This is a genomic window from Mycobacterium sp. WUMAC-067, from assembly GCF_020217485.1.
Lineage (GTDB): Bacteria > Actinomycetota > Actinomycetes > Mycobacteriales > Mycobacteriaceae > Mycobacterium.
This window is the reverse complement of record NZ_JAEKMI010000030.1, coordinates 1-54,381: the sequence shown is the minus strand read 5'-3', so window position 1 is coordinate 54,381 and position 54,381 is coordinate 1. Positions and strand designations below refer to the sequence as shown.

The following is a 54,381-nucleotide window of genomic DNA, read 5'->3' as shown; positions in this document are numbered from 1 at the left end:
CCGGGTCACACTGGAGGGCGTAAGGGGGCTTGGGTTGCGATGAGGTTTCTCGACGGGCACCGACCCGGATACGACTTGACCTACAACGACGTCTTCATCATGCCGAACCGCTCGGAGGTCGCGTCGCGGTTTGACGTCGACCTGTCCACCGGGGACGGCTCGGGCACCACGATTCCGGTCGTCGTCGCCAACATGACCGCGGTGGCCGGCAAGCGGATGGCCGAGACGGTGGCGCGCCGCGGCGGGCTCGTGATCCTGCCGCAAGATCTGCCCATCACCGCGGTCGAGCAGACGGTCGAGTTCGTCAAGGGCCGCGACCTGGTCCTCGACACCCCGGTGGTGCTCGAGCCCGACGACTCGGTGTCCGACGCGATGGCGCTGATCCACAAGCGGGCGCACGGGGTCGCCGTCGTCGCCTTCGAGGGCCGGCCCCTGGGACTGGTGAGCGAATCGTCCTACCTGGGCGTGGACCGCTTCACCCGGGTGCGCGACGTCGCGATGACCGACTTCGTCACCGCCCCGGTGGGCACCGAGCCGCGCAAGATCTTCGACCTGCTCGAGCAGTCCCCGATCGGTGTCGCGGTCGTCACCAATGCCGACGGCACGCTGGCCGGGGTGCTGACCCGCACCGGCGCCATCCGCGCCGGGCTGTACACCCCGGCCGTCGACGCGCGTGGCCGCCTGCGGGTGGGCGCGGCTGTCGGCATCAACGGCGACGTGGGGGCCAAGGCGCGCTCGCTGGTCGAGGCCGGGATCGATCTCCTGGTGATCGACACCGCCCACGGGCATCAGGTCAAGACGCTCGAGGCGATCCGGACGGTCGCGTCGCTCGATCTCGGCGTTCCGCTGGCGGCCGGCAACGTGGTCTCGGCCGAGGGCACCCGAGACCTGCTCGCCGCCGGGGCGAGCATCGTGAAGGTCGGCGTGGGCCCGGGCGCGATGTGCACCACCCGGATGATGACCGGGGTCGGGCGCCCGCAATTCTCGGCTATCGTCGAATGCGCTTCGGCGGCACGGGAATTGGGCGGGCATGTGTGGGCCGACGGCGGTATCCGCCATCCGCGCGATGTGGCGCTGGCGCTGGCGGCAGGCGCGTCCAACGTGATGATCGGGTCATGGTTCGCCGGCACCTACGAGTCGCCTGGCGACCTGATGCGCGACCGCGAGGACCAGCCGTACAAGGAGAGCTACGGCATGGCGTCCAAGCGGGCCGTGGTCGCCCGCAGCGGCGCCGACACGGCGTTCGACCGCGCCCGCAAAGCCCTGTTCGAGGAAGGCATTTCGACCTCGCGGATGGGGCTGGACCCCGCCCGCGGCGGCGTCGAGGACCTGCTCGATCACATCACCTCGGGCGTGCGTAGCACCTGCACCTATGTCGGCGCCGCGAGCCTGGCGGAACTGTACGAACGGGTCGTCGTCGGGGTGCAGTCGACCGCGGGCTTCGCCGAGGGGCATCCGCTACCGCTGGGTTGGTGACACGCGGCATGCAGTAAGGCTAGCCTTGCCTAATAAGGCCTGCTAACCTACTGCGCCATGACCTCCTCTTCCCCTGCCGTCAGCGCCGAGCTGCTGAGCATCCTGCGCGACGACCTCAACGTCGACGCATCGCGCCTGACCCCCGACGCCAGGTTGGTCGACGACGTCGGACTGGACTCGGTGGCCTTCGCCGTGGGCATGGTGGCCATCGAAGAACGGCTGGGCGTCTCGCTGTCGGAAGAGGAGCTGTTGAACTGCGACACGGTCGGCGACCTGCAGGCCGCGATCGCCGCCAAACACCGCGATGAGTGAGCTGGCCGCGGCGCTGACGGCCGCGATGCGCGGCAGCAGCAGCGATCTGGTCGTCTTCGACCGCGAGTCCTCGGCCTGGCATCGCCATCCGTGGCCCGAGGTGCACGGGATGGCCGAGGGCATCGCCGCCTGGCTGCTCGACCGGGGCCGGCCCGCCGCCGTGGGGCTGGTCGGCGAACCGACCGTCGAGTTCGTCGCCGCCATCGCGGGCGCGTGGCTGACGGGTGCGAGCGTCTCGATCCTGCCCGGGCCGGTGCGCGGCGCCGAGGGCCGGCGGTGGGCCGAGGCGACGCTGACCCGCTTCGACGGCATCGGGGTGCGCACCATCCTGAGCCACGGCTCGTACCTGGACGGCCTGCAATCGCTGGATCCGGCGTGCCTCGACGACGACATGGTCATCGAAGACGTTGGGCCCGTGGCGCATACGGGCCGGTCGTGCAACGATCCGCCGGCCCGCAGCGAGAATCCCGCGATCTTGCAGGGGACGGCCGGCTCGACCGGCTCGCCCAAGACCGCCGCGCTGTCGCCGAACGCGGTGCTGGCCAACCTGCGCGGCCTCAATCAGCGTCTCTCGGTGTCCCCCGCGGACGTCGGCTGCTCGTGGCTGCCGCTCTACCACGACATGGGTCTGTCCTTCTTGCTCGCGTCGTCGTTGGGGGGCATGTCGGTATGGCTCGCGCCCACATCGGCTTTCACCGCCTCGCCGTTTCGATGGTTGAGCTGGCTGTCGGAAAGCCGCGCGACGATCACCGCGGCACCGAACTTCGCCTACAACCTGGTCGGCCGGTACGCCCGCCGGGTCTCCGATGTCGACCTCGGCGCTGTGCGGGTGGCGATCAACGGCGGGGAGCCGATCGACTGCGAGGGATTCGAGCGCTTCGCGCAAGCGATGGGCCCCTTCGGGTTCGACGCCGGGGCGGCCACCCCGTCCTACGGGCTGGCGGAGTCGACGTGCGCGGTGAGCGTGCCCGCCCCGGGCACCGGGCTACGGTTCGCCGACGTCACCGACGAGACCGGCTCGCGCCGCCACGCGGTGCTGGGCGAGGCCATCCCCGGCACCGAGATCCGGATCTCGCCGCGTGACGGCGCGCAGGGCGACATCGGTGAGATCGAGATCCGCGGCGCGTCGATGATGGACGGCTACCTGGGCCACGCCCGCGTCGATACCGAAAACTGGTTTCCCACCGGCGATCTCGGCTTCTTTGCCGACGGCGGCCTGGTGGTGTGCGGCCGGGCCAAGGAGCTCATCACTATCGCCGGGCGCAACATCTTCCCGACCGAGATCGAGATGGTCGCGGCCGGGGTCCGCGGCGTGCGCGAAGGCGCCGTGGCGGCGCTGGCCACCGGCGAACGTTCCGCGCGCCCCGGCCTGATCGTCGCCGCCGAATTCCGGGGGTCAGATCAGGCGGGCGCGCGCGCCGACGTCATCGCGCGCGTCGCATCCGTGTGCGGCGTCGTTCCCTCCGACGTCATCTTCATGGCCCCGGGGTCGTTGCCCCGAACGTCGTCGGGCAAACTGCGCCGCCTGGAAGTGCGGCGCTCTCTAGAAACGGTGGATTAAGTGACGGCAACGCCTGAGACGACCGCAACCGACCTCGACGGCTACCGGGACCTGCTGACCGACGCGTTCGACGAGCAAGTCCTGGCCTGGACGGCGGAAGCCGAAGCGCGGCAACGGTTTCCACGTGAGCTGATCGAACACCTCGGCGCCCGCGGAGTTTTCCGCGAGAAGTGGGGCGACGGCCCGCTGCCCGACGTCGGCAAACTGGTCGAGCTCGCCTTCGCCCTCGGCAGGTTGTCCTCGGCCGGCATCGGGGTGGGCGTCAGCCTGCACGACTCGGCGATCGCCGTCCTGCGCCGGTTCGGCAAGTCGGACTACCTGCGGGACATCTGCGAACGAGCGATCCGCGGGCAGGCCGTGCTGTGCATCGGGGCCTCCGAGGAGTCCGGCGGCTCCGACCTGCAGATCGTCGAGACCGAGATCTCTTCTCGGGAAGGCGGTTTCGACGTCCGCGGGATCAAGAAGTTCGTCTCGCTGTCCCCCATCGCCGATCACATCATGGTGGTGGCGCGCAGCGTCGACCACGACTCGTCCAGCAGGCACGGCAACGTCGCGCTGGTCGCGGTGCCGACGGCCCAGGTCAGCGTGCAGCGGCCCTACGACAAGGTTGGCGCCGGGCCGCTGGACACCGCCGCCGTGCACATCGATACCTGGGTTCCCGCCGACGCCCTGGTGGCGCGGGCCGGCACCGGGCTGGCGGCCATCAGCTGGGGACTGGCCCACGAGCGGATGTCGATCGCCGGTCAGATCGCGGCGTCGTGCCAGCGGGCGATCGGGATCACGTTGGCCCGCATGATGTCTCGACGCCAGTTCGGTCACACGCTGTTCGAACACCAGGCGCTGCGCCTGCGGATCGCGGATTTGCAGGCGCGCGTCGACCTGCTGCGGCATGGCCTGCACGGCATCGCGGCGCAGGGCCGGCTGGATCTGCGCGCGGCCGCGGGAGTCAAGGTGACCGCGGCCCGCCTTGGCGAGGAAGTGATTTCGGAATGCATGCACATCTTCGGCGGGGCGGGTTACCTCGTCGACGAGACGCCGCTGGGCGAATGGTGGCGCGACATGAAGCTCGCCCGGGTCGGTGGCGGCACCGACGAGGTGTTGTGGGAGTTGGTGGCCGCCGGAATGGCGCCCGATTACAGCGGCTATGCGTCCCTGGTCGGCGATGCCGGGGCTTCCAGCGCGTAGAGCGCCATGCGCCGGTTCGTCGTGTCGTGCTCGCCGAGGAACTCACATCCGACGTACTCGCACAACCTGCGCGCGGCGGTGTTGCGGTGATCGGGATCGAACATGATCCGGCGGCACCGCGGCTCCATCGAAAAGGCGCTGGCCACGATCCGGGGCAACAGCATCGGGCCCAGGCCCCGGTTCACCAGCTTCACATCGGCGATGGCGGCGTGCAGCCCCAGGTCGTAGGGCTCGGCGTCGTAATAACGTGAGATGAGATCCCTTGCGCCCCAATACAGTTCGAGGTAGGCGCAGTCCGCGCCGCGCACGTTCCCGATCAACGGCAGGGAGTAGGTGCCCCCGAGTTGGGCGTCCAGGTGCTGCCGCCAGCGCGGCGTCGGCCAGTCGTACTCCCACGCCTCGGCCAGATGCGGCTGGTTCATCCACTCGGCCACCATGTCCGCATCGGCGAGCTGCGCGACGCGCAGCGCGAAGGGGGCATCCAGAAAGGGCGTGGGTGGCCGGGGGATCTGTGCGACGTGGTCGGCGATGTCGAAGCGCTCGCGGGGCAGGATGTGAACGGACGGCGTTTCCGGTGGGGCGTCGGACATAGTGCGCAGAGCGTACCTGAGTAAGGGTAGGCATACCGTAGTTGCCCCGGGTCGGCGGTCGCCTCCGGCGCCGGCACCAGCGTCGCGGCGGCGTCGCCGCCGCAGGGCCGAAACCCGGGCTAGCATAAGGCAGCAAAGACGGAAGCAACCGCGTCCGCCCGCGACCAGGCAGCGAAAGGATCGACGTGCCGCAGGCACCCGTGCAGGCCATCGGCTTGCCGGCGCACGGGCCGTCGGACGACCCGCCCGATGCGGAGCCTCCCCCGGTCACCGCCTCGCCACATTCGATCCGCGGGCGGCGTGATTCATGAACGTCACCGTCACCGTGATCAGCATTGTGGCGATCGCGGTGCTGATCTTCGGCAACGCCGTGTTCGTCGCCGCCGAATTCTCGTTGACCACCCTGGACCGCAGCGCGGTCGAGGCAAACGCCCGCGGCGGCGGCCGCCGCGACCGCTGGATCCGCCGCGCGCATCAGCGGCTGTCGTTTCAGTTGTCGGGCGCGCAGCTCGGGATCTCCGTCACGACGCTGGCGGCCGGTTACCTGACCGATCCGATGGTGGAGGACCTGCCGCACCCGTGGCTGGACGCGCTCGGTATCCCCGACAGGGTCGGCGACGCGATCATGGCCGTCCTGGTGCTGGTGATCGTGACGTCGGTGTCGATGGTGTTCGGCGAGCTAGTCCCGAAATATTTGGCGGTGGCGCGACCTCTGTCGACCGCCCGCGCCGTCGTGGCCGCCCAGCTGCTGTTCTCGCTGCTGCTGACCCCGGCGATCCGATTGACCAACGGCGCGGCGAACTGGATCGTGCGCCGGCTGGGCATCGAGCCCGCCGAGGAGCTGCGGTCCGCCCGGTCACCGCAAGAGCTGTTGTCACTCGTGCGTTCGTCGGCGCGCAGCGGCGCCCTGGACGCCCCGACAGCCGCCCTGGTGCGCCGATCATTGCAGTTCGGCACCCTGAGCGCTGAGGAGCTGATGACACCGCGGTCCAAGATCGTGGCGCTGCAGACCGACGACACGGTGGCCGACCTGGTGACCGCGGCCGCCGAGTCCGGGTTTTCCCGCTTCCCCATCGTCGACGGTGACCTCGACGAGACCGTCGGCATCGTGCACGTCAAACAGGTGTTCGCGATCCCGCGGGCCGACCGGGTCCGCACGCTGCTGACGACGGTGGCCCAACCCGTGGCCGTGGTGCCGTCCACACTGGACGGTGACGCGGTGATGGCCGAGATCCGGGCCAGCAGCCTGCAAACCGCGCTCGTCGTCGACGAATACGGCGGCACCGCGGGCATGGTGACCCTCGAGGACTTGATCGAAGAGATCGTCGGCGATGTCCGCGACGAGCACGACGACGCCACTCCCGATGTGGTGCCCGCCGGCACCGGCTGGCGGGTGTCGGGCCTGTTGCGCATCGACGAGGTGGCCGCCGCCACCGGCTTCCGGGCGCCCGAAGGACCCTACGAGACGATCGGCGGGTTGGTGCTGCGCGAGATCGGTCACATCCCGGAGGCCGGTGAAACGGTGAAGCTTCCCGGGCTGGACGCCGACGGGCTGCTCGACGCGGTGACGCGCTGGCAGGCGCGGGTCATCCGGATGGACGGCCGCCGTATCGACCTGCTCGAGTTGACCGAACTCAGCGGTCACGGCGACATTCCCGCGGCGGAAGGACGCCGATGAGCGAGACCATGGGCGTGCTGCTGGCGTGCCTGCTGATCGCGGTGAACGCGTTCTTCGTCGGGGCGGAGTTCTCGCTGATCTCGGCGCGGCGCGACCGCCTCGAAGCGCTGGCCGAGCAGGGCAAGGCGGCCGCCGTCGCGGTGATCCGCGCCGGCGAGCAGCTGCCGTCCATGCTGGCCGGCGCGCAACTGGGCGTCACGGCCGCGTCGCTGCTGCTCGGCCGGATCGGTGAGTCGGCGGTCTCCGACCTGTTGCAAACGGCGCTCGGGCTGACCGCGATTCACCCGGCGCTGCTGCACACGTTGTCGTTCGTGATCGCCCTGGCCATCGTGGTGACGCTGCACGTGCTGCTGGGCGAGATGGTGCCCAAGAACATCGCGTTGGCCGGTCCGGAGCGCGCGGCGATGCTGCTCGTCCCGCCGTATCTGGCGTACGTGCGGGTGGCCCGGCCGTTCATCGTGTTCTACGACAAGTGCGCCAGCGTGGTGGTGCGCGCGCTCGGCGTCGAGCGCAAGGAGGAGCTGGAGATCACGGTCTCGCCCGTCGAGCTGAGCGAGATGATCGCCGAGTCCGCGTCGGAAGGCCTGTTGGACCAGGAGGAGGGCACCCGGCTGGCCCGGGCGCTGCAGATCCGTCACCGCGTGGTCGGCGACGTGGCGGTGCCCCTCTCCGGGGTGCGCGCGGTGCCGGTGGCCGCGGCGGGCAAGGGCCCCACCGTCGGCGCGGTCGAGGAAGCCCTGGCCCAGAGCGGCTACTCCCGCTTCCCCGTGGCAAACGTCGACGGCAGCTTCGTCGGCTATCTGCACATCAAGGACGTGCTGACGCTCGACGACGGTCCCCAGACGGTGATCGATCTGGCAAAGGTGCGGCCCTTGCCGGGGCTGCCGCGGTCGCTGCCGCTGGCCGAGGCGTTGTCGCGGCTGCGCCGCAACAACAGCCACCTGGCGCTGGTCACCGACGAGATCGGCGCCGCGGTGGCGATGGTGGCGATGGAAGACCTGGTCGAAGACTTCGTCGGGACGATGCGCGAGGCCTAGCCGCACTGGCCCGACGGTTCCGACCGCGCGCAGCCCGTATGATCTTTCACGGCTACCAGTTAAGAAAATGCTGGAGGGCGCTGGAGGGCAGCACGCCGCTTGCGCACGGAATGTGCGTTGCTGGACATCGATTCCGGTGACCGCCGCAGCATCATTCTTGGGGCTGTCAGCGTGTCTTGACCTGCTGTGGCGGGTCGACGGATAACGCTCGCCAGGCTGCGCTCGGTAGGCTGATGACATAGCTAATTTGGGCCTTTCTGGCCCATGGACGGCCCATGGACGGTCCAGGGCGGCCCATGACGGAGGAGAATCATGACTGATCGCGTGTCGGCGGGGAACTTGCGCGTCGCCCGGGTGCTTTACGACTTCGTGAACGAAGAGGCCTTGCCCGGCACCGATATCGACCCGGACAGCTTCTGGGCGGGCGTCGACAAGGTCGTCACCGACCTCACCCCGAAGAACCAGGATCTGCTGCGCCGCCGTGACGAGCTGCAGGCCCAGATCGACAAGTGGCACCGACAGCGGGTCATCGAGCCGCTCGACATCGACGCCTACCGCGAGTTCCTCACCGAAATCGGTTACCTGCTGCCCGAACCCGCGGATTTCACGATCACCACCTCGGGTGTCGACGACGAGATCACCACGACCGCGGGCCCCCAGCTGGTGGTGCCGGTGCTCAACGCCCGCTTCGCGCTGAACGCCGCCAACGCCCGGTGGGGCTCGCTGTACGACGCCCTGTACGGCACAGATGTCATCGGAGAAGACGACGGCGCCGAGAAGGGGTCGAGCTACAACAAGGTGCGCGGCGACAAGGTGATCGCCTACGCGCGCAAGTTCCTGGACGAGGCCGCGCCGCTGGAGTCCGGCTCATGGTCCGACGCGACCGGCCTGTCCGTCGAGGACGGCCGCCTGAAGGTCGCGACCGCCGACGGCTCCGTCGGCCTGGCCGACCCGGAGAAGTTCGCCGGCTACACCGGCGAGCTCGGTTCCCCCAACTGGTCGGTGCTGTTGGTCAATCACGGCCTGCACATCGAGATCCTCATTGATCCGGACTCGCCGATCGGCAGGACCGACGCCGCGGGCATCAAGGACGTGGTCCTGGAGTCGGCCGTCACCACGATCATGGACTTCGAGGACTCGGTGGCCGCCGTCGACGCCGACGACAAGGTGCTCGGCTACCGCAACTGGCTCGGCCTGAACAAGGGCGACCTGTCCGAAAGTGTCGACAAGGACGGCAAGACCTTCACCCGGGTGCTCAACGAGGACCGGACCTACTCCACGCCCGACGGCGAGGGCGAGCTGACACTGCCGGGCCGCAGCCTGATGTTCGTCCGCAACGTCGGACACCTGATGACCAACGACGCGATCGTGTGGAGCGACGGCGACGAGGAAAAAGAGGTGTTCGAGGGCATCATGGATGCGCTGTTCACCGGCCTCACCGCGATCCACGGGCTCAAGACCGGCGACGCGAACGGGCCGCTGGCCAACAGCCGCACCGGGTCCATCTACATCGTCAAGCCCAAGATGCACGGGCCCGACGAGGTCGCGTTCACCTGCGAGCTGTTCAGCCGGGTCGAAGACGTCCTCGGCCTGCCGCAGGGCACCCTCAAGGTCGGCATCATGGACGAGGAGCGGCGCACCACCGTCAACCTCAAGGCCTGCATCAAGGCCGCGGCCGACCGGGTGGTGTTCATCAACACCGGGTTCCTGGACCGCACCGGCGACGAGATCCACACCTCGATGGAGGCCGGTCCGATGATCCGCAAGGGCGCGATGAAGAGCACCACCTGGATCAAGGCCTACGAGGACGCGAACGTCGACATCGGCCTGGCCGCCGGCTTCAAGGGCAAGGCGCAGATCGGTAAGGGCATGTGGGCGATGACCGAACTGATGGCCGACATGGTCGAGCAGAAGATCGGCCAGCCGAAGGCCGGCGCGACCACCGCGTGGGTGCCCTCGCCGACGGCGGCCACCCTGCACGCGATGCATTACCACTACGTCGACGTGGGTGCCGTGCAGGAGGAGCTGGCGGGCAGGAAGCGCACCAACATCGACGAGTTGCTGACCATCCCGCTGGCCAAGGAATTGGCGTGGGCTTCCGAGGAGATCCGCGAGGAGGTCGACAACAACTGCCAGTCCATCCTCGGTTACGTGGTGCGCTGGGTCGCGCAGGGCGTCGGCTGCTCGAAGGTGCCCGACATCCACGACGTGGCGCTCATGGAAGACCGTGCGACGCTGCGGATTTCGAGCCAGCTGCTGGCCAACTGGCTGCGCCACGGTGTGATCACCGAGGAGGACGTGCGGGCCAGCCTCGAGCGAATGGCCCCGCTGGTGGACGAGCAAAACGCCAAGGATGCGGCGTATTTGCCGATGGCGCCCAACTTCGACGACAGCGTGGCATTCCTGGCGGCGCAGGACCTCATCCTGACCGGAACGCAGCAGCCCAACGGCTACACCGAGCCGATCCTGCACCGTCGTCGGCGCGAGGCCAAGGCGCGCGCCGCGCAGTCGAATTGAGCCTGCGCTCAATTCGGGTTCGCACGTGTAATAGTGCCGCGGATGACTAAGATCGGCGGCGAGTTCATTCGGATGGATCGACGGAAAGGCCGCGGGCACTGCTATGGGTAGGCACAGTGCGCCCGACCCTGACGACTCCCTCGACGAGCCTTCTCGCGACGACGCGGTCGACGAGCCGTCCCGAGGTGACGACGCAGGACATCAGCGGCGGGATGCCGGCGCCGGCGAGGCGGCGGACGAGGATTACTACTCGGACGCCGACGACTTTGCGGACGAGGATTACTACTCGGACGAACGTCACTACGCCGACGACGAGGAGCCCTACGCCGACGACGAGCCGTACGCCGCGGGCGACGCGTTCGCCGACAGCACGGCCGACGAGTACCCGGAGTTTCCGCCGCGGCAGCCCGCCCCGTCGAGTGCGGAGCCGCCGGCCGCCTCGCCGTCGCTGTTCCGGGGCGGGCATCGGGGGCTGACCGACTGGCGGGGCGGCCATCGGAGCGAGGGCGGGCGGCGGGGCGTCAGCATCGGTGTGATCGTCGCGCTGATCGCCGTCGTCGTCGTGGTGGGGTCGGTGATCCTGTGGAGCTTCTTCGGCGACGTGCTGTCCAAGCGATCGCACAACGCGGCCGGCCGCTGCGTGGGCGGTCAAGAGACCGTCGCCGTCGTCGCGGACCCGTCGATCGCCACGGCCGTCCAGGAATTCGCGGAAAGCTACAACAAATCGGCGGGGCCGGTCGGCGACCGCTGCATGGTGGTCAACGTCAAACCCGCCGACTCCGACGCCGTGCTCAACGGCTTCATCGGCAAGTGGCCCGCCGAACTGGGCGGCCAGCCGGCGCTGTGGATCCCCGGCAGCTCGATCTCCGCCGCACGGCTCGCGGGAGCCACGGCTCAGAAGACGATCAGCGAGAGCCATTCACTGGTCAGCTCCCCGGTGGTGCTTGCCGTGCGCCCCGAACTGGCACCGGCCCTCGCCAAGCAGAACTGGGCGGCACTGCCCGGGCTGCAAACCAACCCGAATGCGTTGGCCGCGTTGAACTTACCCGCCTGGGGATCGCTGCGACTGGCGCTGCCGACGGGCGGCAACGGGGACGCATCGTTTCTCGCCGGTGAGGCGGTGGCGGCCGCGTCGGTGCCGCCCGGCGCCCCGGTGACGCAGGGCACCGGCGCGGTGCGCACCCTGTTGAGCGCACAACCCAAACTCGCCGACAGCTCGCTGACCGAGGCGATGAACACGCTGCTGAAGCCCGGCGACGCGGCGACCGCGCCGGTGCACGCGGTGATCACCACCGAACAGCAGCTGTTCCAGCGCGGCCAATCGCTGCAGGACGCCAAGAGCGCCCTGGCGTCCTGGCTTCCGCCGGGGCCCGCGCCGGTGGCCGACTACCCCACCGTGCTGCTCAGCGGTTCGTGGCTTACCCGCGAACAGGCCACGGCGGCCAGCGAATTCTCCCGCTTCATGCACAAGCCCGATCAGCTGGCGAAGCTGGCGAAGGCGGGCTTCCGGGTCAACGGGGTCAAAACCCCGAGCAGCCCGGTGACCGCCTTCCCGGCGCTGCCGTCCACGCTGTCGATCGGCGATGACCCGATGCGCGCCACGCTTGCCGAGGCCATGGCCGCCCCGTCGGCCGGACAGGCCACGACCATCATGCTTGACCAGTCGATGCCCGGCCAGGAAGGCGCAAAGTCCCGGCTGGCAAACGTCATCGCGGCGCTGCAGGACAGGATCAAGGCCCTGCCCCCCACCGCCGTCGTCGGCCTGTGGACTTTCGACGGTCACGAGGGCCGCTCCGAGGTGGCGAGTGGGCCGCTGGCCGATACCGTTAACGGGCAGCCGCGCTCGGCGGCTCTGTCGGCCGCGCTGGACAAGCAGTACTCGTCGGGTGGCGGTGCGGTGTCATTCACCACGCTGCGCATGATCTACCAAGACATGCAGGCCAATTACCGTGCGGGCCAAGCCAATTCGCTTCTCGTGATCACCGCCGGGCCGCACACCGACCAATCCCTGGACGGCCCGGGGCTACAGGATTTCATCCGCAAGAGCGCCGATCCGGCCAAGCCGATCGCGGTGAACGTCATCAACTTCGGTGCCGATCCGGACCGATCCACCTGGGAAGCGGTCGCCCAGCTCAGCGGCGGCAGCTATCAGAACATCGCGACATCGGCGTCCCCCGAGCTCGCGACGGCGATCAACGCCTTCTTGAGCTGACGACGCGGGCGGCCGGCGCCATCGCGCGCCGCAGCCGGCCGGCGATGGATACGCCGGCGTGATCCCCCGAGCCCGACGGCATCGTCGGCGGAAAACCCGGAAATTCCCGCCGCCACCTATCCGATCGCGGCCGGTTGTGCCACACTCGTGATAGAACGAACCGTTCTTTCTATCAACGTTGATCTAGGAAGACGCACCGCAAAGACCGCCGAATCTCGTTGAGCTGTTGGCCAACCCAGGAAGGCGCACCATGGCCCACCCCCTGCCCACCGATCCGGAGGACCCGCAGGCCCGGATCGAGCGGCGCGCCCGGCGGGCGGACACGGATTCGGCCGACACGTCGTTTCTCGCCGAGGAGATGTCGCCGTGGCTGTCCCCCGCCTACGGCGCGGCGAATGTGGTGATGCAGCTGGCGAATTCCGGTGTGGCCTATGGCGTGATGGAGAGCAAGGTCGACAGCGGCAACCTGTACAAGCATCCGTTCAAACGGGCCCGCACCACCTTCACCTACATCGCGGTGGCCATCGCCGGCAACGCGCAGGATCGTCGGGTGTACCGGGAGGCCGTCAACGCCGCACACGTCGAGGTGCGCTCCGGCCCGCAAAGCCCGGTGCGCTACAACGCCTTCGATCCGGAGTTACAGCTCTGGGTTGCCTCCTGCATGGCCGCGGTCTTCGAGGACACCCGAAGGCTGCGGGGCGGCCGTTCCCGGCGCGACCCCGAAACCGTGCACCAGGCGGCGTCGGTGTTCGCCACCACCTTGCAGGTGCCGCCCGAAATGTGGCCTGCCGACCGGCAGGCCGCCGACCGGTACTGGCAGGAGCAACTCGATCGGCTCGATTTCGACGATCGCATGCGCAGCTACCTGATCGGCATCGCGCGCCTGGATTTCCTGCCCGCCCCGATTTCGGCGCTGTTCGGCGGATGGAATCTCTTCATGACGCTGGGATACCTGCCGCCGCAGCTGCGCGAAAAGCTCGGGTTCGGTTGGTCGGACGCGCAACAACGCCGATTCGACCGCTGGCAGCGCGTCTTCGGGGTGTTGGACCTGTTCACGCCGCGGTTCTTGACGCGCCTCGGCGTGCACGCGGTGGTGTGGGACATGCGTCTGCGGCACCGGATCGGGGCAACCGTCGTGTGACGACAGACCGACGCGCACAAGGAGGAACGGTATGACGACGACAAGCCGAATCGAGCGACGCGGCAACGCTTCCGCTGCGACGTTCGTACCGCCCGAAGCGGAATGGAATTCCGCGCATCGCGCGTTGGCCGACGATGTCAGGTGGTTCGCGGGGTCGCCGTTGGCGGCGGCGTTTGGCCGCCTGGCCCTCGACCAGGTGGCGCATCGCGAAATCGCGGCCGCAGTGGACCGCAGCGGACGCTTTGCCGACAACTTCACCGACCGTGGGATCCGCAGCGCCGCGTTCACCGCCCTCGCCGCCTTCGGCGACAGCTCGGACGTGCAGGCGTCGCGGGCCGATCTCAAACGGTTGCACCGCGACGTGCGCGGGACGGGGAAGGACTCGTTCAGCGACACCCGCTACAGCGCGCTCAATCCCGAGGTGTGGACCTGGGTGGCCGTGAGTGGTCTCAACCTTTTGTATCAGGGTTATCTGCGGGTGTGCGGGCGTCGCCTTACCCTGGCCGAAAAGGAGGTCGTCTATCAGACGCTGCGCTCGGAATTGCAGTTCCTGGAGCTGCCCAGCAAGCAGGGGAAGCTGCCGGCGACCTTGCACGACATGCTGGAGCATTACGATACAGTCGCGGCAAAAGACTTGGCCGACAACGAGTTTCTGCAATTCGCCAATCGCAGCTTCGTCGCCCCACCGATCCCGAAGTTGTTGGTTTCCCGGCAGATTCGGCCCGTGCTGCAATTGGTCTGGCCGGTGCTGACCACGCTCGCATCGCGTCCGGTGGTCGTATGTTCGGCCGCCGTGGCCCATCCCAAGATGCGCCGGCTGCTCGGGGTGCGGTGGGGCGCCCGCGAGCAGGCGGAGTTCGTCGTCTACGTCGCGGCGTTGCAGATGGGCTGGCGATGGCTGCCGCGCCGGCTCACGCTGGAACCCTTGGCCTACAACCGCTACCGATACGAGCGGCTCCGGGACCGCTACCGTTCCGTGCTGTTGGACTCCTTCGCGGCGCCCGACCGGAATTGATCCGGCGCGATCGCTGAAGCGATGGCAGCGGACCGCAACGGCGCGAATGCGGATGAATAGGCTGAGTGAGCGCAGAATTGCCGCGATACCCCAATCGGCTGGAGGGCAGATGGTAGACCCCGCGATGCTGCTCGGCGCGCTGCCCGACGGTTTGGCCGCCCTCGATCCGACCGCCCGCTCGATCGTCACCGCCGCGCGCACCTGCTTCACCGAGCGCGGATTCTCCAACACCACCATGCAAGACATCGCCGACACCGCCGGTGTCGGCGTCGCCACCGTCTACCGCCGGTTCCGGCACAAGCGAAACCTGGTGCGGCTGACCATCATGGACGAATCGCTGCGGCTGAGCACGCTGGTTTCCGAGGTCGCGGGTCGCGCGGGATCACCGGAAGAAGGGATCGCCGAAGTCTTCGCCGCGTTCGTTCACGAGGCCTCCGCCCCCAAGCTGCTGACGCGAAGCATCCGCGAATCGCCCGCCGCCGGGGAGTTGACCGCCTACCTGACCGACGAGAACCTGATCGCCATGACTCGCGGCTACATCGCGACGTGGCTGCGCCGCTGGCAGGAGCGTGGCGAACTGGCCGCCGACCTGGACACCGAGGTCGTCGGGGAGATGATCGGACGGCTGATCATTTCGCTGATCAAGACGCCGAAGTCCGTCATCCCGGTCTACAACCTCAACGAGGCCCGCGATTTCGCCCGCCGGTACCTGGTGCCGCTGGCGTTGCACTCCCCGGCGCGAATGCCGGGGTGATCCCGCCCCGACCCGATCGTCAGGCGAACGCCTCCACGGGCGGGCACGAGCAGACCAGATTGCGGTCGCCGTAGGCGCCGTCGATGCGGCGGACCGGCGGCCACACCTTGGGCCGGAAGTCCTTGCCCAGCGGGTAGGCGGCCTCTTCCCGGGTGTACGGATGGTCCCACTCGCCGATCACCAGGCATTCGGCCGTGTGCGGGGCGCCCCGCAGCGGGTTGTCGTCGACCGACCACTCCCCCGCACCCACCCGGTCGATCTCGCCGCGGATCGCGATCATGGCCTCGCAGAAGGCGTCGACTTCGGTCAGGGTCTCGCTCTCGGTGGGTTCCACCATCAGCGTGCCCGCCACCGGGAAGCTCATCGTGGGCGCGTGAAAGCCGTAGTCCGCCAAGCGTTTTGCGACGTCATCCACGGTCACGCCGGTGGCCTTGGTGATGCCCCGCAGATCCAGGATGCATTCGTGGGCCACCATGCCGTTCTCGCCGGTGTAGAGCACCGGGAAGTACTCGTCGAGGCGACGGGCGATGTAGTTGGCCGAGGTGATCGCGGTCAGCGACGCCGCGCGCAGGCCCTCGGCGCCCATCATCCGGATGTAGGCCCAGCTGATCGGCAGGATCGAGGCGGACCCGTAGGGCGCCGACGACACCGGATGCCCCTCGGGCAGTTCGGGGGCGTGCGGGTGACCCGGCAGGAACGGCGCCAGGTGCGAGCGCACCGCCACCGGCCCGACCCCCGGGCCCCCGCCCCCGTGCGGGATGCAGAACGTCTTGTGCAGGTTCAGGTGGCTGACGTCACCGCCGAACTTCCCCGGCCGCGCCAGGCCGACCAGCGCGTTGAGGTTGGCGCCGTCCACATACACCTGGCCCCCCGCGTCGTGGGTGGCCGCGCAGATCTCGGCGATGTCGTGCTCGTAGACGCCGTGGGTGGACGGGTAGGTGATCATCAGCGTCGACAGCCGCTCCCCGTGCTCGGCGACCTTGGCGCGCAGGTCGTCGAGGTCCACGTCGCCGTTGGAGTGGCAGGCCACCACCACGACCCGCATCCCGGCCAGGGCCGCCGACGCCGCGTTGGTGCCGTGCGCGCTCGACGGGATGAGGCAGATGTCGCGGTGCGGTTCGCCGCGGCTGGCGTGGTAGTCGTGGATGGCCAGCAGGCCGGCGTATTCGCCCTGCGATCCGGCGTTGGGTTGCAGCGAGACGGCGTCGTAGCCGGTGATGTGCACCAACCAGGCCTCCAGGTCGGCGATGAGCCGCCGCAGGCCCGAGGTGTCGGATGCCGGCGCGAACGGATGCTGGCGGGCGAATTCCGGCCAGGTGATCGGCTCCATCTCGGCGGCGGCGTTGAGCTTCATGGTGCACGAGCCGAGCGGAATCATGCTGCGGTCCAAGGCGATATCTTTGTCGGCCAGCATGCGCAGGTAGCGCATCATCGCCGTCTCGGTGCGGTACTGGGTGAAGGCGGGATGGGTCAGGAACTCTGATGTGCGGGTGATGATGCCCGCGCACACCGGCTGGGCGGCCGGCACGCCGAACGCCTCCAACACCGCGGCGACGTGCTCGTCGGTGGTGGCCTCGTCGCAGGCCACCGACACGTGGTCGTCGTCGACGCGCCACAGGTTGATGCCGTGGGCTTTCGCCGCGGCGATCACCTCGTCGGCGCGGCCCGGCACGCGGGCCAGCACGGTGTCGAAGTACTTGTCGTGCACCAGCGCATCGCCGATGCCCGCGGCGATCGCCTCGGCGTGACCGTGGACGCGGCGCGCGATGGCGGTCAGCCCCTCGGCGCCGTGGTAGCTGGCGTACATCGCGGCCATCACCGCCAGCAGCACCTGCGCGGTGCAGATGTTGCTGGTCGCCTTGTCGCGGCGGATGTGCTGCTCGCGGGTCTGCAGCGCCAGCCGGTAGGCGGGTGAACCGTCGGCGTCCAGCGACACACCCACCAGCCGGCCCGGCAGTTGGCGCGCGTGGTTGGCGTGCACCGCCAGGTAGCCGGCGTGCGGTCCACCGAATCCCATTGGCACACCGAATCTTTGGGTGGTGCCGAACGCGACGTCGGCGCCGATCTCACCGGGCGGCGTGATCAGCGTGCACGCGAGCAGGTCGGCGCCGATCGCGATCAGCGCGCCGCGGTCGTGCGCCTGCCCGACCAGCGGCGCCCAGTCGGTGACCCGGCCGCTCGCGCCGGGCAGCTGGGCGATGACGCCGAAGAAGTCGCCGTCGGGCAGTCCGTCGCGCAGGTCGGCGGTGACGATCTCGATGCCCAGAGGCGCGGCGCGGGTGGCCAGGATGGCGGCGGTCTGGGCGAAGACGTCGGCGTCGACGGCAAGCCGGTTGGTTTTGCCGCGGGCCGCGCGGTGCATCAGCGTCATGGCCTCGGCGGCGGCGGTGCCCTCGTCGAGCATGGAGGCATTGGCGACCTCCAGGCCGGTCAGGTCGGCCACCATCGTCTGGAAATTCAGCAGCGCCTCGAGCCGGCCCTGGCTGATCTCCGGCTGATACGGCGTGTACGCCGTGTACCAGGCCGGGTTCTCCAAGATGTTGCGCAGCAACACCGGGGGCGTGAGCGTGTCGTAGTAGCCCTGACCGATCATGGACACGGCCACGGTGTTGGCGTCGGCCAAGGCCCGCAGCTCGGCCAGCGCCTCGGTTTCAGTGGCGGGTGCCGGCAGCCGGTCGAGGCCGGGCGCCGCGCCGTTGTCGGTGAGTTTGTCCAGGATGCCCGACGGGACGGCTTTGGACGCCAGCTCGTCGAGGGAGTCGACACCGATGACGGCGAGCATGGCCGCGACGGCCTGGCTGTCCGGGCCGATGTGCCGAGCTGCGAACGGGGATTGATCGGACACTGGAAACTCCTGAGTAGGCGGACAACGACAGATCAAGGCAGAGGACGAACGGTCCTCTCCCTCTGTCTTCACCCTTCGCCGGGCGCCTGAGAGATTCGGCGCCGGATGCTTGTCCTGCGCGCCTTTCCCCATCGGCGGGTGTCGACCCGCAGGTCTTCACCGCTTTCCAGAGGCATCATTGTTTCGCGCGGTCCGGGTGCCTGAGAGGTTGACGGAGAGGTGTTGCTCCTTCGGCGCCCGTGACTGGCAGTCACGGAACTCTCCCGCTCGAATACGATGCGCGGCCCAGTTTACTCGGCCGCGTGGGCGCGAAGTTGCGCGCTCTCGGGGCGCGCCGTCAGCCGATCTTGCGGTCGCGGTGCTTGCGCCGGGACGCCAGCTCGTCCTCCGGCTCGGCGATCGACTCGCCGCCGTCGGCCCGCTCGCCCGGGAAGTCCGCGATGACGCCGGTCAGCTCCCGCATGGCGCCGGACACGGCGATGCCGAACACGCCCTGCCCGCCCTGGAGCAGGTCGACGACCTCTTCGGCCGATGTGCACTCGTAGACGGTGGTGCCGTCGGAGAACAGGGTGATGTTGGCCAGGTCCTGAACCCCGCGCTGGCGCAGGTGGTCGACCGCGACGCGGATGTTGTGCAACGAGATGCCGGTGTCGAGCAACCGCTTGACGATCTTGAGAACCAGGATGTCTTTGAACGAGTAGAGGCGCTGGCTTCCGGAGCCCGCCGCGCTGCGGATCGACGGGACGACCAGCGAGGTGCGCGCCCAGTAGTCCAGCTGCCGGTAGGTGATGCCGGCGATCTGGCACGCGCTGGGACCGCGGTAGCCGACCAGTTCGTCGGGCACGGAGTCGTCCGGGAAAAGTCCGGGCTGCACGGGGGCGCTGGCCGCGGTGACGCTGCGGTCGTTACTCGCGCCGTTTTCCTGCTCAGCTAGGTTGAGCTGCTCTTGGCGTGGCTGCTCGCTCACGGTGGTTCCTCTCCGCGATCGCGCTCTCGTCGTTAGCTGCGTCTCTGGCTGCACCGCAGCCACGTCTGCTCAGGCCCGAGTGCTAGTGAGCTTACGCTTTCCTAGAGCCGCCGCGCCTGAAGTCGTGATCAAAGTATGGCCGCCTCGGGGCCAACTGGGCGGGCTATCCGCCAGCGTGTCGACATCACGTTGCCAGTTGAGACGCATCCGTGATGTCCCCACCAGGCTAGTCCAGCGACACCCGCCTCTCCTAAACGCTGGTGGCAAACGCTGGTGGCAAGGCCGGGCAGGAGCTAGGTGGCTTTGAAATCGTCGGGAGACACGCTGTCGAGAAATTCTTTGAACTTCTCCACCTCGTCCTCGCGGACGGCGGTGCCGCCCTCTTCGTCGGTCTCGTCGGGGATCAGCAGCCCGGCCTGGGCAAGCACGGGCTCCTCGACGTAGATGGGGACGCCGACGCGCAGCGCTATCGCCACCGAATCCGATGGGCGCGCCGACACGGTGATGTTGCGGTCGAACACCAGGTCGGCGTAGAAAGTGCCTTCCTGCAGATCGACGATCCGCACCTCTTTCAGCGAATGCCCAAGCGCGGCAATGACATCCCTGATCAAATCGTGCGTCAACGGACGAGGCGGCTCGACGCCCTGCTGCTCGAGGGCGATCGCGGCGGCCTCCGACTGGCCGATCCAGATTGGCAGGTAACGGTCACCGTCGGTTTCGCGCAGCAACAACACCGGCTGGTTTTGCGGCTGCTCTACGCGAATGCCGACAACACGAACCTCACCCATTTGTGTCTGTCCTCCGCATTCGTGGCGCCGGTTGGATTGGTACTTCCAGCGACGGCGAGGCCAAAAATCCGCCCTACCGCCGAAACCAAGCTGTCGACCGAAGTCTAGTCCTCAGCGATCCAGAACGTCGCGAACGGCGGATTTGATCAACGACGTGTGCAACGTGATAGCCAGCGCCGCAACTTCACGCGCCAAATCGTCGGCGCGATCGCGGGCACCGGCCTTGCCGGCTTTGACTACCGGACCGGCGATTTGGGCGATCAGGTCCGACTGCCGGTCGGCCGCCGAGCGGAATGCGCGCAGATGCCGCGGCTCGACGCCGTAATCCGACAGCGCCCGCGCGCACTGCAGGATGACGACGGCGTGCTCGTCGAAGAAACCGGCGGGGCCGGTGGTGATGACGCCGGCTTTGAGTAACGCGGTCAGCAAGTCGTCATCCACGCCCGCACGCGCCAGCAGCTCTTCGCGGCTCAGCCGGACGTGCGTGGGCGCCACCGCCGACGCGTCGGAGCCGGGTCCGACGCTGCCGTCCGCCCCGTCCCCGGTGTCACCGATTCCCGTGACCGACACCAGGCGCGGGACGGCATAGGAGGTTTTGAAAGGCGGTAGCTCGCCGTCGGGCTGGGCGTCCAGTTGCGCCCGGATGACCTTCAGCGGCAAATAGTGATCGCGCTGCGCGGTAAGGATGAATCGCAACCGCGCGCAGTCGTACGCGGTGAACCTTCGATACCCCGACGCAGCCCGTTGCGGCGTCACCAGCCCCTCGGCCTCCAAGAAGCGAATTTTGGAGATGGTGACATCGGGGAAGTCCGGCCTCAACAATTCCAGGACCGCCCCGATCGACATCCCGGCCAGTGCCGAGCTATCGGGTGCGCTCACTAGCCTGAAGATCCTCCATCCTCACCCTGCTTGGGTCCGGTCAGAAACACCAAGCGGAACTTGCCGATCTGCACTTCGTCACCGTTGGCAAGCACCGCGGAATCCACGGGCTCACGGTTGACGTAAGTGCCGTTGAGACTACCAACGTCGACCACGCTGAATTCGTTGTTTTCCAACCTGAATTCGGCGTGCCGGCGGCTGACGGTCACGTCGTCGAGGAAGATGTCGCTGTCGGGGTGCCGGCCGGCCGACGTGGTGGGCTGGTCGAGCAGGAATCGCGATCCCGCATTGGGGCCCCGTTTGACGACCAGCAGCGCCGAACCCGCCGGGAGTCCCTCGACTCCGGATACCGCGCTTTCCGTGCCCGCTTGCGCGGGCGCGTCGAGCTCGTTGAGGAAGTCGGCACGAAAGACCGAGGTCGTCTCTACCGTGACTTCGTCCGAATTCTGGTCTTGCTGACTTCCTGAGTCCATGTCCGTCACGCGCTGCTCCTCACTGGCCGCTGTGGCGTTGTCTGTCCGGGCCGCTCGGCCGGCTTCCGCACCAGGTCGTGTTGCCCGGTTTGCCGGTCTTCAAAAGGTAGATGTGTCGACGGTACCGCGCACCTGCCTGCAATGCGCCCACCGCCTGACGATCCGAAACTGCGATCCCCCCGTGTGCCGGCTGCACCGCTCGCCTGGCCGTGCGGGGCTGCAGGGACATTAGCAACCGTCATTCGGTCAGCGTTCCGCGGTAGGCCTCCGCGTCGAGCAACGAAGAAATGGCGGACTCCGCTGCGGCGACGTCGGATACCTGCACATCCAGCAACCAGCCCGCCCCGTACGGATCGGAGTTGACCAGTTGCGGGCTGCCTTCCAGGTCGGTGTTGACGGCCGACACTTTGCCCGACACCGGGGCGTACAAGTCCGACACCGATTTCGTGGATTCGACCTCGCCGAAGGATTCACCGGCGGTCAGCTCGGCGCCCACGTCGGGCAGCTGTACGAAAACGACATCGCCCAACGCCGACTGCGCGAAGTCGGTGATGCCCACCCGCACGGTGTCATCACCACTTCGACGAACCCACTCGTGTTCGGCGGTGTAGTGCAGATCGGGCGGGATATCGCTCACGAGTGATCCTGTCTGTTCGGAAAAATGCTCACTTGACGGGCTGAGCGTATTGGTGCGGTTTTGGTTGCCGCAAGGTGGTCACGTCCACCCGGTCGGACTGCTGGACGGACATCCGCGCACCGACGCGTTTGACCGTGTCCTGCGCGCCGCCGGGGATGTTCATCGCCGCGGCCAGGGTGGGCGGATCACCAATCGCCAGAATCGAATACGCGGGCGACAGCGTCTTGGAGTCGACGGTCAGCGACCCGGGCACACCGGCGACCCAGGTGTCGACGCCCACCCGCACGGACTGGTGCGCATCGTTGATTTCGATCGCCTCGGCCCCGGCGGCACGCAACTCGTTGATCACGTCGAGCATCGCCTCGGGGGAAACCCCCGGCCCGGGGTCCTCGATCGTGACGGTGACGCCGGGCCCGGTGGCGCCCACGGCGCCGACCAGGATGGACAGCGCCGCGAGCCTGGATTGGGCGGACTGGATGGCGGCCTGGTCGTTGTTGCCGGACGCCTGCAGTGAATTCAGCGTGTTCTCCAGCTCGTTCACCTCGCCGCGGAGGGTGCCTTCGCGCTGCCGCAACGAATCCAGCAGCACCAACAGGTCCGCGGGCCGGGCCGTGTCCAGCGAATCGCCCGATTCGGTCTGGCGGACCTGGGTGACGATGGCGATGCCGAGAAGCAGACACAGCAGCACGGCCAGCGTCGCGAAACCCAGTCGGGAGCGGCCGCCGCGCAGCATGCCGGACAATCCGCGCCGGCGCAGCGGCCCGATCTCGGGACGGGGGTGTTTCCCGGGCAGTTCGTGACGTCCGCGCGGCGCGCCCGGATCCGGCGCCGCGTCGGCGCCGCGATCTCCCGGATCCTGGCTCACGCCGGGCTCGATCGGGTCATGGCGTCACGCCCCGAACAGCCGGCGGCGCAGGGCCGCGGCGTTGCCGAAGATGCGAATGCCCAGCACGACGATGATGGCCGTGGACAACTGGGTGCCCACACCCAGTTGGTCGCCGACGTAGACGATGAGCGCGGCCACGAAGACGTTGAACACGAACGAAATCACGAAGACCTTGGGGTCGAAGGTCCGTTCCAGATAGGCACGCAACCCACCGAACACGGCATCGAGGGCCGCGACCACCGCGATCGGCAGATAGGGCTGGACGACTTCGGGCACCGCGGGGTGAAACACCAGGCCGAGCACGATGCCGATCGCCAGCGCCGCGAGACCGATCATGCGGGGTTTCCCGTCTCGCACAGGCGAAGCTGTCTGGTCGGGACTTTTCTCACTGTGGCCCAATCTGCTTGGCGAACTTGACATCCCGGACGGATCCGGCAGGCAGCGAAAGACCGTCGGCGACATCCACCGTAACCACCACGCCGTAGGAAATCTCCAGCAGCCTCAGGCGCTGCAGCCCCGGGCTGTTGTCGAAGACATCGCGCATCGACCGCGGCGCCCCGATGGCCAGGATCGTGTACGGACTGCTGGTCGGGTTGTTGTCGACGAGGATCGCGCCGCCGGCTTGCCGGATGGTCACGTTGGGCCCGATCCGCACGCCGCCGACCGAGATCGCCTCGGCGCCGCTGGCCCACAACGAGTTGACCACCAGCTGCAGGTCGCGGTCGAGGATGATCTGCCTGCTGCCGCTGACCCGCTGCTTGGACACGTCGGAAAGGTTCGGGCTGGCGCCCGGATCGGTCACGGTCAGCTTCAGGCCGGGACCGATGATCGCCGTGCTGCCGGCCGCGAGGCTGAGCGCGTCGAGGCGTTTCAGCAGCCGCTGCCCCTCGGCGTCGTCGGCCAGCGCGTGGCGCTGCACGTCGTCGAGTCGCGTGGAGAGCTGGTTGCGGCGCTGGGCCAGCTTGGTCGCGGAGCCCTCCGCCGACCGCACGTTGCCCAACAGCAGTTGCTGGGCGTCGCGCACCCCGGGCGCGACCGAACGGGCCTGCGCGACCGCGGCGGCGAAGACCGTCGCGATGAGCAGCGCCGCCAACGCCTGCCAGAGCCAGCCGAAGGCACGTTGGCGTCCTTCGGTGGTCGCTCGCCTGGCCGCCGCCGCGGCGTAGCCGGGATCCAGGTGCTCGGACAGCAGCGCGCGCAGCAGGGAGGGCACCGGAATGTGTTGTGGCCGCGCCGCCACGTGCGCGCTGTGACCGGCGTTGGGGTCGTAGCCGCCGAGCCTGCGGTCCACGTCAGCCATGGTCGGTCGCTTTCGCCACGGCCGACGGGCGCGACCCGCGATCGACCTTGGGCATGCGGCGCAGCACCAGCGTCATCTGGACCGCATACTGCACGAACGCCCACAGGTAGCCATACAAGCCCCAGATCAGGAAGGCCCACCCGCAGGCGCCCACCACGCGGCTCCACAGCGCGTCCCACGTGCCCAGCAGCACCAGCGGGAAGCCCGACATCAGCGCGAACGTCGCGGCCTTGCCGATGTAGGTCACCGGCAGCGCCGTGAGTCCGCGGCTCCACAGCAGGGGCAGCGTCGCGGCCAGCAGGCTATCGCGGGCGAGCAGGATGACGACGAACCACCACGGCACGATCCCGCTGAACGCCATCACCACGGGGACGGCGACCATGTAGAGGCGGTCGACGGCGGGGTCGAGCAGCACACCCAGGCGCGAGGACTGATTGAGCAGCCGCGCGATCTTGCCGTCGGCCCAGTCCGAGGCGCCGCTGAACATCAAGATCGCGACGGCCCATCCGTGGGCGTGCGTCACCAGCAAGGCGTAGATGAACACCGGAATGAGCGCCAGGCGGATGACGCTGAGCGCGTTGGGGACCGTCAGCACCCGGTTGGGCGGAAGCACCGGCTCCATGAGCCGTGACCTTAACGCGACTCCACGCCGAACGCCCGGCTGGGCGCACACTCGGGCGCGAACGCCCGGCTGGCCGCACGCTCGGCGAGTGGGTCTAGCGGAACACGCCGGGCAGGCTGAGGGTGGACAGCGTGTCATCCGACAGCGGGTTGTCGTTGACCATGTATGTCCACGTCGACGTCGGCCGCGCCAGCTTGGACAGGTCCAGTCCCTGCTCCTCTTCGAGGACGTTCGCGGTTTCGAAGGTCTGTTGGGCCGCCTCGACCGCGTCCGCGGCCAGCGACGCGAACGCGTCGACCGCCAACCGGTGAAACTCGTCCAGCGGATTCTGCCGGCCCAGCGCCCGCAAGTGGATGCTCTCGCGGATGTCGGCCAGGTACGCCAGATGGTCGGCCCAGCCGCGGTCCAGGTGATAGAGCATGATCTGCCGGCAGATCGTCTCGAGGCGTTCTTCGGAGATTTCCTCGGCCAGTTCCTCGTAGCGCTTCGGCGCCAGCTCGGCGAGTTCCTCACGCGCGGTCGCGGTGCGCAGCAACGTATTTCGTCGATCGACGATGATGGCGCGCTGCTGGGCGATCAACTGGTTGTAGCGCCAGGTGTTCGCGTGCACGTCGAGCATGCGGCCCTCGGCGACCCGCTGGGCATGGTCGAGCAGCCCGGCCGCCTTGGGGCTGACGATCCGGCCGTCCTCGTCGGTCTCCATCGGCAGCTTGTTGTGGTCGAGGTTGGCCGCCACGACGTCGTCTTCCCAGCTGGAGAAGAACACCGACGACCCCGGGTCGCCCTGGCGCCCGGCGCGGCCCCGCAGCTGGTTGTCCAGCCGCTCGGTGTGGTGCCGGCCGGTGCCCACGACGTGCAGCCCGCCCAGCTCGGCGACGCGGTCGTGGTCGGCTTCGTCGGATCCCCCGAGCCGGATGTCGGTGCCGCGCCCGGCCATCTGTGTCGACACGGTGACCACGCCGAACTTACCGGCCTCGGCGATCACCTGGGCTTCCTCGGCGTCGTTCTTCGCGTTGAGCACCACCGCGGGCACGCCGCGGCGCAACAGCCGTTCGTGCAGGTCCTCGGACTCGGCGACGTCGCGGGTGCCGACCAGCACCGGCTGCCCGGTCTCGTGGACGTCGGCGATGTGCGCGACGATCGCGTCGTTCTTGGCCGCGCCCGTGATGTAGACCCGGTCGGACTCGTCTTCGCGAATGTTGGGCTTGTTCGGCGGAATTGGCGACACACCGAGCTTGTAGAACTGGCGCAGCTGCTCGCCGGCGGCCAGCGCGGTGCCGGTCATGCCGCACACGGTGGCGTAGCGGTTGATCAGCGCCTGCACGGTGATCGTGTCGAGCACCTCGCCGGTCTCGGTGGTCTCGATGCCCTCCTTGGCCTCGACGGCGGCCTGCAGCCCGTCGGGCCAGCGCTGCAGTTGCGCGATGCGGCCGCGCGAGGAATTGATCAGATGCACCGCGTCGTCGCGGACGATGTAGTGCACGTCGCGTTGCAGCAGCACGTGCGCGTGCAGCGCGACGTTGACCTCGGTCAGCGTGGTGCCGACGTGCTCCTCGGAGTACAGATCGATGCCGCCGAGCGCCTTTTCGACCTTGCGCGCGCCGGCCTCGGTCAGGTGGACGTTGCGGCTGTCGGAGTCCGTGTCGAAGTCGGTATCGGCGCTCAGTTCGCCGACCAGCCTGATGATTTCGAGTCGCGGCGTCTCCCGATGGGTGGTCCCCGCCAGCACCAGCGGCACCAGCGCCTCGTCGACCAGCACCGAGTCGGCCTCGTCGATGAGGGCCACGTCGGGGTTGGGCGACACCAGGTCGTCGACGTCGGTCACCAGCTGGTCGCGCAGCACGTCGAAGCCGATCTCGTTGACCGAGGCGTAGGTGACGTCGCAGCCGTAGGCCGCCTTGCGCTCTTCGCTGGACGACTCGGCGGTGATCCAGCCGACCGTCAGCCCCATGGCCTCGATCAGCGGGCCCATCCATTCCGCGTCACGACGCGCCAGGTAGTCGTTGATCGTCACCACGTGCACGTGCCGCCCGGCGAGCGCGTACCCGGCCGCGGCGATCGCGCCGGCCAGGGTTTTGCCCTCACCGGTGGCCATCTCGATCACGTCGCCGGCCAGCATCCGCAGCGCCCCGAGCAGCTGCACATCGAATGGACGCAACCCGCTGGCCCGCTCGCCCGCCTCCCGGGCGATCGCGAGGAACTGCGGGATGTCCTCGGAGTCAGCGAGGTCCTCGAGGTTGAGCAGCCCGGCCGCCTTGCGGAGCTGCTCGTCGGTCAGACCGGCCGCCTCGTCGTCGTATTCCGACGAGTCGGTGACCTGGGTGAGAGAGCGGCTGCGGTCCTTTTCAGTGCTAGCGCCGAGCAGCTTCCAGAAGCGGCTGCTCAGCCGGCCGGGTTGAGCGCGGGTCGTCTTAGGCACAGGTCAACGGTACGCGGTGGGCCGCCGCGCACTTCCATCACGCGAGGTTGGATCGGCGTGGATAGGCGACGTTCGGGTCGGTGAGCACATTGACGACGGCGGGCAGGCCGCTGGCGAAGGCCCGTTCCAGGGCGGGCCGCAGCTCGCCGGGCGCGGCGACCAGCTCGCCGTGGGCGCCCAGGGCGCGCGCCACCTCGTCGTAGCGGGTCCCCGGGCGCAACTCGGCCACCACCGAATAGCCGTACAACGCCTCCATGGGGTGCTTTTCCAAACCCCAGATTCCGTTGTTGCCGATCACCGACACGACGGGCACGTTGTGCCGGACCAGGGTGTCCCATTCCATCCCGCTGAAGCCGAACGCGCCGTCGCCCTGCAACAGGACCACCTGGCGCTCCGGCCGGGCCAGCTTGGCGGCCAGGGCATAGCCCGGGCCCGAACCCAGGCAGCCGAACGGCCCGCTGTCCAGCCAGCACCCCGGCAGATAGCTGTCGATCACCCGGCCGGCGTAGGACCCGAAATCGCCGGCGTCGATCACGACGATGGCGTCGCGGTCCAGCATGGGCGCCAACTCCGCGTACACCCGCATGGGGTGCAGGGGGACGCGGTCGTCGGCGAGCTCGGCAGTCTCCTTGGCGCGCGCCGCGGTCTCGGCCGCTCGCAGTTCCTCGATCCACTCTCGGTGCCCGGCGCCGCCGGCGGTGGCCAGCGCCGCCAGGATCGTCAGCAGGTCGCCGTAGAGCTCGGCCTGCACCGGCCGCGGATGGCGTCGCTCGGGTTGGACACGGTCGACCACGACGAGCTGGGTCTGTTGCCCGAACACCGCGCCGAAGCCGAGCCGGAAATCCATCGGCACGCCGACGATCAGCGCAACGTCGGCCTCCCCCAAGGCTTTTCCGCGCGCCCGGGAAAACGCCAACGCATGGTCGGCCGGGACCGCGCCGCGGGCCATCCCGTTCATCAACACGGGGATCTGGAGTTCCTCGGCCAGGCGCAGCAGCGCGGCTTCGCCGTGCCCCCACCACACGTTGGTGCCGGCCATGATGACAGGGCGCTTCGCCGCCGCCAGTAGACCGACGGCTCGGGTCAGCGCCTGGTCATCCGGTGCGGGCCCCGGCGGCACGTCGACGAGGGCCCCGGGGCGCCCCAACACGTCGGGGTCGTCCGGCATGGAGAACACGTGGTCCATCGGGAAGTCGACGAAACCCACGCCCGACGGCGCACCGACCGCGGCGCGCAACGCGTCATCGACGAGGCGCCCGGCCTCGTCGGCCGACTGCGCGGTGGCGGCGAACCGCGCCAGCGGCGCCACGAACGGCACGTGGTCGATCTCCTGCAGCGAGCCCATCCCCCAGCGCTGTGCCGGCGCGCGGCCGCCCAGCACCACCAGGGGCGACTGGTTCTGCTGCGCCGCCGCCATCGCGCTCATCCCGTTGGTGATGCCCGGCCCCGCGGTCAGCGCCGCCACGCCCGGGCTCCTGGTCACCTTCGACCAGCCCTCGGCGGCGAAGGTCGCGGTCTGTTCGTGGCGGGTGTCGATCAGCCGGATACCCTCGTCGCGGCAGCCGTCGTAGATCGAGAACAGGTGACCGCCGGACAGTGTGAAGACGGTGTCGATTCCGCTGGCCCGCAGGCGCCGCGCGACGAGGCGGCCGGCATGTACGGTCTGGCTGGACAGATCGGCGCTCATCTGCGCAGCCTAGCGAGAACCGCTCGGGTAGCTTGCGGGGAAGTGCCGACCGCAGAAGGAGACGCCGAAATTGGACTCGAAGCTGTTCAAACCGTCCATCGATTGGTCGTCGGCATTTCAGGATTCCCTGCAGTGGCTCGCCATCGCGTGGGTCATCGGTGCCGTCTGCCTGTTGGCCGCGCTGGTCGCCGCCAGGTATCTGACCCCGTGGGGCCGCCAATTCTGGCGGATCACGCGCGGCTACTTCGTCGGGCCGACCAGCGTCAAGGCGTGGCTGGGGCTCGGTGTGCTGCTACTGCTGGTGCTGTTCTCGGTCCGGCTCAACGTGCTGTTCAGCTATCAGAGCAACGACATGTACACGGCGTTGCAGGTGGCACTCAAAGGGCTCGCCACGGGTAACGACGAAGTCAAACATTCCGGGATCCACAACTTTTGGGTCTCGCTCGGGATCTTCATCCTGCTGGCGGCCATCTTCATCGCCCGGGTGATCCTCGACATCTACCTGACGCAGCGGTTCATCATCGCCTGGCGCATGTGGCTGACGGGCCATCTCACCGACGACTGGCTCGCGGGCCGGGCCTATTACCGGGATCTGTTCATCGACAAGACGATTGACAACCCCGATCAGCGCATCCAACAGGATATCGACATCTTCACCGCGGGGGTGGGTGGCACCCCGAACATCCCGTCCAACGGGACGACCAGCACCCTGCTGTTCGGTGCCGTCAACGCGGTGGCGTCGGTGATCTCGTTCGCCGCGATCCTGTGGAACCTGTCCGGGGACTTCGATCTCTTCGGTGTGAACGTGCCGCGTGCGATGTTCTGGACCGTCCTGGTCTATGTCTTGATCGTGACGGTGGTCGCGATTTGGCTTGGGCGCCCGCTGATTTGGCTGAGCTTCAACAACGAGAAACTCAACGCCGCGTTCCGTTACGCCCTGGTGCGGTTGCGCGACGCCGCGGAGGCGGTGGGCTTCTACCGTGGCGAGCGCGTCGAACGCACCCAATTGTGGCGGCGCTTCACGCCGATCATCGACAACTACCGCAGGTACGTCCGCCGGACCATCATCTTCAATGGATGGAACTGGTCGGCGACGCAGACCATCATTCCGCTGCCGTTGGCGATTCAGGCGCCGCGCCTGTTCAGCGGGGAGATCGCTTTCGGCGATGTCACCCAGACCGCGCAGGCTTTCGGCAACATCAACGACTCACTGTCGTTCTTCCGCAACAACTATGACGCGTTCGCGGCCTTCCGGGCGGCGATCATCCGTTTGCACGGCCTCGTCGACGCGAACGACAAGGGCCGCGCGCTGCCCACCATTCTCGTCAAACCCAGCGAGGAGACCGCGGTCGAACTGCGCGGCATCGAGGTGCGCACGCCGGAGGGCGACCAGCTGGTCGACTCGCTGGACATCCAGCTCGATTTGGGCGACAGCCTGGTGATCACCGGACGCTCCGGAGCCGGCAAGACGACGCTGCTGCGCAGCCTGGCCGAATTGTGGCCGTACGCCTCGGGAACGCTGTGCCGTCCGGATGGCGACAACGAGACGATGTTCTTGTCGCAGTTGCCATATGTGCCGCTCGGCACTTTGCGCACCGTGGTGTGTTACCCGAATTCGCCGGACGGCGTCTCCGATGACCAACTGCGCGACGTGCTCACCAAGGTTGTTCTGGCGCCGCTCATCAGCCGGCTGGACGAGGAACAGGACTGGGCCAAGGTGCTGTCCCCCGGCGAGCAGCAGCGCGTCGCGTTCGCGCGCGTCCTGCTCACCCGGCCGAAGGCGGTCTTCCTCGACGAGGCGACCTCCGCGCTGGACGCCGGCCTGGAATTCGCCCTGTATCAATTGGTTCGGGCGGAGCTGCCGGAGTGCGTCATGGTCAGCGTGAGCCATCGGCCCGCCGTCGAACAGCACCACGAGCAGCAGCTCCACCTGCTCGGCGGCGGCGCGTGGCAGCTGGGGCCCGTCGAAAAGGAGCCCGCGCAGGTCTAGCGCCTACGCTGCCCCGGCCCTTAACGCCTGCGCGCCGCGTACACTCCGGCGCTGGGTCGTCGCGCGCCTACGCTGCCCCGGTCCGCCGGGCCGCGTGCGCTCCGGCGCGGCGCCCGAAGAACGATCCCTCACCCAGCTGCGTCCCGCTCGCGTAACCCTTGCCGTCCTGGGCGAGGTTGGACGCGCACGCGCCCGCGGCGTACAGGCCGGGCACCACGGTGCCGTCGGCCCGCTGCACCTCGCCGTCAACGGTCACCGCGAGGCCGCCGATCGTGAAGCCCGAGTACATCGCACGCCCGAGCGACAGATCGAACACCGCCCACGGGCCGTTGTCTTGCGGCGCAAGGTATTCCGGCTGCTTGTGGAAGTCGGGATCCTCACCGGCGGCGGCGAACTCGTTGTAGCGGTCCAGGGTGGCCGCGAGGTTGCCGGCCGGGATGCCAAGCGCGGCTTCCATTTCCGCGATCGTCTCGTAACCATCGAGGAAACGGATCAGCGGCATCGCCGGCATCTCCGTGTGCGCCTCGTCGACGACGAGGTATGCGGTCTGCTCCGGCTGCTCGAGCACGAAAGCCGAAGTGCGCGAATGGTAGGAGTCCTCGGCGACGAAGCGCTTGCCCTCCTTGTTGACGATGACACCGGTCAGCAGGATCTCGGGCGGGTAGGCGGCCGCGGTGATGAACAACTCGTCCATGTGCTTGGTGGCGCCACCCGCCGAGACCCCCATCCGGATGGACAGCCCGTCGTCGTTGGGGTTGCCCAGGATGTAGGGCGCCGCGAGGCCGTGGTGCTTGGTGCGCCGCGGCTGGCCCAGAGCGGGAGTGTGCTCGGCGACCATCTCCGGGTTCATTGCGAAACCACCGGCCGCGATGATGACGGCTTTGGCCTTGATGGCGCCCGTTTCGGTGAAGTGCTTCCAGGCGACGCCGACCACGGCGCCGTCGTCGTCCAGGATGAGATTGGTGGCGCCGGTCTCGTAGCGGGTCTGCACGCCCAGCGAGTCGGCCCGCTTCACCAACAGGTCGATGACCATGGCCGCGCCGCCCAGCTCGCCGGGGACCGGCACGGAGTGCCCGCGCGGCGCCGGCTTGGCCCGCTCGCAGAAGGGCCACACCTTTTCGTTGCCCGTGTAGCTGAGTCCCTCGGTGCCCGGCGGCACGACGACTTTGCCCGGGTAGTAACTGCGCTCGAACTGAAAGCCCAAGTCTTCCAGCCAGTTGAAATGCTCGACGCTGCCGTCGCAGTAGGCGCGGATCTTGTCGAGTTCGGGCTCACGCGAGACCTCGACGAGATACTTGTACATCTCCTCGGCCGAGTCGTCCTGACCGGTCGCCTGCTGCACCGCGGTCCCGCCGCCGAGGTAAAAGTGGCCCCCGGCAAGCGAAGTGGTGCCGCCGGCCGCGGCCGCGCGTTCGAGCACCAGCACCCGCGCCCCTTCGGCCGCCGCGCTGACCGCGGCGCAGCCGCCGGCGATGCCGAAGCCGATCACCAGTACGTCGACCTCGTCGGACCACGACGTCACGTCGTTGGCACTGACTGTCGCCGGAATCTCGGTGCTCATTGGCGCTGCTCCTGTTTGATGTAGTCGTAAAACGCCCTCATTTCGGGCGCGATGTACGCGAACTCCACGAACGGCACACCCGCCTGTGGCGCCGCGACGTAGGCGAACTGGATTCCGCCGGGCATCACGCCTTGCTGCACGATCGCGGCGCCTCGCTCGGCCGCCTGGACCAACGCCGCCTCGAATTGCTCGGGGCTTTCGGCCTCCATGCAGATGTGGTGCAAACCCGGCCCGCAATCGCGCAAAAAGTCACTATAGATGTTCTCGCCGCGCACCGGTTGGATCAGCTCTAACTGCATGTCGCCGAGGTAGCTCAAAGAGATGCTGGCGACGAAATCGGCGGGCTTGCCGTGGTAGCTGCAGGCTTCCGGAGCAAAGTGCACGTCGGGTATTCGCACCCACTTCCGGACACCTAACAGGCCGGTGAGCGCCGTTTCTGTGGCGTCGAGGTCGGCGGTAACCCACGCGATCTGCGTTGGCGATTCAACGGGAAGGGTCATCGTCTCGCAGAATAGTCCAGCCGCCGGGCCGCCAGAAAGGGGCCGAACGACTTTGCCATGCCGGGCCGTTCCGCGCCGGAAATCCCCGGGTGAACACGTTCTAATTCCGTGTGTTCGCCGGTCCCCGGGGCATCAATGTTGGCTCAGCACATCCACCAGCAGCCGCAGCTGGGCGTCGAAGATCTCCTCCGGGTCGGTGAGGGTGTCCGTGCCGTATTGCCCGAACACCTCGAGGCTGATGGCGCCGAGCACCCCGGCCCATAGCAAGAAGCACTTGGCAAGCACCTGATCGTCACCGGGGAATCCGAATTCGTGTCGAATCCGCTCGAAGTCGGAGGACATCGGTTGCGGCGCAAGATCATTGGTGAGCCGGATGTCCCCGGTGGCGATGCCGGACGCGACGGCGTCGAACAGGGCCGCGACCACCCGGGTGCCGACGGCGACCGTGCGCTCCGGCGGCGCGTGATAGCCGGGGACCGGACTGCCGTACAGCAGGGCCCAGCACGCCGGGTGGGCGACGGCCCACCGCCGGGTCGCCCGCGCGATGGCGGTGACGTCGTCGCTCCACAGCTCCCCCGCGGTTTCGCGGGCGCGTTCCACGGTGTCGGCCAGGTCGGAATAGGCGTCGACCAGCAGCAAGGTCAGCAGCTCGTCGCGGCTGGAGACGTAGCGGTACACCGCTGAGGAGACCATGCCCAGGTCGCGGGCTATCGCCCGCACCGACAATCCGGCCGCACCGCGCTCGACCAGTTGGCGGCGACCGAGTTCGATGATTCGCGCCTCGATCTGTTCCCGTGACTCCTGGCGTTTGCCCACGCGATCAGTCTGACACAACCGAGAACACTGCTCTTGCTTTCTGGAGCGCGTTGTGGCAGCTTCATCAGAAGTGAGAGCGCCGCTCTCAACAATTCTGACGGGATTAGCCGAGAGGATGCACCATGTCCACGCGTTATGAGGAGCCGAACCGGGCCGCCCGCGCGGCCAACCTGGCGATCCGCTGGCTGGCCGACGCGGGGATCAGCATCGCCGGCACCCGCGCGCTGCGCGTTCGTGGGCGCAAGTCGGGCAAGCAGCGCGCGGTCGTGGTCAACCTGCTGACGGTCGACGGGGTGGACTACCTGGTCTCGCCCCGGGGCAACACCCAGTGGGCGCGCAACGTCCGGGCTGCGGCCGTCGTCGAGGTGGGTCCACGGTGGCGTCGCCAACGCGTTCGGGCCAGCGAGGTCGACGACGCGGTCAAGCCCGATCTGCTGAGGCGTTACCTGGCCCGGTGGTATTGGCAGGTCAAGGATTACGTCGCGGGGCTGACGCCGGACAGCAGCGACGAGCAGTTCCGCGCCGCGGCGCCGACGATTCCGGTGTTTGCGCTCACCAAGGCGGGCTGAGGCGATCCGGCCGGGCCGCTAACGCGCGTTGTCGCGCGCCCCGAGATCCTCGCGGACCTGCTGCGAGGTGGCCCCCCACGACACCGCCGCCGGAAAGTCCCCCCACACGCTGTTGAAGATCCCGACGAGCTGTCCCGGGCCGCCACTGGGCGCCAGATACACCGGCCCACCGGAGTCACCGTTGTGGCTCTGCACGCCGTTGGACATGGTGAACCAGCCGTTGTTCACGCTTTGCACCGTCCCGCAGGTTTCCCCGGTGATCACGCCGTAATGACAGATCGGCTGCCCGGGCGTCAGCGCCAGGCCGGGGTCGGAGACCAGCGGACGACCGCCCGGCAGGATGTTGTTCGCCGTGACGTCGTTGTCCAGCACGATCGCCTCGTAATCGTTGATCACCTGGCTCGTGGACACCGTCGTCCCGCTGGGTGTGTTGTCCCGGAAGGCCGCCAGACGGCCGATCACGGCGCCGCCCCGATCCGTGACCACTCCGCCCCCGCCGCGGCAGTGTCCGGCGGTGAACGCGACTTTCAGGGCGGGGTCGACATATCCCAACGTGCAGACGCGGTTGTCCTGGCGTATCTCCATGCCGGGATACACCACGACGTCCGCTTTTGCCGGCGCCGCCGGCAGCAAGGAGGCGAGCGCCGCGACAGTAACCGACGCGGCGAAGGCGCGCATTGCCAGGCGATGCACCATTCACTCCGATCCATCGGGCGGATACCGACGGGAGGTCGAGGTTACGGCGTAACCGGCCTCCACGTTCAGCTTTTCGCGCCGGGCAGCGCCGATGTTACAGAGTGGTCACGAGCGGGGCCGTCGCACCGGTTTGACCGGCGGTGCGCGGCGCCCAGCCGGGCGGGCCGAACACGTAGCCCAGCCGGTCCCGCAGCCGGGTGGCCGTCCGCCAGTCGCGGGCGATCGCAACGTATTCGCGCGTCTGCAGCTTCCAGATGTTGAAGGTGTCCACCTGCTTCGTGAGGCCGTAGTGCGGGCGGAACAGCTCGGGCTGGAAGGTGCCGAAGAGCCGGTCCCAGAGGATGAAGATGCCACCGTAGTTTTTGTCCAGGTACACCTTGTCCATTCCGTGGTGCACCCGGTGATGCGACGGGGTGTTGAAGACGAACTCGAACGGCCGCGGCAGCTTGTCGATCCGCTCGGTGTGGATCCAGAACTGGTAGATCAAGTTCACCGAGAAACTGAAGAACACCATCCACGGTGGAATTCCCAACAGCGGCAACGGAATCCACATCATGATCTCGCCGCTGTTGTTCCATTTCTGGCGCAGCGCGGTGGCGAGGTTGTAGTACTCACTGGAGTGGTGGGCCTGGTGCGTCGCCCAGATCAACCGCACCCGGTGGGCGATCCGGTGGTAGGCGTAGTACAGCAGGTCAACGCCGAGAATCGCGATCACCCAGGTGTGCCACTGGGTGGCCGACAGGTGCCACGGCGCCAGGTAGGCGTAGATCGCGGCGTAGCCGAGCAGGGCCAGCGTCTTCCAGCCGGCGGTGGTGGCCACCGAGACCAGCCCCATCGAGATGCTGGTCAGCGAGTCGCGGGTGCGGTGCGCCCCCGAAGCCGGACGCTCGGCGTCGACCGCGAGGTGTCCCAGCTTGCGGGCCGCGGTCCATTCGAGCGTCAGCAGCAACACGAAGAACGGAATGGCAAACAACACCGGGTCCCGCATCTGCGGAGGCAGCGCGGACAGGACGCCGGAAAGGGCACTCACACAGGTAAGACTACGACGAACGCCGTGATGCTCAGCGGCGATCGTCGGACTGCACGTCGTTTCCGGCATACCACTGGACCGCCCGGACGCCGGGCAGCAGGGAGAGCTCTGCCACCAGCCGCTCCAGCCGGGCCGGGGCGTCACTATCCATCAGCAGGTGGGCGGTCAGGGTGATCTCGTCGTCGGCGGGATGCCCGGTGTGGATCCCGCGTAGCGTGATGTCATTGCCGCCGGCATGCTGGACGATCTGGGCGCGCGCGTACTTCTCGTGCTTGGGGCGGCAGACCACCTGCACCAGATACGGCAGCAGGCTTTCGTCTTCGTCGGCGCTGTTATCGCGGTCGATGAGCCGGCCGAGCGGGCGCCCCAGCACATGAATGCCGATGACCGTGCCGGTGCCGATCAACGCGAAGACCAGGTGCCCGGAAGCGGCAAGCACGCCGATGGCCGCTGAGCACCACAGGGTGGCGGCCGTGTTGAGGCCCCGGACGTTGACACCCTCACGCAGGATCACCCCACCGCCGAGGAAGCCGATACCGGACACCACATAGGACGCGACCCGGGTCGGGCTGGAATCCGAGGTGGCCGCCGCGTAGAGGACGAACAGGGTTGCGCCCCCGGCAACCAGCGCGTTGGTGCGCAGGCCGGCCCGACGGGCCCGCCACTGCCGTTCCAGGCCGATGAGGGCGCCGCAGCCCACACCGACGCCCAGGCGCAGCGCGAAATCGACGGCGCTCAGCGTTTCCACGACACGCTCCTTCCCGGTTGCAGACGGCGAAGGGAGCCAACCAAATCCGGGTTAACCGCAAGTGGAGCCCAACCGAACCGCTGGCGTCGGGTATGTCCCCCGGCGGGCGGCGAGTCTCAGGCTAACCGGCTTTGGGCGTGAGGTGGTGGGGGCAGTAGGCGTTCGATGCGAGTGCCGCGAATTTGGCGGCGGCGTCCATCGTCATGCCGGGATTTTGGTCCTTGATGTCGCTGACGACCTGCAAACCCGTTTCGCCCCTGCCCATCAACCCGCACACGGCCTTGGCGGACGTGATGACTTGGCTCGGGCTGCTGTAGGTGATGCCGGAGTTGCTGAGGTTGGCCAAAAACGCCGCATCGTCGCCCTCGGGCTCGGCGTGCGCGGGCGCCGCGAAACCGATCACGCCGGCGGTGCACAGCAGCGCAACGAGACGTTTCATGCCGATCCCGCCTTTCCAAGAGCGGGCAACGTCACCTTGGGCTTGTCTCCGCCGGACACGTGCACCGCATGGATGCCGGGTTTCTTCGACAGTTGGTCGAGCAGATCGTCGAGTCCGGCCTTGTCGACGTTCCAGTGCTGCACGGCTTCCGGTTGCTTTTGCAGCTTCGCGATGACGTCGTCGAGTTTGACGGGCTCGGCGGCCTTCGCCGCGCCCCCGGCGCGGGCCCCCCTGCCGCTCACGACCTGCGGCGTGACGGCGCCGAGGGCGCCCCCGGTCAGGCTTCCCAGCGCCATCTGACCCAGCAGGCTGCCCGGGATTCCGGCCGCGGGCGCCGCGGCGATGCTGGCGCTCGGCGCCAGGCCGCTGGCCAGCCGGATGGCCGGGGTCGCCGACGCCCAGGTCGGTGGCACCGATAGCTTGCCCACCACGTTCGCCTCGCCCATGCCCGCCGATACCGCGCTGGTCAGGCCCGCGCCGGCCGACCGCATCCCAAGCCCGGCTCCCAGCGCGGACTTCGGGATGTCCAGGCCCTCGACCGGGAGGTTGTAGAAATACTTGAACTCGGTCATGCCGAGGTTGATCGGGGCCAGGGCTTCGCTGGCTACCGTGTTGAACCGGCCGATGTCGGCCAGGATCCCGAACGTGTTCTGCCACGTCGTCCCGGCCAACGGTGACCCGGTCAGGGTGTTGAGCACCTGGTCCCAGAAGTCCATGTAGCCGCGGGATGCGTTGCCGATGGCCTCGAGCAGCTGGCTGATGATGCCCGACGGTGGGGCCGCGGCCTCCGCGGTGGCGGCGGTGCCGCTTGCCACGCCGGTTGCCTCGCCCAGCGCGGCCGCCTGGGCGGCGATCCCCGTCGGGTTGGTGGTCTGGAGTGGCTCGGTGAACGGTGCCAGTCGCGTGGCGGCAGCGGACGCGCCGGCGTAGGCGTACATCGCGGCGGCGTCCTGGGCCCACATTTCCCCGTATTCGGCCTCGGTGGCGGCGATCGCGGCGGTGTTCTGCCCGAAAGCGTTGGTAGCCAACAGCGTTGCCAGCCGGACGCGGTTGGCCGCGATCTCGGGCGGCGGCACCACCGCCGCGAATGCGCTCTCGTAGGCGCCCGCGGCCGCCGTGGCTTGGACGGCCGCTGTCTTGGCCTGCGCCGAGGTCGCCGACATCCATGCGACGTACGGCGCGGCCGCCGCGGCCATGGCGGCTGCCGACGGGCCGGCCCACGCCTCGTTGGCCAGGCCCTCGACGATCGAGCCGTAGGACGACGCCGTGGACTGCAGTTCGGCCGCCAGCGCGTCCCACGCGGCGGCGGCCGCCAACATCGGCCCCACCCCCGGACCCGTATACATCTGGCCCGAGGTGATTTCGGGTGGCTGGAAGGCGAAAGTCATGGCGATGCCCTTCCCGCGCCTGCCGGGCCGGTGGCCGCCGCGGACGAAGCGAGGGTGCCGGCAAACATCGCGTGCAGCGCGGGCGTTTGCGGCGGTGGAGTCACGGCTGACATGGGCCGTCCTGCACGGTCGAACGCGGTCTGAGGTGTCATGTCGAAGCCCCTCAATCCGCCGGCACCACGATGATCGTGGCGGTGGTCGCGACGCCGTCGGCGGCCGCCGCGGCGACGCCGGTCGTGCCGTTGCTGACGGTGCGCACGCCGGCGCCCGCGAGCGCGCGTCCGGCCACGCTCGCCATGGCCATCTCGCCGAACATCGCCCCCTGCGCCGTGGCGGTCATCGCCGGGACAGCGCCCAAACTCGCACCCGGCAGTACCGACGCGACCGTCTTCATCACGGGCGCGGCGGTGGCCCAGGCTTGGGGAACCGACAGCGATCCGACCAGGGTCGCGCGGCCCATCGACCCCGCCACGCCCCCGATGTCCGGTGTCACCGCGGAGACGTAGCCGCCCCGCAGCGGCGCCAGCGGCGAGAGTCCCCCGACGATGTCCTTCCCGCCGCCGAGCAGTTCGGCGACACCCGGCGCGTTCTGGGCTACGCCGAGGGGCTGGAGGGCAAACAGAAACCAGCCGCCGGGGACGATGAGCGCCCCAATGGGGCTGTAAGCGCCGGTGACAGCGGCGAAAAAGGGTCGCAGAGCGGCCGTAATCGGGTAGATGGCTTCGATGATCGACGCCGCCGGCGTCGCGGCCGCGGCGGACGGGGTCGTCGCCAGGGCTTGCAACATGATGGGCGCCGCGTTGACCATCGCTGACAGCTCAGATTGGAGGTCCGAACCGGCGCTTTGCGCCACGGCGGCGGATTGCCTTGCCGCCGCGGACGAATCGGTGGTCTGCGGCGGCTCGGTGAAGGGCGCCAGCTGCGTGGCCGCCGCCGACGAGGCGGCGTAGGTATACATCGCCACGGCGTCCTGCGCCCACATCTCGGCGTACTCCGCTTCGGCCGCCGCGATGGCCGCGGTGTTCTGGCCAAGGATGTTGGTGGCGATCAGCGTCATCAACAGGCTGCGGTTGGCAGCAATCACCGGTGGGGGAACCGTCGCGGCGAACGCGGTCTCGTAGGCCGCGGCAGCGAGCCGGGCCTGCGTCGCCGCCTGCTCCGCCTGGGCAGCGGTCGCCGTCGCCCACGCCACGTACGGCGCGACCGCGGCGCTCATCGACGACGCTGCCGGTCCCAGCCAGGACCCCGCGGTCATGCCGGCGACCGTCGAGCCGTAGGCCGCCGCGTAGGAATACAGTTCGGCTCCTAACGCATCCCATTCCGCGGCGGCGACCAGCAAGGGCCCCGATCCGGCACCCACGTACATCCGTCCTGAATTGACCTCTGGTGGCAGCGCCCCGAAGTCCACCCATTGCCTCCCGTCCTTCTGGCGCCAGGGTAGGAGCGGATACGCGCGCATCCCGCGAACAAGGTGCGGCTCACATGGAATTCATGAGATTCGCCGATGGAGCATATGTGTATTCCATGTGTTTACGGCAGCGCTCCAAAGCGTCCGTCGGCTGAGAAATTCTCAGGATCGGCAGTCCGCTCCGCCAACCACTGATGTCAGCGAGGTGAATGCGCGCCGCGCGCAAGGGATTTCGGGCGCAAAACCGGATCGGCCGGATGCACGGTCGCCGCGTGCTACGCAGCTATCTTCTGTTAAGTTGCTGCGGGCAATAGAATTTCGCCGCGATCGCCAAGAACGACGTCGCGTGGTCGTCGGTGAGTCCGGGGTTTTGGCTCTTCAATTCGTCCACCATTTGGGGGCCCAACTCGCCGTTTCCCATCGACACGCAGACGGCTTTGGCGAACTTTACGGCCCCATCCGGGGTCGCGTACGTGATGCCCGCGCCGCGCAGCGAAGCGAGGAAACCGGCCTCGTCGCCGCCGGTCGACCCCGGTTCGCCATGCGCGAGCGGGGACAGACCGATGGCGGCCGAAACGCCGACGCCCAGCGCCAGCAGCAGTCTCATGACTCGAGATTCTCCCATGCCGCGGCGACGCGCGCAGCGCCCAGCCTCGAGGCCGCAGACATGCTGCGCGACAAAACATTCAGCGTCACCGGACCGGAGGGCCGCCTGCGGGTCAGGCTTTGGAGAGCTGGTTGGGGCAGTAGAACTTCGCGGACAGCACAGCGAAATTCGACGCCATCTCCATATCCATGCCGGGGTTGCGGGCCTTCACGTCGTGGACGACCTCCAATCCCGGTTCACCGTTGTTCAAGCACGAGCACACGGCCTGTCCGGCGGCGACGGCCGAACCCGGGCTGGCGAAGCTGAATCCGGCTTGGTGCAGCGCCGTGATGAAGCCGCCGTCGTCACCGCCCGGTTCTGGCCCGGGATCGGCGTAAGCCGGTGCGGCGAGGCCGATCATCGCGAACGCACCCAGGAGCGCCAGTAGTTTTGTCATCACTCATCACCCTTCTGTCATCACGCGCGGCCGGCGGCGTGAACACGGATTGCGCTGTCCCCTAACCCGACTGGGCGTCGGTCGGTAGGACGTTGGCCTTGCCACCCTTTTTCAGATGCACCGCGTGGATGCCGGGTTTCTTGGCCAGCTGCTCGAGCAGCGCGTCGAGGTTTTCCTGATCGACGTTGTGGTGCTGCACGCTTTCGGGCTTCTCCGAGATCTGTGCGACAAGGCGTTTCAGCTGTTCGGGCGATTGCTTGTCCTTGAGGTCCTTGATCGCAGCCATTCGGTTGCGCACCCCACCGCGGACCGCGGTGGGCCCCCCGGAGCCCAGCGCGCTGCCCAGCATCCCGGCCAGGCCCATCGAACTGAACAGGCTTCCCTCGCCCAGCGCCGCCGCGGGCACGGCCTCGGTCCCGGCGGCCGACAGGGCGGCCGCGACGGTCCTCACCGACGGCGTGGCCGTGGCCCAGCTGGGCGGGATCGAGAGCTTGCCCACCAGGGTGCCGGCATTGCCCATGCCGGCGATGGGGCTGATCGCGCTGTAGAGCGTCCCGCGACCGAAGCCCAACGCCCCAAGCCCCGCGCCGAGAGCGTCCTTGGGCAACGCACCGTACGCGACGGGAGGGGCGAACTTGAGCCACTGTGACAGCGGAAAGTTGACCAGCAATCCGACGTCGTTGAACTGGGTGGTCAGTCCCAATGGCACCTTCACGGCGTTGTACATCGCGGTGTAGAAGCTCGCCCCGCCCGGGACGGTGTTGAAGAGATTCGTCATGAACGTCTGATAGAGGTACGCCAGGTTCGCCGCCCCGGAGAAGGGCCCGCTGTAGGGCAGCGTGGTGGTCGCCGCCGTCGCCGCGGCGTTCGCCACGTTGGCGGCGGGGGTGCCGGCCGCCGACGTCACCGCGGCCGCTTGCATCGGTTCGGCCGCCGCGCTGGTGGTCTGGGGCGCCGGGCTGAACTCCGTCAATTTGTTGGAAGCGGTCGCCGAGGAGGCGAAGTAGGTGTCCATCGCCGTGGCGTCCTGCGCCCAGAACTCGCCGTATTGGGCCTCGTTCGCGGCGATCGCGGACGTGTTCTGCCCGAAGAGGTTCGTCGCCACCAATTGCGCCAGCAGCGCCCGGTTTTCGGCGATCACCGCCGGCGGCACATGGGCGGCGAAGGCCGCCTCGTAGGCGGTTGCCGCTTCGGTGGCCTGGGTCGCGGATTGCGCGGCGGCGGCGGCGGTTTGCTGCATCCAGGCCACGTACGGGGCGGCCGCGGACGCCATGGCAAACGACGACGGACCCGCCCAGGGGCCGGCGGTCAGGCTCGAGATCGTCGCCGCGTAGGAGGTCGCGGTGGACTGCAATTCGGTGGCCAGGCCCTGCCAGGCCGTCGCCGCGGCCACCAGCGATCCGGCGCCCGGGCCGCTGTACATCCGGCCCGAATTGAACTCCGGCGGAAAGGCTCCGTAAAACATCCGTGTTACCCCTTACCTCGGAATTCGAGCGAAAGCACCTGGCTGCCATGCGGTTTGGTCATCGCGGTCATTCCTCGATGCACGGGATCACGATGATGGTGGCCGCGGCCGGATCGGCCTCCGCGGCAACGCCGCCCAGCGCTCCCATTGCCGTGGCGGCGCCGCCGACCGGACGGGTTGCGGCGGCGGCGACGGCGCGTCCGGCCAAGCTCGACAGGGCCATCTGGCTGAAGACGCCCTCCTCGCCGGCCAACGCGGCCGGCGCCGCCGCCAAGTTCGTCGGCAACCCCTGGGCCAGCGTTCGGATCGCCGGGGCGGCTTCCGTCCAGCCCTGCGGCACCGACATGCCGCCGACCAGAGCGGCTTTGCCCATCGATCCCGACACCTGCCCCGCCCCGACCGCGGAGCTGAGCATGGGCTTGACGGCATCGGCGCCACCGGTGAGCGGGGCCAACGCGCCCGAGATGGCTTTCGGCCCAGCCAGATAGGCGGCCGCGCCCTGCCCGTTCTGCCCCCAGGCGTACGCCTGGCCGAACGACAGGAATGGGCCGCCGGGGATGGTGGTCCACGACTGCGGCGAGTACACCCCGGTCACCACCGACCAGAACTCGTTCCAGTTGGTGATGAAACTCGGCGTCGTCAGCTCGGCGGATGACGTTCCCGACGAGCCGGCGTTCGCCACGGATTGCACCGCAGGCTGCAGCGTGCCGCTCAGGTGCGACAGCTGGGTGGCGGTGGTGGTGCCGGACTGGCCGCTACTCTGAGCGACCGCTGCGGCTTGGGCGGGCCCGGCCGAATCGTTGGTGGTGCGCGGGGGCGGTGCGAACGGGGTCAGCTGGGAGGCGCTCGCCGAGGATGCCGCATAGCCGTACATCGCGGCGGCGTCCTGCGCCCACATCTCCATGTAATGGGCCTCGGTGGCGGCGATCGCCGGGGTGTTCTGGCCCAGGATGTTGGTGGCGACCAACGTGGCGAGCAGGGCGCGGTTGGCCGCGATCACCGGCGGCGGCACCGTGGCCGCGAATGCCGCCTCGTAGGCGCCGGCGGCGAGCTTGGCCCGCGCGCCGGCTTCCTCGGCCTGCGCCCCGGTCGCGTGCATCCAGGCGACGTAGGGGGCGGCCGCGGCCGCCATCGCCAGCGACGAGGGGCCCGTCCAGGGGCCCGTCGCGAGCGTCTCGATGGTCGAGCCGTAAGACGCTCCCGTCGTCTGCAATTCCGCGGCCAACTCGTCCCAGGCCGCGGCGGCGGCCAGCAGCGGCCCCGATCCCGCGCCGACATACATCCGCCCCGAGTTGAATTCGGGTGGGTACGCGCCGAAGTCCAGCATTCAGGACCTCCTCGAGTCTCGGCCACGCTGAGCGCGGCGTCGGGGGCCGCGCGTCGACAAATTCGCGCCTGGAAGGGAATTCACGAAGCATGCCTTCGACTGCGGGCGCGCATTTCGCGGGTTGGAAGACAGCAAGCCCTACTCTCCTAGCTGCAAACCGGCGCCATAAAGGGCGGATGAATGAGTAGTCAAGCCACGCTGCTATCGCAATGACGATGTTGCACCGTTGGTATTCAGGCGGCGTTCCCGCCAGGTAAAGCCGTGTAAAACATCGATGTCGCAGCCTTCAGTGCCGGTGTGAGAACGGCGCATGACATCCTTTCGATTAGTGGCGCATATCACCTGGTATGCGCGCGTCGGGCGGGGTTGGGCGTTCTGATGTATTGCTTCGAAGGTGTCCGCATTGCGACGCGACGCGACGACCGAAAAACTTTCTTTATCAACGATGAGTTCTGGCTTTCGGAATCGCCAAAGGACGATTCCGCGCCATTTTCGCGGAAATGCGATTAAGCCCAGTTCGAGCCGACGGCGTCGTCATCGCCGAACTGGCGGTTGTGGTCACGCTGTGTCCTACGGGGTCCGTTCATACCACTAGACGCGGCCAGTCTGCTGTGGCGCTGGTGGGCCACTGACAATTTCCTGTGGGATGAATTCCCGTAAGGCGCAGCGGCTTTCGGGTGTGACACAGACCTCTCGGCGCACGGCGGCGGCGCGATCGGCACCACGAATTTTTCCATCCGCCGTTGTAAAGATCGGGGCGGTAACGGTTTTCGCCCCAAAGCCAAGGGCGCGTGCCGGAGACCTATCCGGCCGCGGGCGGGCGCACCACGAAATTCGGCCGGAAGCCGTACTGCGGGATGGCGCGTCCGAGTCCGTGGCTGCCCATGGGGCTGAACGGCATACCGGGCAGGCCAGCCGCCATCGCCGGAGGTGGAGCCACCATCGGGGTGCCGCCCAGCGCCGGCCCCAACGGGCTGGCGACCGGCGCGGGAGGGGCCCAGCTCGGCGGCACCGACAGCGGACCGACCAGCGACGCCCGGCCCAGCCCCGCCGAGACCGATGCGCCCGCATTGCCCACGCCCGCCAAACCCGACAGTCCTTGGGCGCTTGTGCCGATGCCCGTCGCCGCCGGCGCCCCGCTGGCGATGTCGTTGAGCGCGCCGGCGCTGGCGCCGATCAGCGTCGAGCTCGTCACGCTCTGCACGATCTGGGCTGGGTTAATTGCGCCGGTCGACGTGATCGTGTTCCAGAAATTGCTGTTCGGGTCCAGGATCGACGACACGCCCGACGTCGAGGGCGTCGATGATTCCGTCGGTGACGACAGGGTCTGCAGCGCATTGGGCACGGCGGTGTTCAGCTGCGACAACGTCGCCTGCTGGTTTCCCGCCGTGGTGCCCGTCGCCTGGGCGACCGCGGCGGCCTGGCGGGCTTGGCCGTCCTGGCTGGCCGTTTGCGTCGGGTCGGTGAACATGGCCAGGCGGGTCGCGGCAGCCGAGGAGCCGGCGTAGCCGTACATGGTCGCCGCGTCCTGGGCCCACATTTCGCCGTACTGCGCCTCGGTGGCCGCGATCGCCGGCGTGTTCTGGCCCAGCATGTTGGTGGCGACCAGCGTCGCCAGCTGCGCACGGTTCGCCGCGATCACCGGCGGTGGCACCGTGGCCGCGAACGCGGCCTCGTAGGCCGCCGCGGCGGCTTCGGCCTGGGCCGCGGCCTGCTCGGCTCGCGTGGCGGTGGTGCTCATCCAGGCCACGTACGGCGTCGCGGCGGCGACCATCGCCGCCGATGCCGGGCCGTGCCATTCCTCGCTCGCCAGCGACGAGAGCGCCGACCCGTACGACAGTGCGGCCGAACGCAATTCCGCGGCCAAGCCATGCCACGCCGACGCGGCGACCAGCATCGGGCCCGACCCGGGTCCGGCATACATACGCGCGGAGTTGATCTCGGGTGCGAGCATTGCGAAGTCCACAAACATTTCGGGCCCCCTCCCCTAGCTCGCTGCGATCGTGTCGGCCATCGCCCGTGCCCCTGACGTCCGGCACATGGCGTCGACGCTGAATTGTGTTGCGGTTGACGCTGATAACTCAGCAACGGCTTCGCAACGCGTCATCGGAAACGACATCGGAGTTCTCCTCACTGAAGAGACCGAACTCAGCCGTGATGTGCCAGTCGGGCTAATTCCGCGCACACTCGCGCACGCACGCGAAAAGCGTTGGCGTGCGCGAGAATAAGTGGAAGGAGCCGATCAGGCTACGAAAGGTGGCCGGGGTCGGATCGCAACGAAATGGTCATCGATCTGGGATGCGGACTATCACCGGAACTCATTTCGCTCCTCACCTCCTCGCGGCCAGGGCATACGGGGATGCCATACGTCGCACACGGGGAGAAGCGCCCAACGCGAGAACCGTTGGGCGGGCACCCCTCTCGTCAGAGCTTCGGCACCACACGGCGTATCCGCCTCACCAGAGCCGGAAGCCACTTGGGCTCAACCCTTAATCCGGGAGGAGCTGTCCTGACCCTGGGCGTCTCTCGACGTTCGAGGTCAGTGGCCTATGTCCGTGCAGACGCCTCACCTAGCGAGGTGCTTGCACAGGCCATGGTGGCACCCGGGATTCGTTGAGTCAAATTGACGTGCAGCACAATCCCCATGCCCGCCGAGCCCGGCTACGCCGCTAGTCCGACTTCTCGGCCACCGCTGCGCTGAGGCCCTCCGCGAGATCCTCGCGGGTCAGCTCCTTGAACCGCAGCAGTTGGCGCTCGGTGAACTCGGTCACGTCGCTGGCCAGGACCGCATCCAGGTCCTCGTCGTCCAGACGGAAACTGCGATGATCCCGGGCCTTTTCCACCACGTTGCGCACGAAGCCGGCATTGCCGAGCGTATCGATGCCGCGGATGAGATCCCCGTCTTCCGAATACGTTTCGTCGAGATAGAACTTGGTGTACGACGGCAGCAAGGCCTGCGCCGACTCATCGGTGATGACGTCTTCGTTTTCCTGGCCCATCAGCCGGGTCAGCGCGACGAGTTCGTCCGGGGTGTAGCTGAAGAACTCGATCACGGTCGAAAACCGCCGTCGCAGACCCTGATTCACTTCAAGCATCTTGTCCATGGCCTTGGCGTAGCCAGCCCCGAAAACGACCAGCTCGTCGCGATGGTTCTCCATGTACAACAACAACGTGTTGATGATGGCGTTGCCGTAGGGATCGCCCTGCTGATAGCCCTTCTCGTGCAGCGTGTGCATCTCGTCGAAGAAGACCGCACCGCCCAGGGCGCCCTCGAGCATCTCCTCGGTGTTCTTCTCCGCGTCGGCCATGTACCGGCCCAGCAGCTTGGTGCGGCTGGTCTCGACGACCACCGGTTTGCGCAGCACGGTCAACCCACACAGCTGCTTGCTGAAAGCCCTTGCCACCGAAGTCTTTCCGGTCCCCGGCGGACCGAGCAGCAAGGTGTGGCGCGACGTCACCGGCACGGGTAGGCCCATCTTGGCGCGCGCCAGGTTCACCTTCGTCGTCGCCTTGATCAACTTGATTTCCCGCTTGGCCCGCTCCATGCCGAGCATGGCGTTGAGCTCGGCGTCGCCCTCGGCCAGGTACTTCGCCGCATCCTCGGCGTGGCGGGCGGCCTCCGTCTCCGCGCGGGTGGGCGCGCTGTCGGGGTCCCACGGGTCGGTGCGGGCCTCGATCGTTTCCGGGTCGGTCAGGATCAGGCGAAAGTTCGGGTTGTCCAGCGCTTCCCGGGCCGGGGTGAACTTCGGATCCCGCGAATACACGCGCCGCAGCAGCTCGACGGCCTCGTCCTCGCGGCCCAGATGGCGCAGGCACATGCCCTGGGTGTACAGGGCGATGTTGGCCGCGCCCGGTACCCGGTCGCCCTCGATGGCGTCCTGGCCCCGGCGCAGGGCCTCTTCGAACACGCCCAGCGAGGCAAGGGCCGTGGTGGCCATCGCCGCCCCGGCGGCCTTCAGCTCGGGCTGGCGCCACCCCTTGCCCTCGGCGAATTGGTTGAGCACGTCCGGCCACCGCCCGGTGCGGAAGTACAGGACGCCGCGCACGTAGCTGACCAGCTCCTCCTCGAAGGCCTGGCGGGGTTCGACGCCGTCGAGCAGCTTCGCCGCTTCCGCATAGCGTTTGGCTTCGGCAAGCACCGCGGCGTAGGCGCATGCCAGCGACTCCACGCTGGTCACCGCCAGCCGCAGGAACAGCCCGTCGGACACCTCCGGGCGGAACTGCAGCTCGGTGACCCCGAGGCGGCGGGTCTCCCACCCGAACGTCCGGATCGACGACCAGGCGCCGGCGAGCACGTCGAGGCTCTGCTCGCCGGCCAGCATCCGCGCCAGCCAGGCGTCACACATCGACGGGTCCAGGTTGGTCGCCGTGGTGAACATCTGCGACGCAACCTGCGGGTTGTGGCTGGGTTGCAGCCCGTTGACCGACACGCCCGACGCCAACAGGCCGGCGACCATCGCGTTACGGGCGCCTTCTGCGGTTGATTGGGGCCTCGTCATTGCGCTACAGGTACGCCCGCCGAGCTCCCTCGCAGCTGATCGACGGACAGCGCGAGGTCATCGTCGTCGGCGCGCAACGGACGGCTCGGCACCACCAGCAGTGTGCGGGCCGTCGGGGCGGGCAGGCTGGCTCGCACCGCGGCCAGCTGACGACCGGTGAGACGGTTGAGTCCCGACGAGACGTTTCTGCGCAGCCGCTTCTCGGTGTGGTATCGCACCCACGCCGACACCTGCGGACGGCCGCCGCGGGAGGTGAGCCGAATGGTCAGCACGGTGGCGAAAGTGTCGTCCTCCCAGAGCTCCTCGAGCTTGTCGGTGGTGATGTCCGACGGCGTCAGCCACAAGCTCGTCACGAACCCGTTGAAGTGCTTGAGGCGGCGCCACCCGGGCCGGCTCCAGGTCGGCTCCAGATCGGCGAGCACCGCGCGGTCGACTTCGGCGAGCTCCTCGGCGGTCAACGGCCTTGCCGCACAGGTCAATCCGTCGAGATCCTGAGCGAGCCGCTCGGTGGCGGCCACCAGGGTCGACGCGAGCGAATCGCGGGCCGCCACCGCGGCGACGTTGCGCTGCGGGTTCATCCGCAGCACCAGCCAGGTCCGGCGCACGTAGGAGGTGGGCTGGTCATTCGCCACCTCCCATTCCTCGGGGCCCCAGTCGTCGAGCTTGGACAACTCGGCGGCATTACCGCCGCGGCGCACCTTCACCGACACGATGTCGATGTCATCGAGGTGGATGTCGAACTGGCGCAGCCCCGAGGCGACGGCCTGCACCAGCAGCGTGGGGCGCGACGACCGGTGACGATGGCGCGACGCCGAATCGTCCTCGCCGCCGTTGACGGCGATCACCGTGACGAGCTGGCCCTGGTACTCGCGCACGCCGACCTTGTCGCGGCCGAATTTGCGTTGGTGGTCGATGGCCGGGGTGCAGCCGGCCGCCAGTGCCGAGCCCGGATCGGCGGACCAATCCCACAGCCAGGTCGCCAGCCCCGACGTCACCGTCAAGCCGTGGTAGGTGACCAGCGACAGCAGCGTGATCAGCGCGGCCAGACCGACCCCCACCCAAAAGGCGATGCGGTAGGTGCCCTGCCAGGACTCCGGGCAGTGACTGGCCACCGCCATGATCACGACGTCGACCAGGAACACCGTGGTCACCCGCGGCCACGACAAAGACAACCCAAACCTGCGCTGCGCCTTCATGAGTGCTGCTGCTCCGCCCCTATTGCTGTTTCCGAGAACGCTTCATCAGCATCGCCGTGCCGAACACTCCGCCGCCGATGAGCAACGCCACGAACAATCCTCCGGCGGCAACCCATACTGGCACCATATCGCGGGGCGGGGCCGGTTTCGGAACGGTCAGCGGCGCCGACAGTTGCTGCGGCGGCTTCACCGGACCGTCGGGCACATCCCAGGTCAGTGCCGCGACCGGGTCGACGACCCCGTGGCCGACCTGGTTGTCCACGCCGCGGGCGGGAGCCCGGGCCGTGCGCGTCAACCGGTTGATGACCTGATACGCCGATAGCTGCGGGAACTTGGCGCGCACGAGCGCCGCAACCCCCGACACGATCGCCGCCGAGAAGCTGGTGCCGGAAGGAACCAGCAGCGTGTTGTCCGGTCCGTCGATCGCGTTGATCAGCCCGTCGTCGCGCGGCGAAAGCCCGACGACGTCCGTTCCGGGCGCGGCGATCCCCACCCACGGCCCGGCCACGCTCGTCGACGCCTGGCCCTGATTGCCCTGGCTCAGCGGGCGGCCTTCCTCGTCGACCGCCCCGACGGTCAGGACGTAGTCGCTGAACCAGGACGGCGTCACGACGGTGGTGACGGCATTCCAGTTGCGAGGATCGTTGGGCTGCAACGGATCATGAGGCGGGTTCTGCTTGCAGTCCTTTTTGCTGGTGTCGCCGGCCGCGGCCACGATGACGACGTTCTTGTCGACGGCCGCGTAGCGGACCGCGGCGCCCAGCGAGCGCTGGTCGATGACGTTGCGCGCGCTCATGCACGTCACGTCGGAGATGTTGATCACCGACGCGCCCATGTTGGCGGCGTGCACGATCGCCCGTGCCATCGTCTGGACGTTGTCGATCTTCGCCGACGTCTGCGGATCCTCATCGCCGGTGTAGGCGTCCTTGAGGCCGAAGGCCTGGCTGGTCTGCCGGATCGCGATGATGTCGACGTCAGGTGCGATCCCGCTGAACGCATCCGGACCACCCTTGGGGGGCGCGGGTGGCGGCGGTGCCGGCGGCGGCGGGTCGAGCGGACGCGGATTGTCTACCTCGACCACACGCCCACCACCGGAGTAGCCGGGGATGGTCACCGTGCCGGCGCCGTGGTTGCCCGCCGGGGCCTGCCCGCCTTGGGGGGGTCCGGGGGCGGGCCCGCCGGGCGCCGGGGCGGCCGGTGGCGGCGGGGGCGCCCCGAAGGGGCCCGGAGGCTGCTGCTGCTCCTGGGGCGGCGGGGGAACCATCGTCACGGTCTGGGGCAGCGGTGAGAGGGTCACCGTCTGCGGCGGTGGTGCTTTGGGCGGTGGCTCCGTAGTGGGAATGGTGACCGGCTTGCGCGGTGCCGCCGGCGGTACGCCCGCGCCGTTGGCCTGGGCCGCCCCGATCATCGACGCCACGATGGTGCCGTGCGCGTCGCAGTCGGACAGCCCGTCACCGGACATGATGTAGTCGCCGCCCGGGATCAGGTGCGGAAAGCGCGGGTGCGGGGTGACGCCGGTGTCGATGACGGCCACCTTCTGGCCGGCGCCGCGACCGAACTGCCACGCCTCCTGCAGATTGAGCATGTCCATGTATTTGGGCTGCAGCCGAAAATCGGTGCCGGGCAGCACGCCCACCTCGGTGCAGTACGAGTTCTGCTTCATCGGCGCCCCCGGCCCGGGCGGACCGTCCGGCGGCACCGCCGCGGCGTCGATCGTCGGAGGCGAGATCGCATACGCCGGCGGCAGATTCGCCAACGCGCCCGATGCGAGCAAGGCGGCGGTGACGCTCGCGGCGATGCCGCGGCCACGCCACACTTTGCCGTCAGCGGTAGCGGATTGCTGCATAGACATTCATCAACCACAATGCCAGCGGGAAAATTGGCATCAGGCAGAGGTATTCGATCCATTCCACGAATTTGCGGAATAGCGGGCTGTAGACGGTGTTTGGCACGACGGCCGCGGATGTCAGCCCCGCGACCGGCACCAAAACCAGGATCGCCGCGCAGATCGACACCGCCAGCGAGGACTGCAGCACGAGCGCGTAGCGCACCACGACAGCGCCGACGATCAGCACCCCGGTGCCGGCCAGGGTGATCGCCTGCCAGCGGTCGACGTACGAGCGGCCCCGCAGCAACAGGAATCCCGCGCTGAAGCCCGCCAGCAGGACCGGCAACCAGCGCTGCCCGGTGTGCGGGTCCGACAGGGCGGTCAGCGAGACGACCATCAGCACGCCGAGCCCGATCAGCAAACCCGACAGGAACGAACGGGCGCGTTCGGCCTGCGTCAGCACGTCGCGGACCGATGCGGGTCCCTCCAAAACCGGGGGGCCGCCGTCGTTGCGCACCACCGTGGTGGGCAGGTCGGGCCGAGCCTCGAACACCCATCGGCTGGTGGCCGACGGGAAGACGGGCAGGCGGATGCCGGCCAGCCGCCGGGAGATCGCGGGCGCACTCTGGTAGATCAGGACCGACACGAGCACGACGCAGGTCAGCAGCGTCACGGCGCTGGTCATGGCCACCATGCGCGCCAACGCGGCCACGGCCGCGATCGCGCTGACGGTGACGATCGCGGTGTAGATCGACAGCCGACGCCCGGTGAAACGCAGCGCGAGGATCGCGGCGATGGTGAGGACGCCGAAGCCCAGCACCGCGTGTGGCGACCCGACGCCGCCGGGCGGCGCGGACGCCGCGGCGATCGACAGCGGTGCGAGGCTGCTCAACAGCATGATGTCGGCGACGCGCCGATCCTGCTGGGTGGTCGCCCGCATCAACAGCAACAGCGAAACGCCCAGCATCAGCACGCCGATCACGCCCGCGTAGACGGTGGGCAGCCACGAGTTGTGGTGCCAGCGCCACCAGCCGAGCAGACCGGTCGCGGTCGTCACCCCGATGGCCACCATCGCCGCACCGACCTGCACGGCAACCACGGGGTCGATGGCGGCGAAGCGCTTGCTGAGGTCCGCGGCGACCGCGGTGGAGATGTGCTCGATGACCTGCGAGCGGTGCTCGGTGTCCGGGATGAATCGGATCCACAGCCGGTCGCCGTCGTAGACGTCCTGCTCGCTGAGCGATTGGGTGGCCCGCAGCGGCGAGCCGTCCACCAGGCACAGCGCCCATCGGCCCCGGCCCGCGGCTTCCAGCGGAGTCTCGCCGAGCTCGCGGAGCCGGCTGTTGACCACCTTCAGCAACGGGTCGGTCATGACCGAGACGGGGGCGTTCGCGTCCAGCAGGACGCCGATCTGGACGCCCGTGCCGGCCATCACGCCGACGACGACCGCCTGGGGCTGTGAGACGCCCTCAACGTCAGCCTGTGGTACTTCAACGACCGCAGTCATCGCCTTGCACTCCCTACCGTGATGAATGGGTGAGCCGGTGCCGCCGTCCGCGTGCCGGCCGGCGCCGGTGTACTCGCCGAGGTGCTGGGGTCCCCCCCGCAGCGCATTCCGACTAATTGGAATTCCATCTGCCTCGCCTTGCGATTAAGAGTTGTGGTTGACACCGTTTTGACATTTGCTGATGTCTTGACAGAAGTATGCCGTGTTCGCAGCTCAACCGCATGTTGAGTGCGACGACATTGATGAAATCTGTGTTTCGCGCGAGTGTCACACCCTGCTGTGAGTTTTCCACTCGCCGTAGGGAAGTGTGTCGAGCACGGTTTTGACGCCCACCTGCACGAGCTGCGGCGTCGCCGGGCAGATGGCGAGCCACGCCTCCCCCGAACCCGCGGTCCGGGCTTGCTGGTAGAGCGCGATGCGGCCACCGGAGCCGTCTTTCAGCGACAGCACGGACGCGCTGGGACCCTTGGCGTCGTCCTGGTATTGGCGGGCGTACACGGCGACCTCGGCGGCGGGGTCCGACAGCGCCTGGCCCAGCGCGGCCACGGTGGCGGCGCTGATGCCCATCCGGCGCAGGTCTCCGCCGGAGAAAACGTTGAAGCCCGACTCCTGCCACGACTTGGTCGCTTCCAGCATCTCCTCCAGCGGCACGTTGACCGCGTTGATCGCCGCAGGCTCGGCGTGGTGAATGGATTCCAGCGCGTCGATCACCAGGGACGCGATCGAGGCGCTGTCGGCGACGGCGACGTCGTCGACGGTGATCTCACCGCCGACCCGGACCGCCGACACCCAATGCTGGCCGCGGCGGGCCAGGACTACCCGAAATTCGTTGTCGGGGATGTCGCGCGAGCCCGGGGGCTGATTCTCGTCATCGAGGACGCCGTAGGCCAGCTTGCCCCGCGACAGCAGGGCGACCACCTCGAGGTCGGGCGCGGCGAGCACTTTCATCCGAGCGGCCACCTGCTCGTTGACCTGGTCGTTCTCGACGATGCCCTGCTCGCGCATCACCGCCATTCCGGGATGCTCGTTGAGCCAGTCGTTCGAGTCCGTGGATACGTAGGGCCGGCACCGCAACTCCGGCGCGACGTGCCGGATGTCCAGCAGCGCCTGGAGCATCCAGAAGCCGTCGACGTTGACGGTGATGTCGGTGCGGGTGCTCTGTTGGTCCATCAATTCCTCAACTGGTCCCTGAATAGCTCAAGCGTCACACTGCACGGTAACCGCAGGACGCGGCAGCACACCGACGGGTGGTGTGCTGCCGCGCCTGTGGTCGAGGCGTCAGGCCCAGCTGGACCCGACGGCGCTGTCGGTACTGGCCATGTTGCTGCCCGCGGACTGAACCTTCTGTCCGTGGGAGTTGGCCTGCTCGTAGATCACCTGGAAGTTGCGA

The 54,381-nt window shown here is 68.4% G+C and carries 45 protein-coding genes, 1 pseudogene and 2 riboswitches; of the genes and pseudogenes, 13 read left to right on the top strand and 33 right to left on the bottom strand.

The features are described from left to right. The first annotated feature begins 39 nt into the window (after window positions 1-39). From JF781_RS19570 to mbtN, 4 genes are read left to right on the top strand one after another with little or no spacing between them, the layout of a single operon-like run. Window positions 40-1,476: a GuaB1 family IMP dehydrogenase-related protein gene (locus JF781_RS19570; RefSeq protein ID WP_225329248.1), complete on the top strand. Its 1,437-nt coding sequence runs from the start codon at window positions 40-42 to the stop codon at window positions 1,474-1,476. 57 nt (window positions 1,477-1,533) lie between these two features. Beyond that, the gene (locus JF781_RS19565; RefSeq protein ID WP_225329246.1) at window positions 1,534-1,788 is read left to right on the top strand and encodes an acyl carrier protein; all 255 of its coding nucleotides are present in this window, start codon (window positions 1,534-1,536) and stop codon (window positions 1,786-1,788) included. Next, the gene (gene mbtM / locus JF781_RS19560; RefSeq protein ID WP_225329245.1) at window positions 1,781-3,349 is read left to right on the top strand and encodes a long-chain-fatty acid--ACP ligase MbtM; all 1,569 of its coding nucleotides are present in this window, start codon (window positions 1,781-1,783) and stop codon (window positions 3,347-3,349) included. The genes JF781_RS19565 and mbtM overlap by 8 nt, the downstream gene beginning before the upstream one ends. Beyond that, entirely contained in the window at window positions 3,350-4,534 is a 1,185-nt protein-coding gene (gene mbtN / locus JF781_RS19555; protein WP_225329244.1) for a mycobactin biosynthesis acyl-ACP dehydrogenase MbtN, read from the top strand. It abuts the gene before it with no gap. Here the strand turns inward: mbtN and JF781_RS19550 are convergent. After that, window positions 4,492-5,124, bottom strand: coding sequence for a GNAT family N-acetyltransferase (locus tag JF781_RS19550; RefSeq protein ID WP_225329243.1), 633 nt, complete (start codon window positions 5,122-5,124; stop codon window positions 4,492-4,494). The two genes, mbtN and JF781_RS19550, sit on opposite strands and share 43 nt — an antisense overlap. 307 nt (window positions 5,125-5,431) lie before the next feature. Between JF781_RS19550 and JF781_RS19545 the strand changes: the two genes are divergently transcribed. The 7 genes from JF781_RS19545 to JF781_RS19515 all read left to right on the top strand — a co-directional run bounded on the left by JF781_RS19545 (window position 5,432) and on the right by JF781_RS19515 (window position 15,478). Beyond that, window positions 5,432-6,802: a hemolysin family protein gene (locus tag JF781_RS19545; protein ID WP_225329242.1), complete on the top strand. Its 1,371-nt coding sequence runs from the start codon at window positions 5,432-5,434 to the stop codon at window positions 6,800-6,802. Beyond that, window positions 6,799-7,839 carry a hemolysin family protein gene (locus JF781_RS19540; protein WP_225329241.1) on the top strand — a complete coding sequence of 347 codons (1,041 nt, stop codon included), beginning with the start codon at window positions 6,799-6,801 and terminating at the stop codon, window positions 7,837-7,839. Before JF781_RS19545 ends, JF781_RS19540 begins: the two co-directional genes overlap by 4 nt. Window positions 7,840-8,151: 312 nt before the next feature. Beyond that, a complete protein-coding gene (locus JF781_RS19535) occupies window positions 8,152-10,356 on the top strand; it encodes a malate synthase G (RefSeq protein ID WP_225329240.1) in 2,205 nt (734 codons plus the stop codon). 103 nt (window positions 10,357-10,459) lie between these two features. After that, on the top strand, window positions 10,460-12,568 hold the full coding sequence (locus JF781_RS19530) for a substrate-binding domain-containing protein (protein ID WP_225329239.1): 2,109 nt from the start codon (window positions 10,460-10,462) through the stop codon (window positions 12,566-12,568). Between the two features lie 250 nt (window positions 12,569-12,818). Continuing rightward, window positions 12,819-13,709 (top strand): oxygenase MpaB family protein, encoded by an 891-nt coding sequence (locus JF781_RS19525; protein ID WP_225329238.1) that lies wholly within the window; start codon window positions 12,819-12,821, stop codon window positions 13,707-13,709. Between the two features lie 31 nt (window positions 13,710-13,740). Further along, the gene (locus JF781_RS19520) at window positions 13,741-14,724 is read left to right on the top strand and encodes an oxygenase MpaB family protein (RefSeq protein ID WP_225329237.1); all 984 of its coding nucleotides are present in this window, start codon (window positions 13,741-13,743) and stop codon (window positions 14,722-14,724) included. Window positions 14,725-14,833: 109 nt separating this feature from the next. Beyond that, on the top strand, window positions 14,834-15,478 hold the full coding sequence (locus JF781_RS19515; protein ID WP_225329236.1) for a TetR/AcrR family transcriptional regulator: 645 nt from the start codon (window positions 14,834-14,836) through the stop codon (window positions 15,476-15,478). A 19-nt stretch (window positions 15,479-15,497) separates the two neighbouring features. Here JF781_RS19515 and gcvP read toward each other — a convergent pair whose 3' ends face one another. The 12 genes from gcvP to JF781_RS19455 form a co-directional block, all read right to left on the bottom strand. Then, complete coding sequence (gene gcvP / locus JF781_RS19510) at window positions 15,498-18,323, bottom strand: aminomethyl-transferring glycine dehydrogenase (protein ID WP_225329235.1); 2,826 nt, start codon at window positions 18,321-18,323, stop codon at window positions 15,498-15,500. Between the two features lie 178 nt (window positions 18,324-18,501). Next, window positions 18,502-18,599: riboswitch (glycine riboswitch) on the bottom strand. A 61-nt stretch (window positions 18,600-18,660) separates the two neighbouring features. Continuing rightward, on the bottom strand, window positions 18,661-19,290 hold the full coding sequence (locus JF781_RS19505) for a MerR family transcriptional regulator (protein ID WP_225329234.1): 630 nt from the start codon (window positions 19,288-19,290) through the stop codon (window positions 18,661-18,663). 293 nt (window positions 19,291-19,583) lie between these two features. Further along, the gene (locus tag JF781_RS19500) at window positions 19,584-20,078 is read right to left on the bottom strand and encodes a bifunctional nuclease family protein (protein WP_008256980.1); all 495 of its coding nucleotides are present in this window, start codon (window positions 20,076-20,078) and stop codon (window positions 19,584-19,586) included. Window positions 20,079-20,189: 111 nt separating this feature from the next. Beyond that, window positions 20,190-20,957, bottom strand: coding sequence for a MerR family transcriptional regulator (locus JF781_RS19495; protein ID WP_225329233.1), 768 nt, complete (start codon window positions 20,955-20,957; stop codon window positions 20,190-20,192). Beyond that, window positions 20,957-21,430 carry a glycogen accumulation regulator GarA gene (garA, locus tag JF781_RS19490; RefSeq protein ID WP_014382626.1) on the bottom strand — a complete coding sequence of 158 codons (474 nt, stop codon included), beginning with the start codon at window positions 21,428-21,430 and terminating at the stop codon, window positions 20,957-20,959. The genes JF781_RS19495 and garA overlap by 1 nt, the downstream gene beginning before the upstream one ends. 238 nt (window positions 21,431-21,668) lie before the next feature. After that, the gene (gene gcvH / locus JF781_RS19485; RefSeq protein ID WP_225329232.1) at window positions 21,669-22,067 is read right to left on the bottom strand and encodes a glycine cleavage system protein GcvH; all 399 of its coding nucleotides are present in this window, start codon (window positions 22,065-22,067) and stop codon (window positions 21,669-21,671) included. A gap of 28 nt (window positions 22,068-22,095) precedes the next feature. Continuing rightward, window positions 22,096-22,932, bottom strand: coding sequence for a DUF881 domain-containing protein (locus JF781_RS19480; RefSeq protein ID WP_225329231.1), 837 nt, complete (start codon window positions 22,930-22,932; stop codon window positions 22,096-22,098). 24 nt (window positions 22,933-22,956) lie between these two features. Beyond that, window positions 22,957-23,289, bottom strand: coding sequence for a small basic family protein (locus JF781_RS19475; RefSeq protein WP_225329230.1), 333 nt, complete (start codon window positions 23,287-23,289; stop codon window positions 22,957-22,959). 49 nt (window positions 23,290-23,338) lie between these two features. Next, window positions 23,339-24,253 (bottom strand): DUF881 domain-containing protein, encoded by a 915-nt coding sequence (locus tag JF781_RS19470; protein WP_225329229.1) that lies wholly within the window; start codon window positions 24,251-24,253, stop codon window positions 23,339-23,341. Then, window positions 24,246-24,875 carry a CDP-alcohol phosphatidyltransferase family protein gene (locus JF781_RS19465; protein ID WP_225329228.1) on the bottom strand — a complete coding sequence of 210 codons (630 nt, stop codon included), beginning with the start codon at window positions 24,873-24,875 and terminating at the stop codon, window positions 24,246-24,248. Before JF781_RS19465 ends, JF781_RS19470 begins: the two co-directional genes overlap by 8 nt. Before the next feature lie 94 nt (window positions 24,876-24,969). Then, window positions 24,970-27,294, bottom strand: a complete 2,325-nt coding sequence (secA2, locus tag JF781_RS19460; protein ID WP_225329227.1) for an accessory Sec system translocase SecA2 — start codon at window positions 27,292-27,294, stop codon at window positions 24,970-24,972. A gap of 37 nt (window positions 27,295-27,331) precedes the next feature. Then, window positions 27,332-28,981, bottom strand: coding sequence for an acetolactate synthase (locus JF781_RS19455; protein WP_225329226.1), 1,650 nt, complete (start codon window positions 28,979-28,981; stop codon window positions 27,332-27,334). Window positions 28,982-29,051: 70 nt separating this feature from the next. Here JF781_RS19455 and JF781_RS19450 point away from each other — a divergent pair, with 70 nt between their 5' ends. Next, on the top strand, window positions 29,052-30,971 hold the full coding sequence (locus JF781_RS19450; RefSeq protein WP_014942122.1) for an ABC transporter ATP-binding protein/permease: 1,920 nt from the start codon (window positions 29,052-29,054) through the stop codon (window positions 30,969-30,971). A gap of 67 nt (window positions 30,972-31,038) precedes the next feature. On the opposite strand, the gene JF781_RS19445 is transcribed toward JF781_RS19450, so the two are convergent. The 3 genes from JF781_RS19445 to JF781_RS19435 form a co-directional block, all read right to left on the bottom strand. Then, window positions 31,039-32,532: an FAD-binding protein gene (locus JF781_RS19445; protein ID WP_225329225.1), complete on the bottom strand. Its 1,494-nt coding sequence runs from the start codon at window positions 32,530-32,532 to the stop codon at window positions 31,039-31,041. Next, complete coding sequence (locus JF781_RS19440) at window positions 32,529-33,032, bottom strand: VOC family protein (protein ID WP_225329224.1); 504 nt, start codon at window positions 33,030-33,032, stop codon at window positions 32,529-32,531. Before JF781_RS19440 ends, JF781_RS19445 begins: the two co-directional genes overlap by 4 nt. 132 nt (window positions 33,033-33,164) lie before the next feature. Continuing rightward, window positions 33,165-33,848: a TetR/AcrR family transcriptional regulator gene (locus tag JF781_RS19435; protein ID WP_225329223.1), complete on the bottom strand. Its 684-nt coding sequence runs from the start codon at window positions 33,846-33,848 to the stop codon at window positions 33,165-33,167. Between the two features lie 122 nt (window positions 33,849-33,970). On the opposite strand from JF781_RS19435, the gene JF781_RS19430 reads away from it, so the two are divergent. Then, complete coding sequence (locus JF781_RS19430) at window positions 33,971-34,417, top strand: nitroreductase/quinone reductase family protein (RefSeq protein WP_225329222.1); 447 nt, start codon at window positions 33,971-33,973, stop codon at window positions 34,415-34,417. 18 nt (window positions 34,418-34,435) lie between these two features. On the opposite strand, the gene JF781_RS19425 is transcribed toward JF781_RS19430, so the two are convergent. The 17 genes and pseudogenes from JF781_RS19425 to JF781_RS19345 form a co-directional block, all read right to left on the bottom strand. Beyond that, window positions 34,436-35,113 carry a S1 family peptidase gene (locus JF781_RS19425; RefSeq protein WP_225329221.1) on the bottom strand — a complete coding sequence of 226 codons (678 nt, stop codon included), beginning with the start codon at window positions 35,111-35,113 and terminating at the stop codon, window positions 34,436-34,438. 94 nt (window positions 35,114-35,207) lie between these two features. Further along, window positions 35,208-36,143: a sterol desaturase family protein gene (locus tag JF781_RS19420; protein WP_225329220.1), complete on the bottom strand. Its 936-nt coding sequence runs from the start codon at window positions 36,141-36,143 to the stop codon at window positions 35,208-35,210. 31 nt (window positions 36,144-36,174) lie between these two features. Beyond that, the gene (locus tag JF781_RS19415) at window positions 36,175-36,891 is read right to left on the bottom strand and encodes an MgtC/SapB family protein (protein WP_225329219.1); all 717 of its coding nucleotides are present in this window, start codon (window positions 36,889-36,891) and stop codon (window positions 36,175-36,177) included. 121 nt (window positions 36,892-37,012) lie between these two features. Next, a complete protein-coding gene (locus JF781_RS19410) occupies window positions 37,013-37,330 on the bottom strand; it encodes a DUF732 domain-containing protein (protein WP_225329218.1) in 318 nt (105 codons plus the stop codon). Then, complete coding sequence (locus JF781_RS19405; RefSeq protein WP_225329217.1) at window positions 37,327-38,718, bottom strand: PPE family protein; 1,392 nt, start codon at window positions 38,716-38,718, stop codon at window positions 37,327-37,329. Before JF781_RS19405 ends, JF781_RS19410 begins: the two co-directional genes overlap by 4 nt. A 163-nt stretch (window positions 38,719-38,881) precedes the next feature. Further along, window positions 38,882-40,126: a PPE family protein gene (locus JF781_RS19400; RefSeq protein WP_225329216.1), complete on the bottom strand. Its 1,245-nt coding sequence runs from the start codon at window positions 40,124-40,126 to the stop codon at window positions 38,882-38,884. Between the two features lie 283 nt (window positions 40,127-40,409). Continuing rightward, window positions 40,410-40,733: a DUF732 domain-containing protein gene (locus JF781_RS19395; protein ID WP_225329215.1), complete on the bottom strand. Its 324-nt coding sequence runs from the start codon at window positions 40,731-40,733 to the stop codon at window positions 40,410-40,412. 112 nt (window positions 40,734-40,845) lie between these two features. Beyond that, on the bottom strand, window positions 40,846-41,172 hold the full coding sequence (locus JF781_RS19390) for a DUF732 domain-containing protein (protein ID WP_225329214.1): 327 nt from the start codon (window positions 41,170-41,172) through the stop codon (window positions 40,846-40,848). 58 nt (window positions 41,173-41,230) lie between these two features. Continuing rightward, complete coding sequence (locus JF781_RS19385; RefSeq protein ID WP_225329213.1) at window positions 41,231-42,634, bottom strand: PPE family protein; 1,404 nt, start codon at window positions 42,632-42,634, stop codon at window positions 41,231-41,233. 67 nt (window positions 42,635-42,701) lie between these two features. Then, on the bottom strand, window positions 42,702-43,961 hold the full coding sequence (locus JF781_RS19380; protein WP_225329212.1) for a PPE family protein: 1,260 nt from the start codon (window positions 43,959-43,961) through the stop codon (window positions 42,702-42,704). Between the two features lie 802 nt (window positions 43,962-44,763). Beyond that, a complete protein-coding gene (locus JF781_RS19375) occupies window positions 44,764-45,933 on the bottom strand; it encodes a PPE family protein (protein ID WP_255642090.1) in 1,170 nt (389 codons plus the stop codon). 437 nt (window positions 45,934-46,370) lie between these two features. Continuing rightward, window positions 46,371-46,546, bottom strand: a riboswitch (M-box (ykoK) riboswitch). A gap of 84 nt (window positions 46,547-46,630) precedes the next feature. Further along, window positions 46,631-48,460: a type VII secretion system ESX-5 AAA family ATPase EccA5 gene (gene eccA5, locus JF781_RS19370; protein ID WP_043954905.1), complete on the bottom strand. Its 1,830-nt coding sequence runs from the start codon at window positions 48,458-48,460 to the stop codon at window positions 46,631-46,633. Then, window positions 48,457-49,656, bottom strand: a complete 1,200-nt coding sequence (gene eccE, locus JF781_RS19365) for a type VII secretion protein EccE (RefSeq protein WP_225329211.1) — start codon at window positions 49,654-49,656, stop codon at window positions 48,457-48,459. Before eccE ends, eccA5 begins: the two co-directional genes overlap by 4 nt. 19 nt (window positions 49,657-49,675) lie before the next feature. After that, window positions 49,676-51,502, bottom strand: coding sequence for a type VII secretion-associated serine protease mycosin (locus tag JF781_RS19360; RefSeq protein ID WP_225341295.1), 1,827 nt, complete (start codon window positions 51,500-51,502; stop codon window positions 49,676-49,678). Next, entirely contained in the window at window positions 51,480-52,991 is a 1,512-nt protein-coding gene (eccD, locus tag JF781_RS19355) for a type VII secretion integral membrane protein EccD (protein WP_225328213.1), read from the bottom strand. The genes JF781_RS19360 and eccD overlap by 23 nt, the downstream gene beginning before the upstream one ends. A gap of 267 nt (window positions 52,992-53,258) precedes the next feature. After that, window positions 53,259-54,161, bottom strand: coding sequence for an ESX secretion-associated protein EspG (locus tag JF781_RS19350; RefSeq protein ID WP_225328212.1), 903 nt, complete (start codon window positions 54,159-54,161; stop codon window positions 53,259-53,261). Between the two features lie 108 nt (window positions 54,162-54,269). Next, a pseudogene (locus tag JF781_RS19345) lies at window positions 54,270-54,381 on the bottom strand (type VII secretion protein EsxI); the annotation flags it as partial.

Excerpts from the sequence above, each read along its gene's own strand:
- JF781_RS19535 (WP_225329240.1), top strand. The coding sequence starts at position 8,152 with ATGACTGATCGCGTGTCGGCGGGGAACTTGCGCGTCGCCCGGGTGCTT.
- JF781_RS19500 (WP_008256980.1), bottom strand. The coding sequence starts at position 20,078 with ATGGGTGAGGTTCGTGTTGTCGGCATTCGCGTAGAGCAGCCGCAAAAC.
- JF781_RS19465 (WP_225329228.1), bottom strand. The coding sequence starts at position 24,875 with ATGGAGCCGGTGCTTCCGCCCAACCGGGTGCTGACGGTCCCCAACGCG.
- JF781_RS19525 (WP_225329238.1), top strand. The coding sequence starts at position 12,819 with ATGGCCCACCCCCTGCCCACCGATCCGGAGGACCCGCAGGCCCGGATC.
- JF781_RS19550 (WP_225329243.1), bottom strand. The coding sequence starts at position 5,124 with ATGTCCGACGCCCCACCGGAAACGCCGTCCGTTCACATCCTGCCCCGC.
- JF781_RS19570 (WP_225329248.1), top strand. The coding sequence starts at position 40 with ATGAGGTTTCTCGACGGGCACCGACCCGGATACGACTTGACCTACAAC.
- JF781_RS19410 (WP_225329218.1), bottom strand. The coding sequence starts at position 37,330 with ATGAAACGTCTCGTTGCGCTGCTGTGCACCGCCGGCGTGATCGGTTTC.
- JF781_RS19545 (WP_225329242.1), top strand. The coding sequence starts at position 5,432 with ATGAACGTCACCGTCACCGTGATCAGCATTGTGGCGATCGCGGTGCTG.
- JF781_RS19470 (WP_225329229.1), bottom strand. The coding sequence starts at position 24,253 with ATGGCTGACGTGGACCGCAGGCTCGGCGGCTACGACCCCAACGCCGGT.
- eccE (WP_225329211.1), bottom strand. The coding sequence starts at position 49,656 with ATGAAGGCGCAGCGCAGGTTTGGGTTGTCTTTGTCGTGGCCGCGGGTG.
- JF781_RS19405 (WP_225329217.1), bottom strand. The coding sequence starts at position 38,718 with ATGACTTTCGCCTTCCAGCCACCCGAAATCACCTCGGGCCAGATGTAT.
- JF781_RS19395 (WP_225329215.1), bottom strand. The coding sequence starts at position 40,733 with ATGAGACTGCTGCTGGCGCTGGGCGTCGGCGTTTCGGCCGCCATCGGT.
- eccA5 (WP_043954905.1), bottom strand. The coding sequence starts at position 48,460 with ATGACGAGGCCCCAATCAACCGCAGAAGGCGCCCGTAACGCGATGGTC.
- JF781_RS19530 (WP_225329239.1), top strand. The coding sequence starts at position 10,460 with ATGGGTAGGCACAGTGCGCCCGACCCTGACGACTCCCTCGACGAGCCT.
- garA (WP_014382626.1), bottom strand. The coding sequence starts at position 21,430 with ATGGACTCAGGAAGTCAGCAAGACCAGAATTCGGACGAAGTCACGGTA.
- JF781_RS19425 (WP_225329221.1), bottom strand. The coding sequence starts at position 35,113 with ATGGTGCATCGCCTGGCAATGCGCGCCTTCGCCGCGTCGGTTACTGTC.
- JF781_RS19520 (WP_225329237.1), top strand. The coding sequence starts at position 13,741 with ATGACGACGACAAGCCGAATCGAGCGACGCGGCAACGCTTCCGCTGCG.
- JF781_RS19540 (WP_225329241.1), top strand. The coding sequence starts at position 6,799 with ATGAGCGAGACCATGGGCGTGCTGCTGGCGTGCCTGCTGATCGCGGTG.
- JF781_RS19515 (WP_225329236.1), top strand. The coding sequence starts at position 14,834 with ATGGTAGACCCCGCGATGCTGCTCGGCGCGCTGCCCGACGGTTTGGCC.
- JF781_RS19440 (WP_225329224.1), bottom strand. The coding sequence starts at position 33,032 with ATGACCCTTCCCGTTGAATCGCCAACGCAGATCGCGTGGGTTACCGCC.
- JF781_RS19360 (WP_225341295.1), bottom strand. The coding sequence starts at position 51,502 with ATGCAGCAATCCGCTACCGCTGACGGCAAAGTGTGGCGTGGCCGCGGC.
- JF781_RS19475 (WP_225329230.1), bottom strand. The coding sequence starts at position 23,289 with ATGATCGGTCTCGCGGCGCTGGCGATCGGCATCGTGCTCGGCCTGGTG.
- JF781_RS19430 (WP_225329222.1), top strand. The coding sequence starts at position 33,971 with ATGTCCACGCGTTATGAGGAGCCGAACCGGGCCGCCCGCGCGGCCAAC.
- JF781_RS19380 (WP_225329212.1), bottom strand. The coding sequence starts at position 43,961 with ATGCTGGACTTCGGCGCGTACCCACCCGAATTCAACTCGGGGCGGATG.
- mbtM (WP_225329245.1), top strand. The coding sequence starts at position 1,781 with ATGAGTGAGCTGGCCGCGGCGCTGACGGCCGCGATGCGCGGCAGCAGC.
- eccD (WP_225328213.1), bottom strand. The coding sequence starts at position 52,991 with ATGACTGCGGTCGTTGAAGTACCACAGGCTGACGTTGAGGGCGTCTCA.
- JF781_RS19445 (WP_225329225.1), bottom strand. The coding sequence starts at position 32,532 with ATGAGCACCGAGATTCCGGCGACAGTCAGTGCCAACGACGTGACGTCG.
- JF781_RS19385 (WP_225329213.1), bottom strand. The coding sequence starts at position 42,634 with ATGTTTTACGGAGCCTTTCCGCCGGAGTTCAATTCGGGCCGGATGTAC.
- JF781_RS19350 (WP_225328212.1), bottom strand. The coding sequence starts at position 54,161 with ATGGACCAACAGAGCACCCGCACCGACATCACCGTCAACGTCGACGGC.
- JF781_RS19455 (WP_225329226.1), bottom strand. The coding sequence starts at position 28,981 with ATGAGCGCCGATCTGTCCAGCCAGACCGTACATGCCGGCCGCCTCGTC.
- JF781_RS19565 (WP_225329246.1), top strand. The coding sequence starts at position 1,534 with ATGACCTCCTCTTCCCCTGCCGTCAGCGCCGAGCTGCTGAGCATCCTG.
- JF781_RS19375 (WP_255642090.1), bottom strand. The coding sequence starts at position 45,933 with ATGTTTGTGGACTTCGCAATGCTCGCACCCGAGATCAACTCCGCGCGT.